Source organism: Embleya sp. NPDC008237, from assembly GCF_042956465.1.
Classification (GTDB): domain Bacteria; phylum Actinomycetota; class Actinomycetes; order Streptomycetales; family Streptomycetaceae; genus Embleya.
In genome coordinates this window covers 56,684-113,589 of the sequence record NZ_JBIBGL010000008.1, presented here as the reverse complement: position 1 = coordinate 113,589, position 56,906 = coordinate 56,684, and the positions used below count along the sequence as shown (strand labels likewise).

General features: G+C 71.8%; 50 protein-coding genes and 1 pseudogene (2 of these 51 running past the window's edge). 31 read left to right on the top strand and 20 right to left on the bottom strand.

Annotation, left to right across the window (positions count from 1 at the left end; translation table 11 throughout):
• Positions 1-623, bottom strand: the start of a protein-coding gene (locus tag ACFZBU_RS21575; RefSeq protein WP_391585245.1) for an acyl-CoA carboxylase subunit beta. It extends 964 nt beyond the left edge of the window; the window shows 623 of its 1,587 coding nt (coding positions 1-623); its start codon is at positions 621-623; its stop codon lies off the left edge, out of view.
• Between the two features lie 103 nt (positions 624-726).
• Here ACFZBU_RS21575 and ACFZBU_RS21570 point away from each other — a divergent pair, with 103 nt between their 5' ends.
• The 3 genes from ACFZBU_RS21570 to ACFZBU_RS21560 all read left to right on the top strand — a co-directional run bounded on the left by ACFZBU_RS21570 (position 727) and on the right by ACFZBU_RS21560 (position 3,457).
• A complete protein-coding gene (locus ACFZBU_RS21570) occupies positions 727-1,545 on the top strand; it encodes a biotin--[acetyl-CoA-carboxylase] ligase (protein WP_391585244.1) in 819 nt (272 codons plus the stop codon).
• A 231-nt stretch (positions 1,546-1,776) separates the two neighbouring features.
• Positions 1,777-2,307 (top strand): PH domain-containing protein, encoded by a 531-nt coding sequence (locus tag ACFZBU_RS21565; RefSeq protein ID WP_391585243.1) that lies wholly within the window; start codon positions 1,777-1,779, stop codon positions 2,305-2,307.
• Positions 2,308-2,365: 58 nt separating this feature from the next.
• Positions 2,366-3,457: an adenylate/guanylate cyclase domain-containing protein gene (locus ACFZBU_RS21560; RefSeq protein ID WP_391585242.1), complete on the top strand. Its 1,092-nt coding sequence runs from the start codon at positions 2,366-2,368 to the stop codon at positions 3,455-3,457.
• A 28-nt stretch (positions 3,458-3,485) separates the two neighbouring features.
• On the opposite strand, the gene ACFZBU_RS21555 is transcribed toward ACFZBU_RS21560, so the two are convergent.
• Complete coding sequence (locus ACFZBU_RS21555; protein WP_391585241.1) at positions 3,486-3,881, bottom strand: SRPBCC family protein; 396 nt, start codon at positions 3,879-3,881, stop codon at positions 3,486-3,488.
• A gap of 460 nt (positions 3,882-4,341) precedes the next feature.
• Here ACFZBU_RS21555 and ACFZBU_RS21550 point away from each other — a divergent pair, with 460 nt between their 5' ends.
• Complete coding sequence (locus ACFZBU_RS21550) at positions 4,342-6,057, top strand: GGDEF domain-containing protein (protein ID WP_391585240.1); 1,716 nt, start codon at positions 4,342-4,344, stop codon at positions 6,055-6,057.
• A gap of 63 nt (positions 6,058-6,120) precedes the next feature.
• On the opposite strand, the gene fdhD is transcribed toward ACFZBU_RS21550, so the two are convergent.
• On the bottom strand, positions 6,121-6,969 hold the full coding sequence (fdhD, locus tag ACFZBU_RS21545; protein ID WP_391585239.1) for a formate dehydrogenase accessory sulfurtransferase FdhD: 849 nt from the start codon (positions 6,967-6,969) through the stop codon (positions 6,121-6,123).
• A gap of 90 nt (positions 6,970-7,059) precedes the next feature.
• On the opposite strand from fdhD, the gene hutH reads away from it, so the two are divergent.
• Entirely contained in the window at positions 7,060-8,703 is a 1,644-nt protein-coding gene (gene hutH, locus ACFZBU_RS21540) for a histidine ammonia-lyase (protein WP_391585238.1), read from the top strand.
• 152 nt (positions 8,704-8,855) lie between these two features.
• The gene (locus ACFZBU_RS21535) at positions 8,856-9,716 is read left to right on the top strand and encodes a MurR/RpiR family transcriptional regulator (protein ID WP_391585237.1); all 861 of its coding nucleotides are present in this window, start codon (positions 8,856-8,858) and stop codon (positions 9,714-9,716) included.
• A gap of 73 nt (positions 9,717-9,789) precedes the next feature.
• Here ACFZBU_RS21535 and ACFZBU_RS21530 read toward each other — a convergent pair whose 3' ends face one another.
• Positions 9,790-10,116, bottom strand: a complete 327-nt coding sequence (locus ACFZBU_RS21530) for a hypothetical protein (protein ID WP_391585236.1) — start codon at positions 10,114-10,116, stop codon at positions 9,790-9,792.
• A gap of 207 nt (positions 10,117-10,323) precedes the next feature.
• Between ACFZBU_RS21530 and hutU the strand changes: the two genes are divergently transcribed.
• The 7 genes from hutU to ACFZBU_RS21495 all read left to right on the top strand — a co-directional run bounded on the left by hutU (position 10,324) and on the right by ACFZBU_RS21495 (position 18,915).
• Complete coding sequence (hutU, locus tag ACFZBU_RS21525) at positions 10,324-11,997, top strand: urocanate hydratase (RefSeq protein WP_391585235.1); 1,674 nt, start codon at positions 10,324-10,326, stop codon at positions 11,995-11,997.
• A gap of 17 nt (positions 11,998-12,014) precedes the next feature.
• Positions 12,015-13,202 (top strand): allantoate amidohydrolase, encoded by a 1,188-nt coding sequence (locus ACFZBU_RS21520; RefSeq protein WP_391585527.1) that lies wholly within the window; start codon positions 12,015-12,017, stop codon positions 13,200-13,202.
• Entirely contained in the window at positions 13,199-14,536 is a 1,338-nt protein-coding gene (locus tag ACFZBU_RS21515) for a formimidoylglutamate deiminase (RefSeq protein ID WP_391585234.1), read from the top strand. Before ACFZBU_RS21520 ends, ACFZBU_RS21515 begins: the two co-directional genes overlap by 4 nt.
• Positions 14,537-14,598: 62 nt before the next feature.
• Positions 14,599-15,765: an imidazolonepropionase gene (gene hutI / locus ACFZBU_RS21510; protein WP_391585233.1), complete on the top strand. Its 1,167-nt coding sequence runs from the start codon at positions 14,599-14,601 to the stop codon at positions 15,763-15,765.
• 215 nt (positions 15,766-15,980) lie between these two features.
• Positions 15,981-17,177 carry an acyl-CoA dehydrogenase family protein gene (locus ACFZBU_RS21505; RefSeq protein WP_391585232.1) on the top strand — a complete coding sequence of 399 codons (1,197 nt, stop codon included), beginning with the start codon at positions 15,981-15,983 and terminating at the stop codon, positions 17,175-17,177.
• A 209-nt stretch (positions 17,178-17,386) separates the two neighbouring features.
• On the top strand, positions 17,387-18,286 hold the full coding sequence (locus tag ACFZBU_RS21500; RefSeq protein WP_391585231.1) for an alpha/beta fold hydrolase: 900 nt from the start codon (positions 17,387-17,389) through the stop codon (positions 18,284-18,286).
• Positions 18,287-18,414: 128 nt separating this feature from the next.
• Positions 18,415-18,915 carry a general stress protein gene (locus tag ACFZBU_RS21495; protein ID WP_391585230.1) on the top strand — a complete coding sequence of 167 codons (501 nt, stop codon included), beginning with the start codon at positions 18,415-18,417 and terminating at the stop codon, positions 18,913-18,915.
• A 98-nt stretch (positions 18,916-19,013) separates the two neighbouring features.
• Here the strand turns inward: ACFZBU_RS21495 and corA are convergent, their stop codons facing one another.
• Positions 19,014-20,090 (bottom strand): magnesium/cobalt transporter CorA, encoded by a 1,077-nt coding sequence (corA, locus tag ACFZBU_RS21490; RefSeq protein ID WP_391585229.1) that lies wholly within the window; start codon positions 20,088-20,090, stop codon positions 19,014-19,016.
• A 479-nt stretch (positions 20,091-20,569) separates the two neighbouring features.
• Here corA and ACFZBU_RS21485 point away from each other — a divergent pair, with 479 nt between their 5' ends.
• Positions 20,570-21,178: a suppressor of fused domain protein gene (locus tag ACFZBU_RS21485; protein ID WP_391585228.1), complete on the top strand. Its 609-nt coding sequence runs from the start codon at positions 20,570-20,572 to the stop codon at positions 21,176-21,178.
• An 88-nt stretch (positions 21,179-21,266) separates the two neighbouring features.
• On the opposite strand, the gene ACFZBU_RS21480 is transcribed toward ACFZBU_RS21485, so the two are convergent.
• The 5 genes and pseudogenes from ACFZBU_RS21480 to ACFZBU_RS21460 all read right to left on the bottom strand — a co-directional run bounded on the left by ACFZBU_RS21480 (position 21,267) and on the right by ACFZBU_RS21460 (position 25,037).
• Positions 21,267-21,728 (bottom strand): universal stress protein, encoded by a 462-nt coding sequence (locus ACFZBU_RS21480; protein ID WP_391585227.1) that lies wholly within the window; start codon positions 21,726-21,728, stop codon positions 21,267-21,269.
• A gap of 88 nt (positions 21,729-21,816) precedes the next feature.
• Entirely contained in the window at positions 21,817-22,992 is a 1,176-nt protein-coding gene (locus tag ACFZBU_RS21475) for an MFS transporter (RefSeq protein ID WP_391585526.1), read from the bottom strand.
• A 560-nt stretch (positions 22,993-23,552) separates the two neighbouring features.
• On the bottom strand, positions 23,553-24,038 hold the full coding sequence (locus tag ACFZBU_RS21470; protein ID WP_391585226.1) for an NUDIX domain-containing protein: 486 nt from the start codon (positions 24,036-24,038) through the stop codon (positions 23,553-23,555).
• Between the two features lie 26 nt (positions 24,039-24,064).
• Positions 24,065-24,256 (bottom strand): DUF397 domain-containing protein, encoded by a 192-nt coding sequence (locus ACFZBU_RS21465; RefSeq protein WP_391585225.1) that lies wholly within the window; start codon positions 24,254-24,256, stop codon positions 24,065-24,067.
• Positions 24,253-25,037, bottom strand: a pseudogene (locus ACFZBU_RS21460) (helix-turn-helix domain-containing protein). The gene ACFZBU_RS21465 and the pseudogene ACFZBU_RS21460 overlap by 4 nt, the downstream one beginning before the upstream one ends.
• Positions 25,038-25,311: 274 nt before the next feature.
• Between ACFZBU_RS21460 and ACFZBU_RS21455 the strand changes: the two are divergent.
• The 4 genes from ACFZBU_RS21455 to ACFZBU_RS21440 all read left to right on the top strand — a co-directional run bounded on the left by ACFZBU_RS21455 (position 25,312) and on the right by ACFZBU_RS21440 (position 27,866).
• Positions 25,312-25,722 carry a hypothetical protein gene (locus tag ACFZBU_RS21455; RefSeq protein ID WP_391585224.1) on the top strand — a complete coding sequence of 137 codons (411 nt, stop codon included), beginning with the start codon at positions 25,312-25,314 and terminating at the stop codon, positions 25,720-25,722.
• A 66-nt stretch (positions 25,723-25,788) separates the two neighbouring features.
• Positions 25,789-25,998 carry a putative ATP-grasp-modified RiPP gene (gene tgmA, locus ACFZBU_RS21450; RefSeq protein ID WP_391585223.1) on the top strand — a complete coding sequence of 70 codons (210 nt, stop codon included), beginning with the start codon at positions 25,789-25,791 and terminating at the stop codon, positions 25,996-25,998.
• A 175-nt stretch (positions 25,999-26,173) separates the two neighbouring features.
• Entirely contained in the window at positions 26,174-26,899 is a 726-nt protein-coding gene (locus ACFZBU_RS21445; protein WP_391585222.1) for a hypothetical protein, read from the top strand.
• A gap of 460 nt (positions 26,900-27,359) precedes the next feature.
• Positions 27,360-27,866, top strand: coding sequence for a MaoC family dehydratase (locus ACFZBU_RS21440; RefSeq protein ID WP_020552598.1), 507 nt, complete (start codon positions 27,360-27,362; stop codon positions 27,864-27,866).
• Positions 27,867-28,122: 256 nt separating this feature from the next.
• Here the strand turns inward: ACFZBU_RS21440 and ACFZBU_RS21435 are convergent, their stop codons facing one another.
• Both ACFZBU_RS21435 and ACFZBU_RS21430 read right to left on the bottom strand, forming a co-directional pair.
• Complete coding sequence (locus ACFZBU_RS21435; protein WP_391585221.1) at positions 28,123-29,097, bottom strand: ribokinase; 975 nt, start codon at positions 29,095-29,097, stop codon at positions 28,123-28,125.
• A gap of 14 nt (positions 29,098-29,111) precedes the next feature.
• Complete coding sequence (locus ACFZBU_RS21430; RefSeq protein ID WP_391585220.1) at positions 29,112-29,513, bottom strand: NUDIX hydrolase; 402 nt, start codon at positions 29,511-29,513, stop codon at positions 29,112-29,114.
• Positions 29,514-29,702: 189 nt separating this feature from the next.
• Here ACFZBU_RS21430 and ACFZBU_RS21425 point away from each other — a divergent pair, with 189 nt between their 5' ends.
• The 4 genes from ACFZBU_RS21425 (at position 29,703) to ACFZBU_RS21410 (ending at position 33,344) form a co-directional block, all read left to right on the top strand.
• Positions 29,703-30,338, top strand: coding sequence for a DUF6758 family protein (locus ACFZBU_RS21425; protein WP_391585219.1), 636 nt, complete (start codon positions 29,703-29,705; stop codon positions 30,336-30,338).
• A gap of 268 nt (positions 30,339-30,606) precedes the next feature.
• The gene (locus tag ACFZBU_RS21420) at positions 30,607-31,455 is read left to right on the top strand and encodes a PHP domain-containing protein (RefSeq protein ID WP_391585218.1); all 849 of its coding nucleotides are present in this window, start codon (positions 30,607-30,609) and stop codon (positions 31,453-31,455) included.
• Positions 31,456-31,635: 180 nt separating this feature from the next.
• A complete protein-coding gene (locus tag ACFZBU_RS21415) occupies positions 31,636-32,721 on the top strand; it encodes an S-(hydroxymethyl)mycothiol dehydrogenase (protein WP_391585217.1) in 1,086 nt (361 codons plus the stop codon).
• A complete protein-coding gene (locus ACFZBU_RS21410) occupies positions 32,721-33,344 on the top strand; it encodes an MBL fold metallo-hydrolase (RefSeq protein WP_391585216.1) in 624 nt (207 codons plus the stop codon). Before ACFZBU_RS21415 ends, ACFZBU_RS21410 begins: the two co-directional genes overlap by 1 nt.
• A gap of 126 nt (positions 33,345-33,470) precedes the next feature.
• On the opposite strand, the gene ACFZBU_RS21405 is transcribed toward ACFZBU_RS21410, so the two are convergent.
• Positions 33,471-33,635: a hypothetical protein gene (locus ACFZBU_RS21405; RefSeq protein ID WP_391585215.1), complete on the bottom strand. Its 165-nt coding sequence runs from the start codon at positions 33,633-33,635 to the stop codon at positions 33,471-33,473.
• Positions 33,636-33,947: 312 nt separating this feature from the next.
• On the opposite strand from ACFZBU_RS21405, the gene ACFZBU_RS21400 reads away from it, so the two are divergent.
• Positions 33,948-35,036 carry an NYN domain-containing protein gene (locus ACFZBU_RS21400; RefSeq protein ID WP_391585214.1) on the top strand — a complete coding sequence of 363 codons (1,089 nt, stop codon included), beginning with the start codon at positions 33,948-33,950 and terminating at the stop codon, positions 35,034-35,036.
• A 9-nt stretch (positions 35,037-35,045) separates the two neighbouring features.
• Here ACFZBU_RS21400 and ACFZBU_RS21395 read toward each other — a convergent pair whose 3' ends face one another.
• The 3 genes from ACFZBU_RS21395 to ACFZBU_RS21385 form a co-directional block, all read right to left on the bottom strand.
• Positions 35,046-36,113 carry a class I SAM-dependent methyltransferase gene (locus ACFZBU_RS21395; RefSeq protein ID WP_391585213.1) on the bottom strand — a complete coding sequence of 356 codons (1,068 nt, stop codon included), beginning with the start codon at positions 36,111-36,113 and terminating at the stop codon, positions 35,046-35,048.
• Between the two features lie 270 nt (positions 36,114-36,383).
• Positions 36,384-37,277, bottom strand: coding sequence for an alpha/beta fold hydrolase (locus ACFZBU_RS21390; RefSeq protein ID WP_391585212.1), 894 nt, complete (start codon positions 37,275-37,277; stop codon positions 36,384-36,386).
• A gap of 107 nt (positions 37,278-37,384) precedes the next feature.
• Entirely contained in the window at positions 37,385-38,959 is a 1,575-nt protein-coding gene (locus ACFZBU_RS21385) for a DEAD/DEAH box helicase (protein ID WP_391585211.1), read from the bottom strand.
• Positions 38,960-39,395: 436 nt separating this feature from the next.
• Between ACFZBU_RS21385 and ACFZBU_RS21380 the strand changes: the two genes are divergently transcribed.
• Positions 39,396-40,076, top strand: coding sequence for a ferritin-like fold-containing protein (locus ACFZBU_RS21380; RefSeq protein ID WP_391585210.1), 681 nt, complete (start codon positions 39,396-39,398; stop codon positions 40,074-40,076).
• A 154-nt stretch (positions 40,077-40,230) separates the two neighbouring features.
• Here ACFZBU_RS21380 and ACFZBU_RS21375 read toward each other — a convergent pair whose 3' ends face one another.
• From ACFZBU_RS21375 to ACFZBU_RS21365, 3 genes are all read right to left on the bottom strand, one after another.
• Positions 40,231-40,461: a DUF3107 domain-containing protein gene (locus tag ACFZBU_RS21375; RefSeq protein WP_391585209.1), complete on the bottom strand. Its 231-nt coding sequence runs from the start codon at positions 40,459-40,461 to the stop codon at positions 40,231-40,233.
• A 188-nt stretch (positions 40,462-40,649) separates the two neighbouring features.
• Positions 40,650-41,288 carry a TetR/AcrR family transcriptional regulator gene (locus tag ACFZBU_RS21370; RefSeq protein ID WP_391585208.1) on the bottom strand — a complete coding sequence of 213 codons (639 nt, stop codon included), beginning with the start codon at positions 41,286-41,288 and terminating at the stop codon, positions 40,650-40,652.
• A 219-nt stretch (positions 41,289-41,507) separates the two neighbouring features.
• Complete coding sequence (locus tag ACFZBU_RS21365; RefSeq protein ID WP_391585207.1) at positions 41,508-41,753, bottom strand: hypothetical protein; 246 nt, start codon at positions 41,751-41,753, stop codon at positions 41,508-41,510.
• A gap of 311 nt (positions 41,754-42,064) precedes the next feature.
• Here ACFZBU_RS21365 and ACFZBU_RS21360 point away from each other — a divergent pair, with 311 nt between their 5' ends.
• The 3 genes from ACFZBU_RS21360 to moeZ all read left to right on the top strand — a co-directional run bounded on the left by ACFZBU_RS21360 (position 42,065) and on the right by moeZ (position 46,200).
• Positions 42,065-42,922: an alpha/beta fold hydrolase gene (locus ACFZBU_RS21360; protein ID WP_391585525.1), complete on the top strand. Its 858-nt coding sequence runs from the start codon at positions 42,065-42,067 to the stop codon at positions 42,920-42,922.
• Positions 42,923-42,932: 10 nt separating this feature from the next.
• On the top strand, positions 42,933-44,861 hold the full coding sequence (locus ACFZBU_RS21355) for a DUF3152 domain-containing protein (RefSeq protein WP_391585206.1): 1,929 nt from the start codon (positions 42,933-42,935) through the stop codon (positions 44,859-44,861).
• 157 nt (positions 44,862-45,018) lie between these two features.
• Positions 45,019-46,200, top strand: a complete 1,182-nt coding sequence (gene moeZ / locus ACFZBU_RS21350) for an adenylyltransferase/sulfurtransferase MoeZ (protein ID WP_391585205.1) — start codon at positions 45,019-45,021, stop codon at positions 46,198-46,200.
• Between the two features lie 165 nt (positions 46,201-46,365).
• Here moeZ and ACFZBU_RS21345 read toward each other — a convergent pair whose 3' ends face one another.
• Positions 46,366-48,690, bottom strand: a complete 2,325-nt coding sequence (locus tag ACFZBU_RS21345) for a YbhN family protein (protein ID WP_391585204.1) — start codon at positions 48,688-48,690, stop codon at positions 46,366-46,368.
• Between the two features lie 232 nt (positions 48,691-48,922).
• Between ACFZBU_RS21345 and ACFZBU_RS21340 the strand changes: the two genes are divergently transcribed.
• The 4 genes from ACFZBU_RS21340 to ACFZBU_RS21325 all read left to right on the top strand — a co-directional run.
• Entirely contained in the window at positions 48,923-49,267 is a 345-nt protein-coding gene (locus ACFZBU_RS21340) for an MGMT family protein (RefSeq protein WP_391585203.1), read from the top strand.
• A 236-nt stretch (positions 49,268-49,503) separates the two neighbouring features.
• The gene (locus ACFZBU_RS21335; RefSeq protein WP_391585202.1) at positions 49,504-52,749 is read left to right on the top strand and encodes an ATP-dependent helicase; all 3,246 of its coding nucleotides are present in this window, start codon (positions 49,504-49,506) and stop codon (positions 52,747-52,749) included.
• 143 nt (positions 52,750-52,892) lie between these two features.
• Positions 52,893-53,606 carry a hypothetical protein gene (locus ACFZBU_RS21330; RefSeq protein ID WP_391585201.1) on the top strand — a complete coding sequence of 238 codons (714 nt, stop codon included), beginning with the start codon at positions 52,893-52,895 and terminating at the stop codon, positions 53,604-53,606.
• A gap of 109 nt (positions 53,607-53,715) precedes the next feature.
• Positions 53,716-56,906, top strand: partial view of a UvrD-helicase domain-containing protein gene (locus tag ACFZBU_RS21325; RefSeq protein WP_391585200.1) — the 5' portion only. Its footprint extends 412 nt past the window's final position; 3,191 of the gene's 3,603 nt are visible here — the first part of the coding sequence; the start codon lies at positions 53,716-53,718; its stop codon lies off the right edge, out of view.

The following is a 56,906-nucleotide window of genomic DNA, read 5'->3' as shown; positions in this document are numbered from 1 at the left end:
TCGGGACCGGTGATGAACATCTGCGAGGTCTGGTCGACCATCACGACGAAGTCGGTGAGCGCGGGCGAGTAGACGTGGCCGCCGGCCGCGGCGCCCATGATCAGCGAGATCTGCGGGATCACGCCGGAGGCGATCACGTTGCGGCGGAAGATCTCGCCGTACAGGCCGAGCGAGACGACACCCTCCTGGATGCGCGCGCCGCCGCCCTCGTTGATGCCCACCAGCGGGACGCCGGTCTTGATCGCGAGGTCCTGGATCTTGACGATCTTCTCGCCGTACACCTCGCCCAGGCTGCCCCCGAACACGGTGACGTCCTGCGAGAACACGCACACGTGGCGACCGTCGACCGTGCCGGAACCGGTCACCACACCGTCCCCGTAGGGGCGGTTGCTCTCCAGGCCGAAGTTGGTGGAGCGGTGCCGGGCGAACTCGTCGAGTTCGACGAACGAGCCCTCGTCGAGCAGATACTCGATGCGCTCGCGCGCGGTCATCTTGCCCTTGGCGTGCTGCTTCTCGACCGCTCGGGCGCTTCCCGCGTGTACCGCCTCGTCGATACGACGCTCGAGGTCGGCCAGCTTCCCGGCGGTGGTGTGGATGTCGGGCTCGCCCTGTACTGGGTCCATCGTGCTGGCTCCTGTCACGTCGAACGGCGGCGATCGGTAGCGTATCCGCGCCACGCCGGCGACCATCACCGCCCTGCCTCGCAGTGCCTTCTAGGGTGATCGGATGGACTCTCCTTTCACGGATCTGGACCGCCCCCCGCTGCGTGAGGCGGCGCTGCGCCGGGCCCTGCTGGTACCCGGCGGGCTGTGGCGCGAGGTCGACGTCGTGCCCGAGACCGGATCGACCAACGCCGACCTCGCCCGGCGGGCCGACGAGGCGGAGGGGCTGGTACTGGTCGCCGAGTCGCAGCTGGCCGGGAAGGGCCGGCTGGACCGGCGCTGGAGTGCGCCGCCGCGTTCGGGCATCGCGATGTCGGTGACGCTGGCGCCGGACGAGGTGCCGGTCGCGCGCTGGGGCTGGTTGCCGCTGCTCGCCGGGGTCGCCGCGGCCTCGGCGGTGTCCCGGGTGACGGGCGTGGACGCGCGGCTGAAGTGGCCCAACGACCTGCTGGTGGGCGAACGCAAGCTGGCCGGGATCCTGGCCGAGCGGGCCGGCGCCGGGGTGGTCCTGGGGATCGGTCTGAACGTCTCGCTGCGCGAGGAGGAACTGCCGGTCCCGACCGCGACCTCGCTCGCGCTGGCCGGCGCCGAGAGCACCGATCGCGATCCGATCCTGCGGGCGATCCTGCGCGAGTTGGAGGAGTGGTACACCCGCTGGCGGCTGGCCGGGGGCGACGCGCGCACGAGCGGCCTGCTCACCGCCTACACCGACGCGTGCGCCACGATCGGCCGCCGGGTGCGGGTCGAACTGCCCGCCGACCGCACCCTGGAGGGCCCGGCCACCGGCATCGACGAGGACGGCCGCCTCCTGGTCACCACCTCGGAAGGCCCCACCGCGGTGGGCGCCGGCGACGTCGTCCACGTCCGCCCGACCGCCGACTAGTGCCGCCGGGCGCGGCACCAGGCCGGGTCCGGCGCCCCGGTGGCCGCGCCCGGCCGGCCATCGCGTGTCCGCCCATCACCACGACCCCGGGCCGCCCCTCGCCCGAATTCCGCAGCCTTTCCACCCTGGGCGACGGGGGGCGGGTGGGCGCAAAAACCCGTGCCTTCGGCACGCCTCCCGGCCCCCCGCCCAAGAGACCCGCACAATCGTGGTGACTCACCAGGAGGCCCGGTGTTCACAACCACAGCCGAGGTCGACGACGACACACTCTTCGTCGTGCGCCCGCACTGGAAGCACCTCGTCCGCCCCGCCCTGGCCCTGTTCGCCACCGTCGCCGCCACCGGCTTCCTCGCCGCGCTGACCCCGCCGGACGCCGCCCGCGGCTGGATCCAACCCGCCGTGCTCCTGGCCGGACTCGCGGTCCTGGTCCGCTGGAGCGTCGCGCCGTGGCTGGCCTGGCTGGGCACGCTGTACTCGGTCGCGGCCGATCGCCTGACCGTGCGTACCGGCACGCTCACCCGGGAGATCCGGGTGGTGCCGTTCGCCCGCGTGGAGGACGTACTGATCGAGCACGAGTCGTTCGTGGACCGGATGCTCGGCGCGGGCACCGTCGTACTGGTCCCCGTCGGCGACCGGGAGCAGCTCGAACTGCCGGGTCTGCCCCACGTGGTGCGGCTGCAGAGCGAGCTTCTGGTGCTCGTGGAGCGGGCCGCCGAGGGGCGGAGGAAGCACGTGGCACCGCCCGACCCCGAACCTTTGTGACCCCCGACACGTAGTGTGGCTCCGACGAGACCATCCTTCGCACACCCGGTGGAGCCACATGCCCGAGGAACGGACCCGCGTGGAGCCCGGCGCGGGCGCCGGGGCCGACGCGGCCGATCAGCACCCCCTGCCCGACCTTTCCGACCTGGAGGCGGTCAACAACACGATCGCCGACGTCGAGCAGGTCGTGCTGGGCGCCCCCCGGCGATACACCTCCGGCCAGGTCGCCGACCTGGTCGGGGTGCCCCTCGACGAGGCCCGCCGGTTGTGGCGCGGCCTGGGCTTCGCCGATTTCGGCCCGGCCCGCGCGTTCACCGACGCCGACGTCGCGGCGCTCAAGCACCTGCGCGAGCTGACCGAGTCCGGGCTGTTGCCGGCCACCGTCGCGGCCCAGTTCGTGCGCTCGGTGGGTCAGACCATGGCCCGCTTCGCCGAATGGCAGACCGAGGCGTGGGTGGAGTACATCGGCAACGAGCTCACCGGCAGCCGCTCCGAGCAGGTGGTCACCACCGCCGGCGACGTGATGCTCGAACTCGAACCGCTGGTCATCTACGCCTGGCGGCGTCACCTGGCCGCGGCCAGCTCGCGGGCGATGCAGGGGCTGACCGATCCGCAGACGGTGGGCCAGTCGCTGGCCGTCGGCTTCGCCGACCTGGTCGGCTTCACCCGGCTGTCGCGCAATCTGGAGGAGGCCGAGCTCGGCCGGCTCGTGCAGACCTTCGAGGACACCGCCGTCGACGTGATCGCCGAACAGGGCGGCCGGTTGGTCAAGACGCTGGGCGACGAGGTGTTGTTCGTGACCTTCTCGCCGGACTCGGCGGTCGAACTGGGTCTGCGCCTGGTCGAGGCGATGGCCCAGGAGGAGATCCTGCCCGCGCTGCGGGTGGGCATCGCGTACGGCCACGTGCTCTCCCGGATGGGCGACGTGTTCGGCACCACGGTCAATCTGGCCAGCCGGTTGACCGCGCTCAGTCCCAAGGACGCGGTGGTGGTCGATCGCGAGCTGGCCGCGGCCCTGGAGGGCGACAACCGCTACGAGCTGCACCCGATGTGGCGCCGACCGGTCCGCGGCCTGGGCCTGGTCGAACCCTGGACGGTGTGCCGCCCGGGCACCCCGCTGCCCGACCCGCTCGGCGCGACCGGCGGTTGAGGCCGGCGTCCGACCCCCCGCGGTGCGCTCAGTCGAACGTTTCGCGCAGCGTTCGCAGCGCGGGCCGCATCACCTGGTGTTCGAGTTCGCGCAGCACCGCGAGTTGCTCGGTCGGTGTGCTCTCGAACCGCACCGACCACACCACCAGGCACATCGTGCCGCCCGCGATCGACTCCAGCGCGAGCCTGCCCAGCAGCGGCAGACCGTCGAGTGCCCGGTAGGTATAGGTGTGTGCGCCCGGGTCGTGCGAGATCAGCCGCTCGCGCACGGTCGAGCCGTCGGGTCTGCGTACGCATCGCTCGCCCCGGGAGTGTTCGTCGACCGGCCACGGGTACCAGCCGGACGGATCCTCGAAGTCTCCTACTGCCTCCCAGATCCGGACGGCCGGTATGTCGATCGCGGCGATGACGGAAAGCGTGGGCACGCGTCGCTCCTTCGGACTGTGCCCGCGACCGTACTCTTTCGGCCGCGATCCCGGGAGCCCTCCACGCTCTCTTCACAACCATGTGTCCTTGCTCCCACGGCTGCGCTACGGAGCGGACACGGGGCGTTGCGGGCGCGAGGCACAGGAGTAATGTGCGCAGGACGCGAAGCCGGGGTATACAAGCGCTTCGCTCGCATCGGAGCGAGCCCCCGGGCTCGCGCGCGGGTGTCTCGGCACGAATACCGGCGCCGACCGGCACCGGCAACAGGAACGCACGCGAACAGCGACCCGTCGAGGTGGCGGCATGACGCGGGTGCACGTTGCCGTAAATCGGGCAATACATGACATATCCTCTGGTCTCGGTGCTGGTGGATTGGGGGTGAGGACAGTAGCTTCGCGACCCGATTCGAGCGCTCCCGAAACGGAGGGCTCGGGTGGCACACCCGACGATCTGCCCGGCATGCCGGGCGACACGTGTCCGGAACCCGTCGCCCTGGTCGAAGGTCCGGACGCGGCCCGCAGGCTGCACGCGATCATCCATCTGGCCAAGACGCTCGCCACGACCCACCACTTCTCCGAGGTGGTCCGGGTGTCCGCGACCCAGGCGCGATTGGCGATGGGGGCCGCCCACGCCTCGATCTCGGTCTGGGAGCGGGACACCGGGCGCCTGCGGGTACTGGTCAACGACGGCGAACTCGCCGAGGGCGAGGAGCCGCTGCCCGCCGCGGAGACGTATCCGGTCACCGACTTCCCGGACATCATCGAGTCCAAGGCCTGGCCGACCACGTGGTCGCGCTGTGTGGACGATCCCGAGCACGCGCGCGATCGGGAGCGGGTCGCGGCGATGCTCCGCCGGGGCCGGCACGACTGCATGGTCGCGCCGATCATGGTCGAGGGTCGGGTGTGGGGCGAGCTGTATCTGGCCCGGCGTTCCGACCAGCCGCGGTTCGAGCCGGTGGACGCCGAGTTCGCCGGAGTGCTGGCCGCGCAGATCTCGGCCGGCCTCGCCCAGGCCGAACATTTCGAGCGGATCGAGAAGCTGGCCTTCACCGACCCGCTGACCGGACTGGCCAACCGGCGTGCGATCGACGCCCGGCTGGACGAGGCGATGGCCCGGCACTACCGCGACGGCGTGGTGGTCAGCCTGATCGTCTGCGACGTCAACGGCCTCAAGCGGCTCAACGACGAACGTGGTCACGACGTCGGCGACCGGCTCCTGGAGCGGTTCGCCGACCAGCTCTCCGCATGCGGCGCGATGTTGCCCGGGGCGATGGCCGCCCGGCTCGGCGGCGACGAGTTCTGCGTGCTCGCCGAGGGTTACCCGCCGGACGACGTGGTCGCGGTCGCCGAGGAACTGTGTCGACGCGCGCTGCGGATGCACGACGGCGAGGGCGTGGCCTGCGGCGTGGCCTCCACCGGCGACCCGGTGGGCCCGGTGACCAGCGCGGATCGCCTGTTCCGGCTCGCCGACGCGGCCCAGTACCGGGCCAAGGGCTCGCGCTCGACCCGGCCGGTGGTCGCCGGACGCGGCCAGCAACCCGACCTGACCCTGTCGCTGGCGAGCGAGGCGCAGGAGGAGGCGGAGACCGAGGGCCCCGGCCCGCATCGCGACCGGCGCCGTTTCCGCGGCGCGCTGCACAACGCCGAACCCGGCCGACTGCTCGCGGCGGTACTCGCCGTCCTGGACGAGCGCGAGCCCAAGAGCGTGCACCGCGCGGACACGTTGGGCCGGCTGGAAATCGTCGCCGACACCTTCGCGCGGATGCTGGACGGCGTCGCGTGGTGGGTGTCCTACCTGCCGCCGGGCGGCCGGGTGCTGCGCACCGTGCGCTACTCGATCCACCGACTGACCGGAGTGCAGAGCGAATCGGGGTCGCGCTACGACGCGGTCGCCGCCGAATACGACCTGGCGCACTACCCGGCCACGGCGCACGCGGTGCAGGGCGGCAGCTTCGTCGCCGAACTGGGCGACCCGGGCACCGACCCGGCCGAGGAGGACCTGCTCCTGGTCGGTGGCTACAAGGCGATGGTCGCCGCCGGCGGCAGCAACGCGGCGGGCGGCTGGCTGGTCGAGATCTACGCCGACGACCTGAGCCTGAGCGTCACCGGGCTGGCCCCGGTGCTGCGCGCGCTGGTCGCGGTCGCACTGACCGGGGGCGCCTCGCTCCCGGAGTGACCGAAGCGACCGAAGCGACCGGAGTGACCGAGCTTCGGTCGGTCCCGGCTCGGCTCCGGGCGATCAGGCCGACGGGTCCTCGCGCCGCACCGTCACCCGATCCGGACGGCTGTACACGTTGGCCGAGCGCCCGCGCAGGAAGCCGACCAGGGTCACCCCCGCGTCCGCGGCCAGGTCCACCGCCAGTCCGGACGGGGCGGACACCGCCGCCATCATCGGCACCCCCGCCATCGCGGCCTTCTGGGTCAGCTCGAAGGAGGCCCGGCCGCTCACCATCAGCACCTGCCCGGCCAGCGGCAACCGCCCCTCGCGCAGCGCCCAGCCGACCACCTTGTCCACCGCGTTGTGCCGGCCCACGTCCTCGCGCACGCACACCATCTCGCCGGCCGCGGTGAACAGGCCGGCCGCGTGCAGGCCGCCGGTGCTGGCGAACACCTTCTGCGCCGCGCGCAGCCGATCCGGCAGCGCGTACAGCACCTCCGCGTCCACCCGCACCTCGTCCGCGTGCACGTCGAAGCGGGACATCTTGCGCAGGCCGTCGATGCCGGTACTGCCGCAGATTCCGCACGAGCTGGACGTCCACACGCCGCGCATCAGACCCGGGTCCGGGGCGGGCACGTGCGGCGCGAGCACCGCGTCGACCACGTTGTAGGTGTTGTGGCCCTCCTCGTCGGTGCCCGCGCAGTAGCGCATCGCGGTCAGATCCTCGGCCGCGCCGATCACGCCCTCGGCCGCCAGGAATCCGGCGACCAGATCGAAGTCGTCGCCCGGGGTGCGCATGGTCACCGTGATGGTGCGCCCGCCGATCCGGATGTCGAGCGGCTCCTCGGCGACGAGCGTGTCGGTGCGCGTGACGGCCGGTGCGTCGCCGCCCAGCCGCAGGACCTTGTGGCGAGAGGTGACCCGACCCACGGCACTGCCTTTCCTCGATCCCTTCCGGGCGGGCGGATCCGCTCCGGAGGGCACACGAACCGAACGCCAACCACGAGCGAAACGTGCCGTATGCCTCCCGGAACGGTAGTCGGCCCTGGCGTTGTCGCGATCCATGCACATAATGATCGAGTGAATAACGATCTGCACAGCGCCCCCGAAACCGCCCCCGCCACCGTCTCGATCGGCGAGGCCGGGATGTCCCCGCAGGACGTCCTCGCGGTCGCCCGCGCCGGCGCACGCGTCGAACTCACCGAGCGTGCGATCAAGGCGATGGCCACCTCCCGCGCGGTGGTGGAGGGACTCGCCGCGCGCACCGAACCCGTGTACGGGGTGTCCACCGGCTTCGGCGCGCTCGCCGTCCGGCACATCAGCCCCGAGCTGCGCACCCGGCTCCAGCACTCGCTGGTGCGCTCGCACGCCGCCGGGATGGGTCCGCGGGTCGAGGACGAGGTGGTCCGCGCACTGATGCTGCTGCGGCTCAAGACCTTGTGCTCGGGCCGCACCGGGGTGCGGCCGGTCGTCGCGCAGACCATGGCCGGGCTGCTCAACGCGGGCATCACACCGGTGGTCCGCGAGTTCGGCTCGCTCGGCTGCAGCGGCGACCTGGCCCCGCTGGCGCACTGCGCACTCGTGCTCACCGGCGAGGGCGAGGCGTCCGGCCCCGACGGCGTGGTGCGGCCCGCCGCCGAACTGCTCGCCGCCGCCGGCCTGGAGCCCATCGAGCTCAAGGAGAAGGAGGGCCTGGCCCTGATCAACGGCACCGACGGCATGCTCGGCATGTTGTTGATGGCCGGGGCCGACCTCGCCCGCCTGTTCACCACCGCCGACATCACCGCCGCGATGACCATGGAGGCGCTGCTGGGCACCTCCCGCGTGCTCGACCCGGCGCTGCACGCCATCCGCCCGCACCCGGGCCAGGCGGCCAGCGCGGCCAACATGCTGCGCGTGCTCGACGGTTCGGCGCTGACCGGGCACCACCAGGACGCGGCGCCGCGCGTGCAGGACGCCTACTCGGTGCGCTGCGCGCCGCAGGTCGCGGGCGCGGGCCGGGACACCCTCGCACACGCGCTGCTGGTCGCCGACCGCGAACTCGCCTCCGCCGTGGACAACCCGGTGATCCTGGAGGACGGCCGGATCGAGTCGAACGGCAACTTCCACGGCGCTCCGGTCGGCTACGTGCTCGACTTCCTCGCCGTCGCGGTCGCCGACCTCGGCTCGATCGCCGAACGCCGCACCGACCGCCTGCTCGACCCCTCCCGCTCGCACGGGCTGCCCGCGTTCCTGGCCGACGACCCCGGCGTCGACTCCGGCCTGATGATCGCCCAGTACACCCAGGCCGCGCTGGTCTCCGAGTGCAAGCGGCTGGCGATGCCCGCCTCGGCCGACTCGATCCCCAGCTCGGCGATGCAGGAGGACCACGTCTCGATGGGCTGGAGCGCGGCCCGCAAGCTGCGCCGTGCGATCGACAACCTCAACCGCATCCTCGCCATCGAGCTCACCACCGCCGCCCGCGCCCTGGACATGCGGGTGGCCGCCGGCCTGGGCGCCCCCGCCCCCGCCACGGCCGCGGTGATCGCCGCGCTGCGGGCGAGCGGCGGCGAAGGGGTGGGCCCGGACCGCTTCCTGGCCCCCGACCTGGAGGCCGCCGACGCCTTCGTCCGGGCCGGCAAGGTGATCGAGGCCGCCGCCGCTGCGGTCGGCGAGCTGAACTGACCCGAGCGGACCGAACTGACCTCACGTCAGATCAGGCAGGATTACCTGACGCGGACCGCCGCCCCGGGCGGCGGTACGCGCCTTCAGCAGTGCCCGAGCCACCTCCGCCACGCGGCGGGCGCGGCCGAGCGACGCCCCAGCAGCGAGGAGACATGTCGGTGGCCGACGACGACGCGAGCCCTTCCGCCCGCCTGCTCGCCCTCTTCGAGCGCCACCGGCTCACCCCCACCCAGCGCCGGATCGCCCACTGCCTGGTCCGGCACGCGGGCGAGGCGGTGTTCCTCTCCAGCGTCGAGGTGGCTCAGCTCGCCGGGGTCAGCCAGCCGTCGGTGACCCGGTTCGCGGTCGCGCTCGGCTTCGACGGCTACCCGGCGCTGCGTCGGCACCTGCGCGAACTCGGGCTGCCCACCACGCCCGAGTCCTCCGCCGAGGTGGACCGCAACGAGTACGTCGGCGCCGTGCACGCCGAGATCGCCAACCTGACCCGACTGGCCGACCAACTCGCCGACCCGGGCCCGATCGCGCACGCCGCCGCCCTGCTCGCGCCCTCGCGCCCGCTGGTGGTGCTCGGCCTGCGCACCGGGATGGCGCCCGCGCGCGGCTTCGGCTACTTCGCCGCCAAGGTGTTGCCCGAGGTGCGCGTGCTGGACGAGGGTGGTTCGCTCCTGGTGGACCGGCTCGACCAGGCCCGGGCGGCGGGTGCGACCGGCCTGCTGTGCTTCGCGCTGCCGCGGTATCCGCGCGAGCTGGCCGAGGGCCTGCGGGTCGCGCGCGATCTGGGCATGCGGATCGTCACCGTCACCGACAGCCCGTTCGCGCCGGCGGCGGCACTGTCCGACGCGGTGCTGATCGCGGGGGTCGGCTCGCAACTGGTCTTCGACTCGTACGGCGCGCCGATCCTGATGGGGCAGATCCTGCTCCAGGCGATGTGCGACATCGAGCCCGCGCGGGCGCAGGCTCGACTGGAGGAGTTCGAGCGGCAGGCGGGCGAGCGCGGGTTGTTCGACGTGTGAGTGGCCTGAGCCGTCGGTCGGGGCCGCAAGTCTCGGCTGCGGCCGGCCCGTCCTCGAACGCCGGTCGGGCCGTTCAGCGTCGCCCGGTCCGCTTGCGGAGTGAGACGTGTTGCTCCGGCGTCGGCCGCCGGGTCGGTCCGCGCTGCGCCGGCATGAGCGAGATCGCGCCCAGCATGGCCAGGACGCCGACGATCGCCGCGCCGCCCGCGATCAGCGCGGTGTCCCGATAGCGCGGGATGCTGAGCAGGAAACCGCCGGTGCACAACAGCGCGCCGGTCATCACCACCAGCGCCACCACGCCCGGCTCGCGCCCGCGGCCCCGCACCAGCATCACCAGGCCCGCGAACGCCACGAACGCGCCCAGTGCGGTGATCGCCCAGAGCACCTCCTGCAGATCCATGCCGTCCGGCTACCCGGCGCCGGTCCGCGCCGACCACCGATCGCATGAAGTGGCACCGAATGGGTCAAGTCCCCCGATGTCGCGGTGCTCACGCCGCCGGCTCGGCCGGCTCTCTTGGCGACGCCTTGCAGAACAGATAGATTCACTCTTGAAGCGACTGAATGTTTTCATACAGAAATCGTGCACAGGGACAGAAGGGGCGCCGCCATGTCGGACCACACCGCAGGACCGCGCGAGGTGCGCGCACCACGCGGGAGCACGCTCACCACCCGCGGCTGGCAGCAGGAAGGCGCCCTGCGGATGTTGCTCAACAACCTCGACCCCGAGGTTGCCGAACACCCCGACAAGCTGGTCGTCTACGGCGGCACCGGCAAGGCGGCGCGCGACTGGCGCTCCTTCGAGGCGATCACCCGCACACTGACCACGCTCAAGCAGGACGAGACGCTGCTCGTGCAGTCGGGCCGCCCGGTCGGCGTGATGCAGACCCACGAGTGGGCCCCGCGCGTCCTGATCGCCAACTCCAACCTGGTGCCCGACTGGGCCAACTGGGAGGAGTTCCGCCGGCTGGAGTCGGCCGGGCTGACCATGTACGGCCAGATGACCGCCGGCTCGTGGATCTACATCGGCACCCAGGGCATCCTCCAGGGCACCTACGAGACGTTCGCCGCGGTCGCGGCCAAGCGGTTCAACGGAACCCTCGAAGGCACCATCACGCTGACCGCCGGCCTCGGCGGCATGGGCGGAGCGCAGCCGCTGGCCGTGACCATGAACGGCGGCGTGGTCATCTGTATCGACTGCGACCCCTCGCGGATCGACCGCCGGATCGAGCACGGCTACTGCGACACCCGGGTCGAGACGCTGGACGCCGCTCTGCGGCTGGCGGTCGAGGCGCGCGACGCCCGCCGTCCGCTGTCCATCGGCCTGCTGGGCAACGCCGCCGAGCTGGTTCCGCAGCTGCTCGCGATGGACGCGCCGATCGACATCGTCACCGACCAGACCTCGGCCCACGACCCGCTCGCCTACCTGCCGGTCGGCGTCGCGTTCGAGGACATGGCCGAGTACGCGCGCACCAAGCCCGCCGAGTTCACCGACCGCGCCCGCGAGTCGATGGCCCGCCACGTCGAGGCGATGGTCGGCTTCCAGGACAAGGGCGCCGAGGTCTTCGACTACGGCAACTCGATCCGCGGCGAGGCGCAACTGGCGGGCTACACCCGCGCGTTCGACTTCCCCGGCTTCGTCCCGGCGTACATCCGGCCGCTGTTCTGCGAGGGCAAGGGCCCGTTCCGCTGGGCCGCGCTCTCCGGCGACGCGCGCGACATCGCCAAGACCGACAAGGCAGTACTGGAGCTGTTCCCGGAGAACGAGTCGCTGGCCCGCTGGATCAAGCTCGCCCAGGAGAAGGTGCACTTCCAGGGCCTGCCCGCGCGGATCTGCTGGCTGGGCTACGGCGAGCGGGACAAGGCCGGCGAGCGGTTCAACGACATGGTCGCCTCGGGCGAACTGGCCGCGCCGATCGTGATCGGCCGCGACCACCTCGACTGCGGCTCGGTGGCCAGCCCGTACCGGGAGACCGAGGGCATGCTCGACGGCTCCGACGCGATCGCCGACTGGCCGCTGCTGAACGCGATGGTCAACGTGGCCTCGGGCGCCTCGTGGGTGTCCATCCACCACGGCGGCGGGGTCGGCATCGGCCGCTCGATCCACGCCGGCCAGGTCACCGTCGCGGACGGCACGCCGCTGGCGGGCGAGAAGATCCGTCGGGTGCTCACCAACGACCCCGGCATGGGCGTGATCCGGCACGTGGACGCCGGCTACGACCACGCCGTCGACGTCGCGGACGAGCGCGGCGTGCGGGTGCCGATGCGCGAAGGCGACGCGTGAGCACCGGCTTCGAGGCCATGTGGCGCGACCTGCTTCCGGTGGGTCGCGCCACGACCGGCGGCTACCGCCGGTACGCGTGGACCGGCGCGGACGCGGAGTGCCGCGCCTGGTTTCGCGAACAGGCCGAGAACCGGAACCTGATCTACGAACAGGACCGCAACGGCAACCAGTGGGCGTGGACCGCGCCCGGCGCCGACGCGATCGTGATCGGCAGCCACCTGGACTCGGTGCCCGACGGCGGTGCCTACGACGGACCGCTCGGCGTGGTCTCCTCGTTCGCCGCACTGGACCTGCTGCGCGAGCGCGGCGCGGACTCGGCGCGCCCGCTGGGCATCGTCAACTTCGCCGACGAGGAGGGCGCCAGGTTCAACGTCGCGTGCGTCGGATCCCGGCTGTCCGCCGGGGTGCTGACGCCGGATCAGGCACGCGCGCTGAAGGACGCCGACGGGGTCTTCCTGGGCGATGCGATGGAGCGCGCCGGATTCGATCCGGCCGGGATCGGGGCCGACCCGGAACGATTGGGGCGGATCGCCGCATTCGTCGAACTGCACGTCGAACAGGGCCGCGACCTGGTGCACCGCGACCGCGCGGTGGGCGTGGCCTCGGCGATCTGGCCGCACGGACGCTGGCGGTTCGACTTCCGCGGCGAGGCCAACCACGCGGGCACCACCCGCCTGGAGGACCGGCGGGACCCGATGCTGACCTACGCCAACACCGTGCTCGCGGCCCGCAAGAAGGCCCACCTCTCCGGAGCACTGGCCACCTTCGGCAAGGTCGACGCGCTGCCCGGTGCGGCCAACGCGATCGCCTCCGAGGTGCGCGGCTGGCTCGACTCGCGGGCCGCCGACGAGGACACCCTGGACGAACTGGTCGCGGAGATCATCCGGGCCGCCACCGAGCGCGGCGATCGGGACGGGGTCGACGTGCAGGTCACCCGCGAGTCGTTCACGCCGGTCGTCGAGTTCGAGGGCACGCTGCGCGACCGGATCGCCAAGCAGCTCGGCGGCGCGCCGATCCTGCCCACCGGTGCCGGTCACGACGCGGGCATCCTGTCCGCGCGCCTGCCCACCGCGATGTTGTTCGTGCGCAACCCGACCGGCGTGTCGCACTCGCCCGCGGAGAGCGCCGAGATGGTGGACTGCCTCGCGGGCGTCACGGCGCTCGCCGACGTGGTGACCGACCTGATGAGCGAGGACCTCGGGTGAGCGAGTACTGGTGTGAGCTGGTGCAGACCCGCACCGGCATCGAACGCGACGTCGTGCTGTCCATCGTGGACGGCCGGATCACCTCGGTCACCCCCGACCGTCCGGTGCCCCCGGGCGCCTCGGTGTTGCCCGGCTTGACCCTCCCGGGCCTGGCCAACGCCCACTCGCACGCCTTCCACCGGGCGCTGCGCGGGCGTACCCAGACCGGCACCGGAACGTTCTGGACCTGGCGCGACCAGATGTACCAGGCCGCGGGCCGGCTGGACCCGGACGGCTACCTCGCGCTCGCGCGGGCGGTGTACGCCGAGATGGCACTCGCCGGGATCACCTCGGTCGGCGAGTTCCACTACCTGCACCACGGCCCGGACGGCACGCCCTACGCCGACCCCAACGCGATGGGCCACGCGCTGATCGAGGCGGCCCGCCAGGCCGGCATCCGGATCACCCTGCTGGACACCTGCTACCTGCACGGCGGCCTCACCGCCGACGGCTACCGGCCGTTGGAGGGCGTGCAGCGCCGATTCGGCGACGGCAGCTCGGACGCCTGGTACGAGCGCTGGGGCGCGCTGCGCGGCGACGACAACACCCGGATCGGCGCGGCCATCCACTCGGTTCGCGCCTTCGCCGCCGAGGACGACTACGCGACCTGGGCCGCCCGTACCGAAGGCGTCCCGGTGCACGTGCACCTGTCCGAGCAGCCCGCCGAGAACGCGGCGTGCGTCGCGCATCACGGGCTGACCCCCACCGGGCTCCTGGACGCGCACGGCTTCTGGAGCGCGAACGCGACGGCGGTGCACGCGACCCACCTCACCGACGCGGACATCGCCGCGCTGGCCCGGGCCGAGGCCGGCGTGTGCTTCTGCCCGACCACCGAGCGCGACCTCGCCGACGGCATCGGTCCGGCCGGCGAGCTGGCCCGGGCCGGGGTGCCGCTGTCCCTGGGCAGCGACAGCCAGGCGGTGATCGACCTGTTCGAGGAGGCCCGCGGGGTCGAACTCGACGAGCGACTGCGCACCGGGCGGCGCGGCCACTTCACCTCCGCCGCCCTGCTCGCCTACGCCACCGTCACCGGCCACCGGGCGCTCGGCTGGGCCGACGCCGGCCGGATCGAGCCCGGCGCCCTCGCCGACCTGACCACGATCGGTCTGGACTCGGTACGCCTGGCCGGCACCGTTCCGCGCCTGGCCACCGAGGCGGCGGTGTTCGCGGCGACCGCGAGCGACGTCACGCACGTCATGGTCGGCGGACGCACCATCGTCCGCGACGGCGTGCACCAACTCGTGGACGCGGTTCCGCAGGCGCTGACCACGGCCGTGCACGGGCTGTTCGGCTGATCCACGGCCGCTCCGCCCCGGAGCGGCCGCTCCACCCCCGGACCGGAAGGGACCACTCGCGCGTGGCCACCACCCTCATCACCAACATCGGCTCGCTGGTCACCAACGACCCGGACCTCGGCGCGGGCCCGCTCGGCCTCATCCGGGACGCGGCCCTCGTGCTCGACGGCGACCGGGTCGCATGGGTGGGGGCCGCCGCGAGTGCTCCCGACGCCGACACCCGACACGACGCCGACGGACGCGCGGTGCACCCGGGCTTCGTCGACTCGCACGCGCACCTGGTGTTCGCGGGCGACCGCACCGCCGAGTTCGACGCGCGGATGTCCGGACAGGCCTACCGGGCCGGCGGTATCCGCACCACGGTCGCCGCGACCCGCGCCGCGAGCGACGAGGACCTGGCCGCGAACGCCGCGCGACTGGTCGAGGAGGCGGCCCGCCAGGGCACCACCACGATCGAGATCAAGTCCGGCTACGGCCTCACCGTCGCGGACGAGGAACGTGCGCTGCGGATCGCGTCCGCGTTCACCCCCGAGACCACCTACCTGGGCGCGCACATCGTCGCGCCGGAGTTCGCGGACGACGTGGCCGGCTACGTCGACCTGGTCACCGGTGCGATGCTCGACGCGTGCGCGCCGCACGCCCGCTGGGTGGACGTGTTCTGCGAACGCGGCGCCTTCGACGGCGACCAGGCCCGGGCCGTCCTGAAGGCCGGCGCCGCCCGGGGCCTGACCCCGCGCGTGCACGCCAACCAGCTCGGACACGGACCCGGCGTACAACTCGCCGTCGAACTCGGCGCGGCCTCGGCCGACCACTGCACCCACCTCACCGACGCCGACGTGGACGCGCTGGCCGCCGGCGACACGGTGGCCACGCTGCTCCCCGGCGCCGAGTTCTCCACCCGCGCGGTCTACCCCGACGCCCGCCGGCTGTTCGCCGCAGGCGTCGACATCGCGCTGTCCACCGACTGCAATCCCGGTTCGAGCTACACCACGTCGATGCCGTTCTGCATCGCGCTCGCGGTCCGCGACATGGGCATGACACCGGACCAGGCGCTGTACGCGGCGACCGCCGGCGGCGCCCGCGCGCTGCGCCGCGCGGACGTGGGCGTGCTGCGCCCGGGTGCGCGGGCCGACGTGGTCGAACTCGACGCGCCCTCGCACGTGCACCTGGCCTACCGGCCCGGGGTGCCGCTGGTGCGCGGGGTGTGGCGCGCCGGGGTACGGGTCTGACCGCCCACTTCCCGGCCGCCCGCCCCTCTGACCGGGGGTAATCGTCCGGGCACGGGTCCGACAGAGCGTTCGAAATCGACGTGCCCGCGTTACGGACCCCCTCTGTCGCGACCCGCCGCGCTCGTGGATACTCCCCGGTAACTCTCTCAACCAGAAGCGTGGCCGGGACCCCGGTGGTGGGGCCCGGACATGCGCAGACGGAAGGAGCGCCGCCCATGGGCCGCCTCGCACAGACCGACGGACTCACCGATGTCCAGCGGGAGATCCTCGCCACCGTGCGCACCTTCGTGGACAAGGAGATCATTCCGGTCGCCACGGAGCTGGAGCACCGGGACGAGTATCCGGCGGAGATCGTCGAGGGCATGAAGGCCATGGGCCTGTTCGGCCTGATGATTCCGGAGGAGTACGGCGGCCTCGGCGAGTCGCTGCTGACCTACGCGCTCGTGGTCGAGGAGATCGCGCGCGGCTGGATGAGCGTGTCCGGCATCATCAACACGCATTTCATCGTCGCGTACATGATCAAGCAGCACGGCACCGACGAGCAGAAGGCCCACTACCTGCCGAAGATGGCCGAGGGCGAGATCCGCGGCGCGTTCTCGATGTCCGAGCCGCACTGCGGGTCGGACGTCTCGGCGATCCGCACCAAGGCGGTGCCGGACGGCGAGTTCTACGTGCTCAACGGCCAGAAGATGTGGCTCACCAACGGCGGCACCGCCAACCTGGTCGCGGTGCTCACCAAGACCGAGCTGGGCGAGACGTCGGTCTACCGGAACATGACCACGTTCCTCGTGGACAAGGAGTCCGGCTTCGGCGAGACCCGGCCGGGCCTGACCATCCCCGGCAAGATCGACAAGATGGGCTACAAGGGCGTCGACACCACCGAGATGGTGCTCGACAACTGTCGGGTGCCGGCCGACCGGATCCTGGGCGGGGTGCCCGGCAAGGGCTTCTACCAGATGATGGACGGCGTCGAGGTCGGCCGGGTGAACGTGGCCGCACGCGGCTGCGGGGTCGCCCAGCGCGCGTTCGAGCTGGGCATTCGGTACGCGCAGCAGCGGGAGACCTTCGGCAAGCCGCTGACCGGCCACCAGGCGATTCAGTTCAAGCTGGCCGAGATGGCCACCAAGGTCGAGGCCGCGCACGCCATGATGGTCAACGCGGCGCGCAAGAAGGACGCCGGCGAGCGCAACGACCTCGAAGCGGGCATGGCCAAGTACCTGGCCTCCGAGTACTGCAAGGAGGTCGTCGAGGACGCGTTCCGGATCCACGGCGGGTACGGGTTCTCGAAGGAGTTCGAAATCGAGCGCCTCTACCGCGAGGCCCCGATGTTGCTGATCGGCGAGGGCACGGCCGAGATCCAGAAGATGATCATCGGCCGGCGTCTGCTGGAGGACTACAAGCTCAAGGGCTGACACCCGGTGCCGTCGTGCTTCGCCCGAGGACCCTCGGGCGAGGCACGACGCGTGCCCGGTCGGAGGTGGGGATCGGTGCGATTCGGTGCGACCAACCGGGTCCCGGTATCGGCTCGGTCGGCGTAGTGGTCGCGTCGTTGCGGGGCGAGGGTCGGGTGGCGGCCGATGATGGCGAAACGTGTAACCGCCAGTGATCGGGGAGCACAACAATGGTCGCGAGACGCCCGGTTCCGGTACCGCCCGGCGCATTCGTCCGGATCGACGGGATCGCCCTGCACGTGCTCCGCGAGGGTTCCGGGCCCGTGGTGATCGCCACCAGCGGGCTCGGCGGCGCGTGGTTCGACTGGGATCCGGTGGCGCCGCTGCTGACCGCCGACTGCACGGTGGTCCGGTTCGACCGCCCGGGCCTGGGCTACTCCGAGCCGGACCCGCGACCACCCACCCTGACGCACGAGGCGGACCGGATCGCCGCCCTGGCCGACGCGCTCGAACTGCCCGGCCCGTATGTCCTGCTGGCCCACTCGCTCGGCGCGTTCCATGTCGAGGGCTTCGCCCGGATGTATCCCGAGCGCACCGCGGGCCTGGTGCTGGTGGACCCGAGCAACGAGGAGCGACCCAGAGTGCGACCCGCCCGCCGGGCCCGGGTGCGAGCCGCGCGGGTGGTCGGGGGAGCGATGCGGGTCAGCGGGTTGGCCCGGGCGGTGGGGCCGGCGGCGCGCCGCTCGGTCCTGTTCACCCAGTCGCGCCGACACCGTGACGTGGCGGACGCGCGCTGGGTGCGCGGCGCGTACGGGTCGGGCCGGTTCTTCGCGACCGCACTGACCGAGAACGCCACCTATTTCGACGTCGCCGCCGAACTCGTCGACCTGCGCCGGGTCGCACCGCTGCCGGACGTGCCGTTGCGGGTGCTGGCCGCCGCCGGCGGGTACGAGAGCCTGGCCGCCCGGGCCCGCTGGGTGCGCGCGCTGCGCACCCTGGCGAACCTGTCCCCGCGCGGGCGCTGCGACGTGCTGGACGACTCCGCGCACTTCGTGATGTCGGACCGACCGGACGCGGTGGCGGACGCGGTGCACGAGGTGCTGTCGGGCCGGACCGCGTCAGGGCATTGACGTCGGCTTTATGGGCGAATGTCACGTGTTGTCATGAATGCCGTCGGGTACACGTTCCGGGTCGAAGCAGCACACGGCCACCCGGCCACACGGCCCACCACCCGGCATCCAGGCGAGGCGGCACACCCATGTTCGGTCAGCAGAACCTCCCCCCGGGCGCCGGCGCGCCCGGCCCCGACCTCGCCAACACCGGCCAGGTGATCGCGTCGTACACGAACTACGCGGGTGCCCAACGGGCGGTCGACTACCTGTCCGACCACGAGTTCCCGGTGGAGAACACCGCGATCGTCGGCGCCGACCTGCGGATGGTGGAGAACGTGCTCGGCCGGCTCACCGCGGGCAAGGCGGCGGCGTCCGGCGCGGCCAGTGGTGCGTGGTTCGGCCTGATGATCGGCCTGTTCCTGGGCATTTTCGCGGTCCGCGCGCACGGTTGGCTCTGGCTGGTGCTGATGGGCCTGGTCTGGGGCATCGCGGCGGGCGCGCTATTCGGCTGGCTGGGTTACAAGGCGCTGGGCGGGCGTCGGGACTTCGTCTCCACGAGTCAGATCGTCGCCTCGCGCTACGACGTGGTGGTGCGCCCGGACCTGGCCGAGCGGGCCCGCAACATGGTGGGCCGGCTCGACCTTTAGGGCGCGTCCGTACGGGTGGCGGCCGCGGCCGCGCGTCGCCTCCTCGGCCGCGCGCGTCGGGACCGCGGCTGCGCGCGTCGGGACCGCGGACACGCGCGTCACAACCAGCCGTTGCGGCGAAAGCCCCGGTGCATGAGCGTGCACGCGACGGCGATCACGCACAGCGTCATCGGGTAGCCGTACCGCCACTTCAGCTCCGGCATGTGTTCGAAGTTCATTCCGTACACGCCGGCCAGCATCGTGGGCACCGCGAAGATCGCCACCCAGGCGGAGATCTTGCGCATGTCCTCGTTCTGCGCGACGGTCACCTGGGCGAGGTTGGCCTGCAGGATCGAGGTCAGCAACTCGTCGAACGAGGCCACCTGTTCGCCGACGCGCGACAGGTGGTCCTCGACGTCGCGGAAGTACTCGCGGATGTCCGGGTGCACCTGGCGCATCGGGCGTTCGGCCAGCGAGTGCAGCGGACGGGCCAGCGGCGCGACGGCGCGCTTGAGTTCGAGCAGTTCGCGCTTGAGCTGGTAGATCCGGCCCGCGTCGCCCGCGCCGCCGCCACCGAACACGTCGTTCTCGACCTCGTCGATGTCGTCCTGGATGAGCTGCGCGACGTCGAGGTAGGTGTCCACCACCCGGTCGGCCACCGCGTGCAGGACCGCCGAGGGCCCGGCGGCGAGCAGTTCGCCGCCGTCCTCCAGGCGACAGCGCAGGTCGGCGAGCGCGCCGTGCCGGCCGTGCCGCACGGTGACCACGAAGTCGTTGCCGAGGAAGACCATGATCTCGCCGGTCTCGACGATCTCGCTGGTCGCCGAGAGCTGCTCGTGCTCGACGTAGGTGACCGTCTTGAACACCGCGAACAGGGTGTCGTCGTAGCGCTCCAGCTTGGGCCGCTGGTGGGCGTGCACCGCGTCCTCGACGGCGAGTGGGTGCAGCCCGAACCGCTCGGCGATACCCGACAGTTCGAGCGCGCTCGGCTCGTGCAGGCCGATCCAGACGAAGCCGCCGCCGCTGCGCACCTCGTGGATCGCCGAGTCGGGATTCGCGTAGCCGTCCAGGCGTCGACCGTCGCGGTACACGGCGCAATCCACCACACAGTTCCCGTTCGTCACGGGCGTGATCGACGGCAGTGGGGTGCGGCGGAGCGGACGGACTACGGCACGGAGGTCGCGAATCATCGACATGACGGGGCTCCTGCACTGACGGCACGCGCAAACGCCACAGCGCCGCGGCGGCAGGCCGCGGAGAGCGTCGACACGTGCAAGCGGAACGAATCACCGAAAGAACGGCAAAAGATCCTGACGCCCCGTCACGGAGGAAATTCGGAGATCGGGTACCGGGCCGGGAAGCGGTGGCCGGAACTCGGCGAAAGTCTCGGAAACCCTCAGAAAGGGCGGGGCGTGCGACTGGATCGGGGAAGATCGGGTGAGCCGCCGGTACTGCACGGTGTGCTGGTATGCACCACGATCACCTCCCACGGCCGGTCCCCGCTGGGGGAAAGCCTTCGCTCGTCGACCGGGCGGGTCGGGGCGAGGGCGAGTCCGTCATCCGATGGCGCGCGAGGATGTTCACATCCGGCGGGCCGACTATGCAGAGTACACCAGAGTGCGTGCCGCAAAGGCCGGTATGCGAACGGCTCCTGACGGCGAATTAGCATGCGGGCATGTTCGACTTCACGCCGGGACCCGAGCCGATCGACCCCACTCCGCAGGTCGAGGCACATCTGACGGCCGCGTTCGGCGATCCGACCGGCCGGGCCGGCGTCACCTTCGTGGGCGCCGATCGCATCGAGGTACTGCGCTTCGGGCCGGACGCCGACGGCGTGGTCCGGTACGCGACGCTGGGCATGTCCCGGGCTCCGATGGCCGATCCGGCGGCACTGCTGGCCGATCCGGTGGCGGGGCCGCGGGCGGAGCTGGTGCTCTCGGTGCGCGGCGGGCACGACTCGGTGCTGCGTCCGTTGGCCGTGCTGGGTGCGACTCCGCAGGTGGAGGGGCTGGTGATCGCGCCGGGCGCGTCGCTCGACCTGGGCGGCCCGCTGTGGGACGACGCCGCCTTCCATGCGGTGCTGGTCGCCGAGCCCGGCGGCCTGCTCGCCGATCTGCCGCTGCCCGATCCGGCCGATCCGGTCCGGTTCTTTCCGCTGCTTCCGATGACGCCCGCCGAGGCCGCCTGGAAGCGGGCCCAGGGCGCGGAGGCGCTCCAGGAGAAGTGGCTGCGGCACGGGACCGACCTCCGCGACCCCAACCGCCGTGCGGTGCCGCTGGGTTGAGGGGGCGGATCGCGCTCGGGCCGCCGGCCCCGGAGATCCCGTGTGGGGTGTCCGGGGCCGGCGGCCTCTCGTGTGCGGGTGCGGCGGATTACGGGATCGGGGTGTGTGCGGGTGCGGCGGATTGCGGGATCAGGAGAACCGGGCACACCGAGCGGTGGGCGACCGAGTCGCTGACGCTGCCCAGGAACAGGCTTGCCACGCCGCCGTGTCGGCGGGCACCCAGGACGACCAGGTCGGCGTCGAAGCTGCGGGCCTGGTCCAGGACCGCGTTGGGCACGTCGCCGCGGACGGTTTCCTCGGTCCAGCCCTCGACGTTGGTCACGCCGCCGGCCTTGAGCGTGTCGACGGCGGAGACGACCACCTTGACCGCGGCGTCGGCGGTCTCGTCCTCGACGACGCCGCCCACTCCGCCGCCGTCCACCACGTCCAGGGTCTGCACGTGCAGGACGCGGACCGCGGCCCCGCCGGCGACGGCCAGTCGAGCGGTGTGCGCCAGGACCTCGTCGGCCTCGGGCGTTGAGTCCACTGCGACCAGAATCCGCTCGTACATGTCGTGCACTTCCTTTTCCGCAGTTCTTGCAGTTCTTGTCGGTATCAAACTATTTGTACTCGCTTGGCCGAGTCGGGCGGCGACCGGGTCAGGCCGCGGCCGGGACGGGCTGCGGCGTACGTGCCGTCGGGGTGTCGTGGTGGTCGACCACGGCCAGCGTGCGGCGCGCGCCGAACAGCACGGCGGCGGCGATCAGGCAGGTCACGGTCGCGACCAGGAACGGCACGTGCACATCGAAGTGCTCCTCCAGCTTGGGCGCCAGGAACGGCGCTGCCGCGGCGGCGAACCAGCGGACGAAGTTGTACCCCGCGCTCGCCACGGGTCGCGGCGAGTCCGAGACTTCGAGCGCCATCTCGGTGAACACCGTGTTATTGATACCGATGAAGGCTCCCGAAACGATGACACCGGTCACAATGACGGCCTTCGACCCGTACGCGATCACGCCGAGGTCGGCGGCGAACAGGAGCAGACTCACGGCGGCCACGTTCGCTGAGCCGAAGCGGGCCTGGAGCCGCGGAGCGACCAGGACCGAGCAGACGGCGAGCAGGACGCCCCAGCCGAAGAACACCGCGCCGCTGCGGTAGGGGCTCATGTTCAGCACGAACGGGGTGAACGCGAGCACGGTGAAGAAGCCGTAGTTGTAGAAGAACGCGCCGGCGGCGGTGGTCGCCAGGCCCCTGTGGCCGAGCGCCTTGAGCGGGTCGAGCAGGCCGACCTTGCGGGCGGGCCTGGGCTGTTCCTTGAGCAGCGCCACGATCAGCGCGAAGCCGATCGCCATCAGCGCGGCGGTGCCGTAGAACGGGTAGCGCCAACTGGCGTCGCCGAGCACCGCGCCCAGCAGCGGCCCGCAGGCCATGCCGAGGCCCAGTGCCGATTCGTAGAGCAGGATCGCGGCGGACGAACCTCCGCTCGCGGCGCCGACGATCACGGCCAGGGACGTGGACACGAACAGCGCGTTGCCCAGCCCCCAGCCGGCCCGGAAGCCGACCAGTTCGCCGACCGATCCGGAGGTGCCGGCGAGTCCGGCGAAGATCACCACGAGCGCGAGGCCGAGCAGGAGCGTACGTCGACCGCCGATCCGGCTGGAGACGAAGCCGGTGACGAGCATGGCCACGGCGGTGATCAGGAAGTAGCTGGTGAACAGCAACGACACCTGGCTGGGGGACGCGTCCAGCCCCTTGGCGATCGAGGGCAGGATCGGGTCGACCAGGCCGATCCCCATGAACGCGACCACGGCCGCGAACGCGGTGGCCCACACGGCCATCGGCTGCTTGAGGATGCTGCCCTGCTGGGGCGCGTGCACGGCTTGGGCGTCGCCCCGGGTCTGCCCGCCGCCGGAATGGGACCGCATGCGAGACCTCCGCACTTCACTCGACATAGTTGTTAGCTTCGCTAATAAATGTAGCTTACATCTATATGTAGATGTGCGGCAAGCGACGGCAAGCGACGGCAAGCGACGGCAAGCGACGGCAAGCGACGCACCCGAATCACGAGGGTTGGAGGTCGGTGCGGGTTGGTGTGGCGAGGAGAGGCGGGCGGGGTTTGGCGGGTGGGGTGTGGTGCGGGGTCCGCGGGCGTGGCGGGGGAGTCGTCGGCGCGAGACGGGCTGGGCTGGGTGGTGACGGGGGTTGCGTGAGCCGGCGCGGGTCTTCCGTGACCGGCCGCACGTCTGCTCCGCAGCCGGGGTCGGGCCGTTCGCTCCGCGCCGGGACGCCCGTCCGCTACGCGGCCGACACCGCAACTGGTCCGGCATGGGTGCGGTGTGGGCGGCGCAGGGGGCGCGGGTCGGCCGGTCGGGTTGGGGGAGCGGGTAAGCGAACGGCTTTATGCGCCGTCCCATCCGTCGATGGCCACCTCGGGGCGCTCACCCGCGAGGTACCGCTCCAACGCGTGCAGGGTCGACGGAACGAAGTCGGTCGGCAGGTCGGGCGTGTCGACCCAGGCCACGGCCGAGTGGTTGCCGGGCTCGGCGTTGACCGGTTCGCCGTGCCACGCCTCCGCGGCGAAGACCAGCACGACGAACCCCTCCGGCGCCTCCGGGCTGTGCGCGCTGTGTGTTACATGAGCGAGACGCAACGCCTGCGGCTCGACCACCAGGCCCGTCTCTTCGCGGAGTTCGCGAACGGCGGTGTGCGTAACGGGTTCACCCCGCAAGCCCTTGCCGCCGGGCAGACTCCACATCCCGGGCGCGAACGCCTTGCCCTCGCCTCGCCGGAGGAGCACGACCCGCCCGTTGGTGAGGTCGTGGACGATGACGGAGGCGACGAGCATGACCATCTGCTGTGGCTCAAAGCTGACTTCCTCGTGCACCGGCGCCTCTTACCGGTGGCGTCGGATCACTGTTTGACGGACTGCATCAGAGCTGCCCAGGCAACGGGCGAGATGGCCAGATGGCCGCGGGCTATGTCCTTGGAGACGCGGGCGCCAACGACGCCGTCGAGGGGCGCAACCTCGACGCATTCCTGGCCGCTCTGACCGCTGTAGCTCGACTTTCGCCAACTGGGGAACTCGGCCTTTGCCTGCGTCATTTGCCCTCCAAGAGGTCTCGCAGAAGCTGTTGCGAACGCGAGGGTGACAGAGCCTCGGCTCGCAACAGATCGTATCGACGCTGCATCTCCGCGACCACGTGTCCTTCGGTCATCATCTGTCCCTCGACCATGTCATCCGCGTAGGCGCACTCGCCGCGACCGGGGATCGAGAGCAGGACGAATGCTCCGTCCATGCAGGAGTGCAGGCCGCAGCCATCGGGACCACTTCGAGGACCACGTTCGAAAGCTCGCTGACCTCCAGCAGGTGCCGAAGCTGAGGCTCGGCTACATGCGGGTCGTGCTTCAGCCGGATGAGTACTGCCTCGTCAATGGCGGCCCAGTATTGCGGCGCCTCCTTCTTGGTGAGCAAGCGCTTTCGCTTGAGTCGGCGCGCAACCGAGGACTCGATGGTCGCCGGAGAAAATCTGGCCTTGTGCAAGAGGGCCCGGGTGTAGTCCACGCACTGGAGCAGCCCGGGAACTGCCTGTGGCTGGAAGGTACGGATGCGAAATGCGTCCTGCTCGGACTCCGCGAAGGTCTCGAACCAACTCGGCCGCCCCTCCGCCAAGCGGTAAGCGTGGAAGGCGGTGGCCGTCAGCAGGCCCGTTCCGCCGAGGACCCGATCGAGGTCGGCCGCGAACTCGGGGCTGGGCCGCCGCTCGGCCGTCTCTATCTGTCCAACAAAAGATCCTGTCGAATGCAGGTCGGCCCCGAGTTTCTGCTGCGTCATGCCTGCGAGTTTGCGGAGAAATCGCAGGTGAGCGCCGAATAGGGCCCACATCGAGGCTTCCGGGTCAAGGTCTTTCGCTGCCGGCATCGTGCGCCGTGTGCGCGATGGGGGGTGCGCCATTACGGGAAGTTGTTCCGCGATCCCTATCGGGGAACCGTCGGCCGCCTCCGCGAAGTCGATGGCGTTCTGGCCGTGTTGCGGACCAGGCAGGGGCTCGAAGTCGCTTGTTCCGTCCGGCACTTGGTGGACGTCGTTACCGGTCGACCCGCAGCCGTGGTCGCGGGCCGCCGGGTGTCGACCTCATGCAGCGAAAGCGGGTGACGCCGTGCATACGGAGGGGACCACCGAAGCGGACAGGATGGCCGGTCGAATCCTGGCGTATCGCTACCTCGGGGCACTGGTTCATGAGGACGTGCGCGGCCCCACCGGGCGCGAGGGTGAACTGACCGCGGTCGACGGCCGACACGCACGGGTGCGAACCCGAAGCGGACTCGAATTCGTCGTACCGGTGCGCCGATTGGTGATCGACACGTTGCCCGCGCCACGTACCGAACAACCGGTGCGCCACCGCGACACCAAGGAAACGATCGGCATCTACCTGTGCGTCCTTCCCGGACCGGACGGCCCGAGTGCTGTCGTACAGCGCTGTGACGGAACGCCGATATGGGCCGGCAACCCGGACGAACTGGTACCCGACTACCCCACAGGCCACGTCACTTGGCCGCCTCTCCCCTGACTGCCGCACCGCCGCGAGCACCGACGGGGCGGAGGACAACCGATACCCATTCAACAGGAGGAAAAGATGACCCGCAGGGCCCTGCCGGCGCCGTTCGGCATGCGACACCTGACCGAAGTCCCCACGCGGCCGGTACCGACGATGCACTACGACCCGGAGCTTCAGATCGGTGTGACGGCCGAGGGCAACCCGTGGCATGTGCTGATGCCCGGGGACACCAAGACGGAGACCCAGCCGGATGGCAAGTCGGACGGCGACGGCACCGACCTGTGGTGAACCCTCGCGCCACCGTCGTAGTCGTCACATCGCCGGATGATGCCACCGCTGATCCGGTCGTCATGAAGCTGTTCGAACGAGGTGTCGACGTAGTGCGGTTCGACACAGCCGATTTCCCTGCCGATGCCACCCTGGCCGCCTCCCTGACGGGGGGCGGCTGGGCGACGATCGGGTGTTGTCCGTCGACGTGGACGAGTACCTGGTGAGTGCCGCCCGCCGACGGCTTTCCACCTTCGGTCGGGTGCCCCGGATGACGACCATCGACGCGACCCAGGCACTTCCCGAGGACGGGTTCGACCGTGCTGTGGCGATGTTCTCGACGCGGACCATTCCTTCGACGTGGCCGGCCGCCGTACGAAGCGGCGGCCTCATCTCGACCACGCTCGCCGGAACCTCGCTCCACCTCCGGGTAACCGTCACGGATGCGACACACGCTCAGGGGCGCGTCGTGTCCCACGAGGCGCGGTTCATGCGGGTACGGACCGGCCCCGATGACGGGTCCGCCCTGCACCGCGTGTACCTCTCTGCCCGAACCGCCGAAGGTGACGAAGTTCGGGCCTTCGACGGCGACGTGCCGAACCTTCGGGACGACTGGCGGTTGGCTCTGCTCCTCGAACTGCTGCATCCGGACGTCGACCATCGGTGGATCGATCTCGGCGACCGGTCGATGGTGTGGCTGTTGCACCCGTCCGGCTCATGGGCTCGTGCCGAGGTGCCGAAATTCGGCGGCCGACCGGTCGTTCACTCGTCGGGCCCACTGGATCTGTGGGGACAGCTGGACCGGGTTCGGCACCTGACCTCGAAACACGGCCCGATCGAACCGTCGTCGCTCCGCATGGAGATCAACCCCCACAGCCGGCGGATCACCTGGCCCGCCGCCGAGATGTCCTTCCCGCTTTGACAGCCGTCCCCGGCCGCACGCCCCGGCTCCGGACGTCCGGCCAGGAGTTCGCGGGCGGGGCAAGCTCGCGGAGGGGAGTGGGCGCTTTCCCGCCCTATGCCGCGGAACGGCTCTCCGCCTACCTCGCCCGGCAGCGACCCCGTTGGAGATCCCTGCCTCCGAAGGGAGTGGGACAGGGGCTCAGGGTCGTACGCGGCTCATGATCTACGTCACGGGGAACCCTCTACTGCGCCCACCCGGAACGTCCCTATCCTCGAACCCTCACGTCGGCCCGGGCATCGATCGATCGATCGAGGTCATGGGCCGCGTGTACGGGCACATCGTGGGTTCGCACTCGACCGTCGTCGGCGGGTGCCGGATTGCGCGCTGGGCCCTGGTGTCGGGTAGGTCGAAGCCGGGCCGAAGCGGTGCCGGCCTCCGGCCGTGGATATGACGTTTTCACAGGTGAGAGGGGACCGAAATGCAGTTCGGCCGCTACTACGAGGAGTTCGAGGTCGGTGCGATCTACAAGCACTGGCCGGGGAAGACCGTGACGGAGTACGACGACCACCTGTTCTGTCTGCTCACGATGAACCACCACCCGCTGCACATGGATGCCAACTACGCCGAGAACACCACCGATTTCGGCAAGAACGTGGTGGTGGGCAACTACATCTACTCGCTGCTGCTCGGCATGTCGGTGCCGGACGTCTCCGGCAAGGCGATCGCCAACCTGGAGATCGAGTCGTTGCGACACGTGGCACCCACGTTCCACGGGGACACCATCTACGGGCAGACCCTGGTGCTGGACAAGTGGGAGTCGAAGTCCAAGGACGACCGCGGGGTGGTGTACGTGGAGACCAAGGGGTACAAGCAGGACGGCACGCTCGTGTGCGTGTTCAAGCGCAAGGTCATGGTGCCCAAGGAGAGCTACGGCGAGAAGCGTGGCGGCGAGCAGCCCGGACGCCCCGAGCTGATCGAGGGCTGATCGGGCGCTGATCGAGCGCCGACCGGGGCTTCGACCCCCGGGAGGCCGACCGGGGGTCCCGCCCCGGAATAGAGCGCGGGCGGGTCGCCCAGGGACGGCGCGGCCCGCCCGTTTTTTCGCGTCCGGGGGCAGTTTGCATGCCCTGCGGGAGTACGCCTGTCCTCCGTCGGACCGCCCGCCCCACGTCGCTCCGCCCGCCCCGCGGCAGCCCGCCGGCCCGACGCCGGCCCGCCTGCCCCGAGCCGGCCCGCCCGGCCTACGGCAGTTCGTCCGCCGTCGGATACGACGACTGGGCACCCGCGCGCCGGACCGCCGCGGCGCCCACCCGGACCGCGTACCGGGTCGCCGTGACCGGGTCGTCGCCGGCCGCCAGGCGCCACGCGAGCGCGCCGGTGAAGGCGTCGCCCGCGCCCGTGGTGTCGACCGCGGCCACCTTCGGCGCGGTGACGTGCACCACCTCCGCGTCGCCCTCGGCGACCAACGCGCCGCCGCTGCCCAGCGTGAGCACGATCGAGCGCGGACGCGCGTCGAGCGAGCGCCATCCCTTCAGCGCCTCGTGTGCGTCGCCGCCGCCCGCCGTCGCGCTCGCCTCGTGCTCGTTGAGCACCAACGGGTCGCACGCTCGCAGCACCGACGTGGACATCGACACGGCCTTCGGCACGACCGGCGACAGGTTCAACACCACCCGGGTATCAGCCGCGTGGCAGCGCCGGACCACCTCCCACACCGTGTCGAGCGGGATCTCCAACTGGAGCGAGACCACCGCGGCGGCCTCGATCGCCGGTGCCAGGTCGGCCACGTCGGCCGGCCCGAATCGCCCGTTCGCCCCGGGTGCCACCGTGATGGTGTTCTCGCCCACGTCGTCCACGGTGATCAGCGCCACGCCCGAGGCGCCCGGCACGGTCCGCATCGCGTCGGTGCGTACGCCCTCCCGACGCAGCGTCGCGAGCAACATCCGGCCGTGGTCGTCGTCGCCGACCCGCCCGGCCAGCGCGACGTCGGCGCCGAGTCGGGCCGCCGCGACCGCCTGATTGGCGCCCTTGCCCCCCGGGTGCACGGCCAGATCGCCGCCCAGGACCGTCTCGCCCGGCCGCGGATGCACCGGCACCCGGACCACCAGATCGGCATTGATCGACCCGACCACGAGCAACCGTGCGCGGCTTCCGCCGGAGCCGGCCTCGCCCCCGCCGGCCTCCCGCACACCGATCCCGTGCCCGCCGGTCCCGCTCATGACACCCCCGGCACTCACGACACCCCCGGCACGTTCCACTCGCGCAGTGCGTCGAGCAGACCGTCGACCAGGTCGAGTCGACTCAGGTCGCCGGTGGCCACCCACCGCACCGCGTCCGCGTCGTCGCCCGCGCGCAACGCCCCGCCGTGCGGCGTGCATGCGTAGTCCCTGATCTCGTACGTCCCACCCTCGGGCGCGGGTCGCAACACCGAACCGACGAGTGGTCCGACGGTCACCTGCAGCCCGGTCTCCTCGACCATTTCGCGAGCGAGTGCGACCGCGTCGGTCTCGCCCTCCTCGACCCGCCCGCCGGGCAGCGACCACCGTCCCTCGCCCGGCATTTTCGCGCGTTGCACCAGGAGCACCCGACCCTCGGAGTCGAGGACGATCGCGCCGACGCAGGGAATGAGCCGCATGCCTCCGGAGCCTAGTACTCGGCGCCGACGCGCAGCGGGAGATCGCCCGTGGACCACGCGGCGCCCGGCAGCGCAAGGGCGCGCAGTCCCGGCGCGGTGCGCGCTCCCGTACGCCGGTCGGCGGTGTGAACGCGCCGAAGGAGTGATCGTCCTTGACGCGGAGCCCTGGGCAGTGGACCGTCTTGTCCTATGAAGGGCGAGCCGAGCTGCCCCCGCTGCGGCGGCCGGGTCCGCGCTCCGGGTCTGTTCTCACAGACGTGGGAGTGCGAGATCCATGCAGCCGTTCCTCCGCTGCAACCCGTCGTGCCGCCCAGTGTCGAGGCGCTGGACGCGGTGGTGCGCCGCTCGCGGGTTCCGGTCTGGTTGCCCTGGCCGCTGCCGGTCGGCTGGTTGTACACCGGCGTCGCGCACGCGGGCGACGATCGGGACGGCTCGCGGGCCGTCGCGGTGGCGTGTACGGGCCCCGCACCGCTGGGCGGACGCGGCGAACTGCTTTTGGTCGCCGAGGAGGTGGGCGTCGGACTCGGCGCCAGGTACGCCGGTTTGCCCGGGCACGACCCGGGCGGCGACTTCGTCAAGTCCGCACCGGCCAAGGTGATGGCGGCCGGTCGGCCCACCCCGCTGTGGTGCGTGATCGACGCGCCGCCCGACCGCGCGGTATACGCGGGCGAGGCAATGGGCCTGTGGTTGTGGGCGATCCTGTGGCCGGGCAAGGCCGGCCATCTCGTCTACGACGACGTGGTGCTCACCGATCTGCGGGACGCCGGGGCCGAGTTGCAGTTGTTGCCGTGCGGCGCGCTGTCCCCGCAACTGCTGGCGTTCTGACCGACCCGGAGCCGGAGTTCGGACCGACCGATCGGAACCGGGCCGACCCGAACCAGGCCGATCGCAACCGGTCTCGGGCGAGCAACCAACCCGGCCGCCCGCAACCGGACCCGCCGGCTCGAACCCGTACCCCGCACCCCACAGCCCACCCGGCAGGCACCCCGGCCGGCCGACCCGCGCACGACTCGACGGCCGCCCCGCGAACCCGCTCGATCAGGGTCGTTAGGGTCGAGAGCGTCCATCGACCCTTCCGGCAGACGAGGTCAGCGTGCGCATCGACCTGCACACCCACAGCACCGCATCCGACGGCACCGACACGCCCGCCGAACTGGTCGTCAAGGCGCGTGCGGCCGGTCTCGACGTGGTCGCGCTCACCGACCACGACACCACCGCCGGCTGGACGGCCGCGGCCCGGGCGCTGCCGTCCGGGCTGACCCTGGTCCCGGGCGCGGAGATCTCGTGCGTGGCCGAGGGCGGGATCAGCCTGCACATGCTGGGCTACCTGTTCGACCCGACGGAGCCGGAGTTCGCCCGGGCCCGCGAGCTGGTGCGCACCGACCGGATCCGCCGGGCCGAGGCGATGGTCGAGCGCTGCCGCGAACTCGGCGCCCCGATCACCTGGGCCCGAGTCCTGGAGATCGCGGGCGGCGGCGCGGTGGGTCGGCCGCACGTGGCCACCGCGCTGGTCGAGGCGGGCGTGGTCGCCGACGTGTCGGGGGCGTTCACCGCCGAGTGGCTCAAGGACGGCGGGCGGGCGTTCGTCGAGAAGTACGAGATCCACGCGGTCGACGCCGTTCGGCTGATCGGCGGCGCGGGCGGGGTCGCGGTGTTCGCCCACCCGGGTGCGGTCAAGCGCGGCCGGACCGTCTCGGACGCCACGATCGCCGAACTGGCCGAAGCCGGCCTGGCCGGGGTCGAGGTGGACCACATGGACCACGACGACGCGATGCGGGCACACCTGCGCGGTCTCGCCGGTGAGCTGCGACTGATCACCACCGGTTCGAGCGACTACCACGGCACCCGCAAAACCATCGATCTCGGAGAGAACACCACGGATCCGGAGTCCTACGAGGCGATAACGGAACTGGCAACAGGGGCAGCACCCGTCACCGCGTGAACCGGTTCGACGTCACCGTTTTCGGCTCGTCCTTCGTCACGCTCCTCGTGATCGGGCCCGCCCGGCGTCATCGGGCCGTACCCGAGCCACAACTGTGCGCGGGCGGCGTCCGGGGGTTCATCGAGATGAAGCCATAAGGTGCGAAGCGGAGCATCCAGCGGTTGGGGAGAGGCGGAGGACATGAGCAAGTCGGTACGCGGCGTCGTCGCGCGCAGCAAGGGCGCACCGGTCTCGATCGAGACCATCGTGGTGCCGGACCCGGGTCCGGGCGAGGCGCGTGTGCGGGTCCGGGCGTGCGGCGTCTGCCACACGGACCTGCACTACCGCGAGGGCGGCATCGGTGACGAGTACCCGTACCTGCTCGGCCACGAGGCCGCCGGTGTCGTCGAGTCGGTCGGCGAGGGCGTCACCGAGGTGGCCGTCGGCGACTTCGTGATCCTGAACTGGCGTGCGGTGTGCGGTGATTGCCGTGCGTGTCGACGCGGACGTCCGCAGTACTGCTTCGCGACGCACAACGCGAAGCAGAAGATGACCCTGGAGGACGGCACCGAACTGAGTCCCGCGCTCGGCATCGGCGCGTTCGCCGAGCTGACCCTGGTCGCCGCCGGACAGTGCACCAAGGTCGACCCCGAGGCGGACCCCGCCGCGGCCGGCCTGCTCGGCTGCGGCGTGATGGCGGGCCTCGGCGCGGCGGTGAACACCGGCAACGTCGGGCGCGGCGACACGGTCGCGGTGATCGGGTGCGGCGGCGTCGGCGACGCGGCCATCGCCGGTGCCCGGCTCGCCGGTGCGGCGAAGATCATCGCCGTCGACCTGGACGACCGGAAGCTGGAGTGGGCACGCCGGGCCGGCGCCACCCACACGGTGAACTCGAAGGCGGGCGACCCGGTCGAGGCGATCCGCGAACTGACCGGCGGTTTCGGCGCCGACGTGGTGATCGACGCGGTCGGCCGCCCGGAGACCTACAAGCAGGCGTTCTACGCCCGCGACTTGGCCGGGACGGTGGTCCTGGTGGGTGTGCCGACCCCGGAGATGACCATCGAGCTGCCGCTGCTGGACGTGTTCGGCCGCGGCGGTGCGCTCAAGTCGTCCTGGTACGGCGACTGCCTGCCCTCGCGCGACTTCCCGATGCTGATCGACCTGTACCGCCAGGGGCGCTTCGACCTGGACGCGTTCGTCAGCGAGCGGATCACGCTGGAGGACGTCGAGGCCGCGTTCGAGAAGATGCACCACGGCGACGTGCTGCGTTCGGTGGTGATCCTGTGATGCGGATCGACCATGTGGTCACCTCGGGCGTCTTCTCGCTCGACGGCCAGGACTTCGACGTGGACAACAACGTGTGGATCGTCGGCGACGGCCGCGAGGTGGTGGTCGTGGACGCCGCGCACGACGCGGCGGCCATCGCGGCCGGGGTCGGCGACCGTACGGTGACCGGCATCGTGCTCACCCACGGCCACAACGACCACATCAACGCCGCCGCGGAGTTGGCCGAACTCACCGGCGCGCCGATCCACCTGCACCCGCAGGACCGGATGTTGTGGGACGCGGTGTACCCGGACCGCGCGCCGGACGTCGCGTTGGCCGACGGCGAGGTGCTCACCGTCGCGGGCACCGAGCTGCGGGTGCTGCACACGCCGGGCCACGCGCCCGGCGCGGTGTGCCTGTACGCGCCGGAGGCCGCCGTGCTCTTCTCCGGCGACACGCTGTTCAAGGGCGGCCCCGGTGCCACCGGGCGCTCGTTCTCGTCGTTCCCGCTGATCCTCGACTCGATCCGGGGGCGCCTGTTGGCGCTGCCCGAGCACACGCGGGTGCTCACCGGGCACGGCGACGAGACGACGATCGGCGCCGAGGCGAAGGACTACGACGCCTGGGTGGCGCGAGGGCACTGAGCCGTCGGGTCCCGGGGCGCCGAGTCGGGGCCGCGGGGCTCGAGCCGTTCGGCCCCGGCCCGGGCGTCCGCGGACATGACGAGGGCGCTTCCCCCAAGCGGGGAAGCGCCCTCGGTTCATGGGTAATCAGCCGGCGTCCGCCACCTTGACGGGGCGGATGTACAGGCGCTCGCCGAATGCTTCGGCGCGTTTCAGGGCAGCCTGCACGGTGTCGATGTCGACGGCGCAGTTGACCGGGTTGGACCCGGTCTTTTCCTGGGCTCGGCTGAGGTTGGTGATTCGGTAACGCATACGCGTCTCCCTTCCCTCCGGTCCGAAGTCGTACGGAGCCGCATGGTGCCGCGACCCCGTCTACAAGGATTGGGTGCCGGGATCCGCAAGGATCAGCCTGACCCGGCAGGGGTCACAACCGGCACCGCCCTGAACAACAGCAGTCACACCGATATCATTCCCGTGACTGAAATGTTCCTTTCCTGACTTTCCTCGACTTACACGTGACGCATGACGCGACATTGCCCGCGAGGCAAGCGAGGACGCGACGGCGACCGGCATAGGACAATGCCGGTCTGAGCACATCGACCGGGCGCCGTACGCGCAGCCGCCATGGGAGGACGAGAGACTTTGCACGATCCGGGAGAGGACGACGTCCGGACGGGCGCGACGGCCGCCTTCGGCGCTGTGGTGCACGAATCCGGCGGGGACCTCGGCGCCGAGCAGGCAGGCCCGCTCGAGGACCACCCCGTCGCGGGCTTCGAAGACACACCCGGAGCACTGCCCGACCTGACGGAGCCGTTCACCCGACCGGCCGTACTGGTCCAGTCCGTCTCTCCGCCCCTGCACTTCGGCACCCACGCGCTGTTCGTCGACGTCGGCTACGTGTACGCGGCGATGGGCCTGCTGGTGGCCGGTTCGGCCGAGCGCAGGGCCTTCCGGGTGGATGCCGAGCAACTGATCACCGGCCTGATCGACGAGGCCCGCCGGGTCTTCCCGGAGGGTCGACTGCTGCGGGTGTACTGGTACGACGGCGCGCGCGAGCGGGTGCACACCGTCGAGCAGCGGCAGATCGCCGAACTGCCCGACGTCAAGGTCCGGCTCGGCAACCTCAACGCGCACAACCAGCAGAAGGGCGTCGACTCGCTGATCCGCAGCGACCTCGAATCGCTCGCGCGCAACCACGCGATCGACGACGCGGTCGTGATCAGCGGCGACGAGGACCTGGTCTCGGCGGTCGAGGCGGCCCAGTCCTACGGCGTACGGGTGCACCTGTGGGGCGTGGAGCCCGCCTACGGCACCAACCAGGCCGACCCGCTGGTATGGGAGGCCGACGTCACCCGGATGTTGCACCGCGAGTTCTGCGAGACCTGCGTGACGCCGGTGATGTTGCCGCCCTCGCACGCCGGCGCGCTCGCGGTCCAGCCGGGCGGCCCGCCGACCGCCGACCAGGCGTGGCGGATCGGCCAGGAGATCGCCAAGCGCTGGCTGGTGGTGCGCGGCCGGGAGAACCTGGCCGACCTGATGCCGGGACCGATGTTGCCGCAGGCGATCGACCGGGGCCTGCTCGTGGACGCGGAGAGCGTGCTGCAATATTCGCTCCGCCCGCACGAGGACCTGCGGCGCGCACTGCGCAACGGCTTCTGGGACCGCCTCAACCAGGAATTCGGCCTCCCGGGCACGGAACTGACGGAGGGCTGAGCGGGTCGGTCAGTCCTTGCGGGCCACGTAGTACAGGTTCAGGAAGTCGCCCTCCAGCGAATGCGTCCGGACGTCGGTGAAGCCGGCCTCCGCGAGCGCGGCGCGGGCGGCCTGTTCGCCCCAGACGGTGCCCAGGCCCTCGCCGCCCTCGCCCAGTGAGACGGTCATGCAGTAGAACACCGAGAACGTGTAGAGCGCGGGCCCCAGCGGGTGGTCCAGGTTTTCCTCCAGCTTGCTGGAGGCGGCGATCTCGCCCATCAGGAACACCCCGCCCGGGCGCAGCGCGGCGGAGACGGCGGCCAGCGTGCGACCTGGCCGGGCCAGGTCGTGGATCACGTCGAACGCGGTGATCAGGTCGTACGAGCCGAGCGGTTCGGCCGCGTCGACCACGGCGAACTCCGCGTTCTCCAGGCCCAGTTCCTCGGCCTCGCGGCGTGCGGCGGCGATTCCCTGGGTGGAGATGTCCACGCCGCGGACCCGGCTGCGCGGGAATGCCTTCGCCAGCACGTTCATCGCGTGCCCCTGGCCCGTGCCGACGTCCAGCACGTCGATCCCGGCGGTCAGCCGCTCGGTCAGCCCGGGTGCCAACGGCAATACGCCGTCCACCAACGCCGCGTCCCAGACCCGGCCGGACTCCTCGGCCTGGAGCGCCTGGAAGCGCGGATAGGCCGAGTAGGGCACGCCGCCGCCCTGCCGGAACGCGTTCACGACGGGCTGCTCGACCTCGCCCATCAGCGCCAGGTACTGGGTGATCCCGGCCAGGTTCTCCGGTCCGGCCGCGCGGGTCAGCGAGGCCGCGTGTTCGCGCGGCAGCAGGTAGGTGGCGGAGTCGGGGGAGTATTCGACGATTCCGCCGGTGACCATGCCGCCCAGCCACTCGCGCACGTAGCGCTCGGTCAACCCCGAGGCGCGGGCGATCTCCTCGCTCGTCGACGGAGGCAGCCCGGCCATCGTGTCGAACAGCCCGGTCTGGTGGCCGACGCTGATCATGAAGGCCAGACAGCCGTCGTCGATGATGTTGATCATGCGTCCCGCGAAGGCTTCCTGCCGCGCGGAATCGACTTCGATGAGCGTCATGGCAACTCCCGGTCGGTCGGCTCGACGGGAGCCGCCGTGGGTGCGCGGGCCTCGCGCCGGGGGTGCCGCCCCGGACGTTCCGACACACCGGAAACACGGGCGACGCCCGCGGTGAAGACGTGTCTCCCAGCCACGCTACGCCCGATCCGCCCGCTCCGGGAGCCGGCACCGGCCGGGGCCGCGAGCCCGGTGTGAGCGCCCGCGCCGCCCGATCCACGCGGAGCCGGGCCCCGGCCGGCGGCCCGGCGGGGGCGGATGTCCCGGCGCCGCTCAGGCCCGCTCCGCGTACGCCGCCACGCTCGCCCAGAAGTCGGCCAACGCCGCGGCCGTGGCATCCGGAGACTCCACGTTCGGGGAGTGGTGGGTGTCCGGGATCACCACGTGCGGTACGCCCAGCCGGTCGGCCATCGCGGCCTGCCAGGGCAGCGGCCACGCGTAGTCCTCGACACCGGAGACCACGAGCGCGGGCAGGCCGGCCGCCACCAGTGCGGCGAGTTCGCCCACCCGGTCGGGTTCGGTGCGCAGTTGTTCGGCCATGCCGAGCAGCCCCTCGGGCGTGGTGCCCAGCCAGCGGGCGTGCACGAACGCGGCGATCGCCGGGTCGGCGGGCGGCAGCTGACCGGCCTCCAGTTCCACGGCCTGCATCGCCTCCCAGACCTCCTGGGGGGTGAGCACCGGGAGCACCTCTTCGAGCATCAGCAGCCGGGCGACCTCCTCCGGACAGATCCCCGCCGGGCCGGTGCTCATCAGGGTCAGCGAGGCCAGCCGGTCCGGCGCATGCAGCGCCACCGAGCGGCACACCAGGCCGCCGAAGGAGTGCCCCAGCAGGTGGATCCGCTCACCCGGGGCGACCGCGTCGGCGATCGCGAGCACGTCCGCCACGAGCGCTTCGCGGGTGTACGCCGCCGGATCCGCCGGGCCCGCGGTCTCGTACTGGCCGCGCTGGTCCACCGACACGGTATGGAAACCGCGTCGCGCCAGCGGGTCGCCGAGCGCGATGAAGTCCTCCTTGCTGCCGGTGAAGCCCGGTACCAGCACGACGGTGCCCAGGCGCGGTGCGGCGCTCGGCGGAGTGCCCTCCAGGACGGCGAATCGTCCGCGCCCGGTCGCCAGGCGACGGGAGCGGACGGTCCCGGGCAAGGTCAGAAAGCGTGGCGTACTCACGCCTTCGAGCCTACTTACCCGCAGGTACGGCAACGGCCCCCGGCGCGAAGCCCGGACGTGATCGTCCACACTCCACACCGGGGGCCGTCGGGCCGATGGTGCGACCGTCAGCCCTCGTCGGTCGCGACGGCGCCGGCCTCGGCACCCTCGGGACGGCGACGGGTACGCCGGCGGCGACGGCGCGGTGCGCGCTCGCCGTCCGCGTCCGCATCCCCGGCCACGGCCGGGCCGTCCGCGGGAGCGGCCTGGGCGGGCACGGTCGGCGGTTCGACGAACGCCGCGGCGGTCGGGGCGGCCGGGGCGATCACGACGGCCTCGCCGGTCTCACCGTTCACCCGACGACGGCGCCGGGAACCCGGTGCCCGACGGCGGCTGGGGTCGCTGGCCTCGGCGTCGGCCGACTCCGGGGCCGGCCCGGACGCGGCGGGACCGCTGCGGCTGCGGCCGGTCGCGCCCTTGCGACCCGAGTTGCCCCGGCTGTTCTTGCCGGTCTCGCCCAGGTCCTCGACGTCCTCCGCGCCCAGGCCCGCACGGGTGCGGTCGGCGCGCGGCAGCACGCTGCCCACGGTGGTGGGGATGTCCAGGTCGGTGAACAGGTGCGGCGAGGTCGAGTAGGTCTCGACCGGGTCCGCGAAGCCCAGGTCCAGGGCCTTGTTGATCAGGCTCCAGCGCGGGATGTCCTCCCAGTCCACCAGCGTCACCGCGGTGCCCGAGGCGCCGGCGCGGCCGGTCCGGCCGATCCGGTGCAGGTAGGTCTTCTCGTCGTCGGGGCACTGGTAGTTCACCACGTGGGTGACACCCTCGACGTCGATTCCGCGGGCCGCGACGTCGGTGGCCACGAGCACGTCCACCTTGCCGTTGCGGAACGCCCGCAGCGCCTGCTCGCGCGCGCCCTGGCCGAGGTCGCCGTGCACGGCGGCGGAGGCGAAGCCGCGCTCGGCCAAGCCCTGGGCCAGGTCGGCCGCGGTGCGCTTGGTCCGGCAGAACACCATCACCAGGCCGCGCCCGTTGGCCTGGAGCACCCGGGCCATCAGCTCGGGCTTGTCCAGGCCGTGCGCGCGGTAGACGCGCTGCTGGACCGACTTGACGGTGGCGCCCAGGTCGTCCGGCTCGGAGGCGCGGATGTGCGTGGGGCGGCTCATGTAGCGGCGCGCCAGGGTGATGATCTGACCCGGCATGGTGGCCGAGAAGAGCATCGTCTGGCGACGCGCCGGGAGGCGCTCGACGATCTTCTCGACGTCGGGCAGGAAGCCCAGGTCGAGCATCTCGTCGGCCTCGTCCAGGACGAGCATCTTGACTTCGGACAGGTTCACGTGACCCTGGCCGACCAGGTCGAGGAGCCGGCCCGGGGTGCCGACGACGACATCGACGCCCTTCTTGAGGGTGTCGATCTGCGGTTCGTAGGCCCGGCCGCCGTACACGGCCAGCACCCGCACGTTGCGCAGCTTGCCCGCGGCCTGGAGGTCGTTGGTGACCTGCACGCACAGCTCACGGGTGGGGACGACGACCAGTGCCTGCGGCATGCGGCCGGCGACCGTGCCCGCGGGAGCGCGGCCGGCCTCGATGTCGGCTGCGACGGTGATCCGCTGCAGCAGGGGGATGCCGAAGCCGAGGGTCTTGCCCGTTCCGGTCTTGGCCTGGCCGATCACGTCGTTGCCGGACAGGGCGACCGGAAGGGTCATCTCCTGGACGGGAAAGGCCTCGATGATGCCGAGTGCCTCGAGTGCCTCGGCTGTCTCCGAAAGTACTCCGAGTTCGCGAAAAGTTGTCAGGGGTCCAGCCTCTTCTGTGTGGTTGGGGGCCGTCCGTACCGAAAGCGGGTCGAGACCGTGGCGCCCACCGAAATTGCGGGGCGCTGCACGGGACCTCTCGCCTTCGGGCGGCCACCCGAGCGGGTCGGTCGGAGCCAGTCGTCCTCCGACCGGGCATCCGCGTTCACTACCACTGTACCCGGCGACGTGCGGCCGGTGGGGTGATGCTCATTACTGCTTGTCCGGAGATGGGCGACTCCGCCCGGACGTGGCGCCCCCGTGGCGCGGTGCGCTCACTACGCTGCGTACTTGTGAACACTGTGGCATTCGTGCACGGTGCGGCGGCGGGACGAACGAAGGGGTGGACATGGGCGAGGGTGCGCAGCCGACCGGGGAGATGCGGGCCGCCGTGATCGAACTGCTCGGTGTACTCGCGTACGGCGAGATCACCGCCTTCGAGCGGCTCGCCGAGGATGCCAAGATGGCGCCGACGGTGGACGACAAGGCCGCGCTGGCCGCGATGGCGGTGGCCGAGTTTCATCACTACACGCTCCTGCGCGACCGGATCGCCGCGCTGGGCGCGGATCCGGCCGCGGCGATGGATCCGTTCATCGCGCCGCTGGACGAGTTCCACGTGCACACCGCGCCCGCCGACTGGCTGGAGGGCCTGGTGAAGGCGTACGTGGGCGACGGGATCGCGGCCGACTTCTACCGCGAGGTGGCCGCGCATCTGGACGAGGTCAGCCGGGATCTGATCGTCGAGGTGCAGCGCGACACCGGGCACGCGGCCTTCGTGGTCGACGCGGTGCGCTCGGCGATCGAGCGCGACCCCAAGGTGGCGGGCCGGCTCGCGCTGTGGGGCAGGCGGCTGATGGGCGAGGCGCTCAGCCAGGCCCAGCGGGTCGCCGCCGAGCGGGACGTGTTGTCCACGATGCTCATCGGCGGCGGCGCCGGCCCCGGTTTCGACCTGGCCGAGATCGGGCGCATGTTCAACCGGATCACCGAGGCACACCAGCAGCGGATGGCCGCCCTCGGACTCGCCTCCTGACCGCAGGGACCGCGGCGGAGGGCATCCCCGGCGGAAGGACCGCCGGAAGCAGGACAGGGAGCGAAAACCCGAGGGCGGGTGGATCCGGATCCGGATCCACCCGCCCTCGGGTGTGTGGCACCGATGCCGGCACCGTCGTTCGGGTGTCGGCTGCTCAGGCGCTGGCGCCGAAGCCGACCTTGCGCGCCGACGACTCGCCGATCTCGACGTAGGCGAGCCGGTCGGCGGGCACGAGCACCCGGCGGCCCTTCTCGTCCGTCAGGGACAGCAGCTTGGACGTGCCCGACAGCGCGTCGGCGATGGCCCGCTCGACGTCCTCCGGGTTGTCCGTGCTCTCCAGCACCAGCTCCCGAGCGGCGTGCTGTACGCCGATCTTGATCTCCACGGCTGTCCCTCCGGCCTTGAAACTCTGGAGATCGGCGCCGCGACGACCGCGGGCCGTACCTACCCCAGCAGGCTAGTCGAGAGCCGGGGTCACCGAACGCCATGACGGGTACGCCCAACGCGAACGCCGGACGGGAACAAGATCGCCCCCGCGCCCGTACGCGCAGGTCGTCCGCGGCTTCGAGCGGGTCAGTGCGGCGGGTCGTCCTTGCGCGGGAAACGGGAGATGCCGCGCCAGGACAGCGACGAGACCAGCAGCGAGGCGGCGTCGCGCGGGATGGTCGCGCCGCGTGCGATCCAGTAGCGCGCGGTGACCTGCGCCATGCCGGTCAGGCCGATCGCCAGCAGCATCGATTCCTCCTGGCCCAGCCCGGTGTCCTCGGCGATGATCTTGCTGACCGCCTCGGCGCACATCTCGCTGACCCGCTCCACGCGTTCGCGTACGGCGCTCTCGTTGGTCAGGTCGGACTCGAAGACCAGTCGGAAGGCACCGCCGTCGTCGTCCACGAAGGCGAAGTAGGCGTCGACCGTGGCGGCCACCCGGAACTTGTTGTCGTGCGTCGACTCCAGCGCCCGCTGCACCGCCGCGAACAGGGACTCGCAGTGCTGGTCGAGCAGCGCCAGATACAGCTCCAGCTTGCCGGGGAAGTGCTGGTACAGCACGGGCTTGCTGACGCCGGCGCATTCGGCGATGTCGTCCATCGCGGCCGCGTGGTAGCCCTGCTTGACGAAGACTTCCTGGGCGGCGCCGAGGAGTTGCGTCCTGCGCGCGAGCCGGGGCAGCCGGGTACCGCGAGGACGGGGATCCGCATCCTGGATGGCTGTCACGGGGCTCCTCAAGGTGTCGCTCAACGTGTCGCGGACGCCGGATGATCGGGTGATCCGGCGGGTTTCTCCACCACGTCATCCTACTTTCGGGTAACCCAGGGCGTAAGTTTCGTGGCGCAACGAAACAGGATCCCGCGCTTCCGGTAATCCTCGCAAGGGGGCGCGAGAGGTGCGCGGAAGGCCGTCGCAAGCCCCGCGGCGCCGCTTCCGAAGCGGGGCTCAGCGATAGTCGTCGTCCTGCGAGTGTCCGACCCCGCGGCGCTGCTCGGTCGCGTCCGCGGGATCCACGCCGTCGGGCACCGACTCCCACACCGGGTCGCCCGCACCGTCGTCCGCCTCCACCGGGGTGTGTTGTTCCACCACGTCGGGCACCGGAATCTCGGGGTCTCGGGTCGTGTCGTCGGAAACTGCGGCGTCACCGACGGTGACGTCTTCGAACTCGGGGGTCTCGTCGATTCCGTCCATACGGCCTCCCTGCCCGTGCGGTGCGCCGCCATGCGGCGTTCCCGCAAGTCCATGATCCGCCTCGGTCCCGTTGCCGCACTTTCGGTATCGATGTCGAAACGTGATGTGGGAAGCGTTTACAGTGACGTCATGAACCAGGGCATAAGAGTCGAGACCACCCCGCGTGACGAAGTCGGTCGAGGCATCCGCCCTTCCGTCCCAGTGATCATCTCGTAATATTGCCCACCGTGACGACCATCAGCCCCGCAAGCGACGCCGACGCAACGCCTTGGCCTGCGCGTACGGTCGAAGTCGCCACCGGCAGTGAGGTCGTGGTGCGCCGCGACGCGCTCCACGATTCCGATCTGCCGCCCGCGATGATGATCCACGGCCTCGGCGGATCCTCGCTGAACTGGACGGAACTGGCCGCCGAACTGCGGTCGGACCTTTCCGTGGAGATGATCGACCTGCCCGGCTTCGGGCATTCGCCGCCGCCGCGGAACGGGGACTACTCGATCTCCGCGCACTGTCGAGCGGTCGAGGGCGCGATCCTGTCGCTGCGCAAGGGCCCGGTGCACCTGTTCGGCAATTCGATGGGCGGCGCGGTGGCCACTCGGCTCGCCTCCCGCCGGCCGGACCTGGTCCGCACGCTGACGCTGATCTCGCCCGCGCTGCCGGACCTGCGGGTGCGCCCGTCGGTGTTGCCGACGGCGGCTCTGGGGGTGCCCGGTGTGGGCCGCGCGCTGCTGCGGCTCAGCCGCAACATGACGCCCGAGGATCGCACTCGGATGTCGATCGCGATGATGTACGGAAACCCGGACGCGGTCGGCGAGAAGGCCTTCGCGGATGCCGCGGCCGAGTACCGGCGCCGGCTCGAACTCCCGTACATGATGGACGCGTTCTCGCAGTCGACCCGGTCGGTCATCGGGGCCTACCTGGAGCGCGGCGAGCGGGCGCTGTGGCGGCAGGCGGCCGACGTGCGGGCGTCGACGCTGCTCGTCTACGGACGCCGGGACAGGCTGGTCGACGCGCGCATGGCCAAGCGTGCGACCGAGACCTTCCCGGACGCCCGACTGCTGGTGGTGCCCGACTCCGGGCACGTGGCCATGCTCGAACACCCCCGCGTGGTGGCCCGGGGTTTCCGCGAACTTCTCGACGGGGCCCTCTCGCCGTCGAACGTGGTGGGGTGAACGCAGACTCATGGGACGTCACTCGGGAACGCAGACGAGCGTGCAGTACGACGGTGAGGGCCTGCCGGACGACGCGCTCTCCGGCGGTTACGCGGCGGTGCCGCAACAGGTCGCGTACGGGCAGGTCCACCAGGACGGCCGGGGCGGCGATTGGACCGGCACCTCGTACGGCGGCGGCTGTTCCGAGCAGGACACCGGCTACCACGGCTACCCCGTGGAGCCCGGCTACGGCGGTTACCCGGCCGCGCAGCAGCACACCGCCGGCTACGGGTACGACGGCGGGCAACAGCACGGCTGGGAGCACCCCGCGCCCGAGACCGGCTCCGGCACCTGGGCGGCGACCGGCACGATGCCCGGCGAGCCCGCGCACTGGGACGACCCGCTGGAGCCGTACGGCGCGCAGACCGGCTCGGTCGGCTACGCCCCGGACGTGTTCCGCACCGACGGCCCGGGCACCGACACGTTCGGCGTCGACGCCTTCGGCAACGGCGCCCTGCACACCGGCTCGTTCGTCACCGGCACGTTCGGCACGGACGGCTTCGGCACGGACACCTTCGGCACGGACGCCTTCGGGGCCGATGCCTTCGGCGCGGATGCCTACTCCGGCGGCTACCCGGCGGTGAACCCCGGGCACGACCCGTACGCCGCGAACGGCCGTCCCGACGGGATGCACGCGATCGCCGAGGCGCCCGCCGCGCCGTCGTACGACACCACCACGTTCGAGCCGCAGAGCTTCGTCGGCTACGGATACGACGCCTCGGGCGGCTACCCGGCGGTGGTTCCGGTCGAGGATCCGCTCGCGGACGCGCTGTACGAGCTGCCCGCCGAGCCGGAGCCGGCGATCGGTCCCGGGGCGGGGCAGTATCCGATGGAGTCCGAGCCGTGGGCCGCGTCGGCCCCCGAACTCGACCTGGAACAGCTCTCGTTCGCCACCGAGCCGACCGACGACATCCCGGGGCCCAGGCACTCGGCCGAGGAGTCGGAGCACGGCTTCGAGCCGGACACCGGGGGCGTCCCGCCCAGGGGCCGCGCGCAGACCCGCAAGGCCAACCGGCCCGCGCCGCGCAAGGGGCGGCGCACCCTGGTCGCGGCGAGCGGCGCGGTCGTCACCGGTGCGGTACTCGCCGGCGCGGTCGTGCTCCAGATGCCCGACGAGGGCTCCTCCAGCCAGGCGTCCGGCGACGACCAGGCCGCACCGGGCGGGGCCACCAGGCCCACCGACCAGGCCGCGTCGCGGGGCTCGGAACGGGACCCGGTCACCCAGGGCGGCGCCTCCTCGCTGCCGCTGCCCACACCCGCGTCGCCGGTCACCACCGACCAGCTGACCGTGCGCTTCCCGCTCGACCCCAAGCTCGGCCTGAGCGGCAGTTTCGAGACCGTGCCCGGCAAGGAGGCCGCGCCCGGTCCCGGCCGCAAGTACACCTACGCGGTCCAGATCGAGCAGGGTCTGCAACTGGACGGCGAGTTGTTCGCGACGACCGTGCAGAAGACGCTGAACGACAAGCGCAGTTGGTCGAGTGGGGGGCTGACCTTCGAGCGCACCGACGCGTCGAAGGCGGACTTCGTGGTGCGGCTGGCGAGCCCGCAGTCGGTCCACAAGGCGTGCACCCCCATCGTGGGCGACACCAGCGCGGACAACGTCTCGTGCGACGCGTACGGCACCCCGTACGTGATGATCAACGCGTGGCGCTGGGCCCAGGGTTCGACCGCCTACGGCGACGACATCGTCGGCTACCGACAGATGTTGATCAACCACGAGGTCGGTCACCGGCTCGGCCACAACCACGAGAAGTCCTGCGGCGCGGGCGGCATCGGGGACGGCCTCGCCCCGGTGATGATGCAGCAGACCAAGACCCGGGTCGCGAGCGAGGGCGCGATGAAGGGCGAGACCTGCGAGGCCAACCCGTGGCCGTACCCGTCGGGCAAGTTCACCAAGTAGCCCGATCCGCACCCGCCGGGCCGCCCGGAAGGCGCCCGGCGCGCCCCGTCGTGGGTGAATCTCACGGACCGGACCCGATGCCCGGGAATCGGGACGAGCGTGGCACTGTTGCGATAGGAAAAGAGCCGAGATAGACAGTCCGACCATCGGAGTTTCCGTGTCGCAGCTACCACCCCTGGTCGAGCCGGCCCCCGAGCTGACCGTCGACGAGGTCCGTCGTTATTCGCGCCACCTGATCATCCCCGACGTCGGGATGGACGGGCAGAAGCGGCTGAAGAACGCCAAGGTGCTCTGTGTGGGCGCCGGTGGCCTGGGGTCCCCGGCGCTGATGTACCTCGCTGCGGCAGGCGTCGGCACGCTCGGCATCGTCGAGTTCGACACCGTGGACGAGTCGAACCTGCAGCGCCAGATCATCCACGGACAGAGCGACATCGGGCGCTCCAAGGCGGAGTCCGCGCGTGACTCGGTCAAGGAGATCAACCCGTACACCGAGGTCGTCCTGCACGAAGAGCGGCTCGAGGCCGACAACGTGATGGAGATCTTCGGGCAGTACGACCTGATCGTCGACGGCACGGACAACTTCGCCACCCGGTATCTGGTCAACGACGCCTGCGTGCTGCTGAACAAGCCGTACGTGTGGGGTTCGATCTACCGCTTCGACGGCCAGGCCAGCGTGTTCTGGTCCGAGCACGGCCCGTGCTACCGCTGCCTGTACCCGGAGCCCCCGCCGCCCGGGATGGTGCCCTCGTGCGCCGAGGGCGGCGTGCTCGGCGTGCTGTGCGCGTCGATCGGGTCGATCCAGGTCAACGAGGCGATCAAGCTGCTGATGGGCATCGGCGAGCCGCTGGTCGGTCGGCTGATGATCTACGACGCGCTGGAGATGACCTACCGCACGGTCAAGGTCCGCAAGGACCCCGAGTGCGCGGTCTGCGGGAAGAACCCGACGGTCACCGAGCTGATCGACTACGAGGCGTTCTGCGGTGTGGTCTCCGAGGAGGCCCAGGAGGCCGCGCTCGGTTCGACCATCACCCCGCGGCAGCTCAAGGAGTGGCTGGACGCCGACGAGAACATCGACCTGATCGACGTTCGCGAGCCGGGCGAGTACGAGATCGTCAAGATCCCGGGTTCGCGGCTGATCCCCAAGAACGAGTTCCTGATGGGCCGTGCCCTGGAGGACCTGCCGCAGGACCGGCGCATCGTGCTCAACTGCAAGACGGGCGTGCGCTCGGCCGAGGTGCTGGCGGTGCTCAAGAGCGCGGGGTTCGCCGACGCGGTCCACGTCGGCGGCGGCGTGATCGGATGGGTCAACCAGATCGAGCCGGAGAAGCCGGTCTACTAGTCCTCGGGGCCGGACGGCCGGGCATCGACCCGGCCTTCGGCCGAGGTGTCCTCGAACGCCGGGCGGGCCGATTTTCGGCCCGCCCGGCGTGTTTTCGCCTGCTTCGGCCGTATCGCCCGGCTTCGGCTGCGGAAACGGCGCCGGCCTGTGCGGGCGGGACGGTGCTCAGATCGCCTGTTTGCGTTGCAGGTGGGCGAAGGCGAGCCAGCCCGGCAGGACCGGCAGCCAGAAGGTCAGGAAGCGGTAGAGCAGGACGGCCGCCGTCGCGGTCTCGAACGGCAGGCGTGCGGTGCTGGTCAGGCCCGCGATCAGGGCCGCCTCGACCGCGCCGATGCCGCCCGGGGTGGGTGCGGCCGAGCCGATCGCGTTGCCGGCCAGGAAGACCACCGCGATCGCGGCGAAGTTGGCCGAGCCGCCGAAGGCCCGCACGCTGGCGTCCAGGCACAGGATGAAGGACAGCGTGAGCAACACCGTGCCGCCCAGCCCGGCCGCGAGCTTGGTCGGCGTCTGGAGCACGTCCAGCAGTCGCGGCACGATGCCCGAGAACAGCTGGCGCAGTTGCTTGACGATCCAGCGCCGCAGTGGCGGTACGGCCATCACCAACAGGATCAACAGGGCCAGGACCAACAGGCCCGCGATCACCGCGCCGGACGGCGCGAAGGACGGCGTCTCGGCGGTGCCGGCGATGTAGCCGAAGAAGGCCAGCAGGCCGACGTGGAAGACCAGGCCGCCCAACTGCGACACGCCCACGCTCGCGGCGGCCAGGGTGGGCGGGATGCCCGCCTTCTGCAGATAGCGCGTGTTCAGCGCGACACCGCTGACCGCCGGGGGCGCGACCAGCTTCACGAACGAACCGGCGAGCTGGACCATGGTCGTGCGAAACAGCGACAGCCGTTCCGGGACGAAGCCGAGCAACATCAGCGCCGCACACACGTAGCTCAGCGAGGAGGCCAGCAGGCCGATCGCCGCCCAGCCCCAGTTCGCGCTGTTGAAGATCTCGCCCAGGTCGACGTGGCTGAGCTGGGACAGCAGGAAGTAGCCCGCGAACGCACTGGCGACCACGGTGACCAGGGTGCGGGCCCGGACCCGCTCCAGCCGGACCGGCTCGACCTCGGCCTGCGGGCGCAGCTCCAGGATCTGCTCGCGGATCCGGGAGAGCAGGTTCTTGTCCTTGCGCAGCACCGAGCGGGTGCTGCGGCTGAGCGCGACCTTTTGCAACAGCGGCAGGCAGGCCGCGACGGTGTCCGCGCCGAGCACCTCCGCGGCGGTGTGCACGGCGCGTTCCTCGCCCACCCGCAGGGCGATGGTGGTGAGCAGTTGCGCGGTGTCGATCCGCAGCGCCAGATCGCTCGACGCGATCTCGCCGGCCCGCAGGTCCACCAGCCACGGCTGGCCGGTGCCGTCCACCAGGATGCTCTCGGCCACCAGCCGCCGATGGGTGAGCCGATGCGCCTGGAGCAGGCCGAGCAGCTCCCACAGCCGGGCCAGGAGCTCGTCGGTGAGTTCGTCGTCGTCGAGGGTGTCGAGGGTACGGCCGGGCACGTGCGCGTAGGCGAGCAGCGCGGCGTCCGGGCCGACCTCGGTGGTGGCCACCAGGCGCGGCGCACGCACTCCCGCATCCGCGCACGCGTAGGCCATCAGCGACTCCTGCTCCAGCGCGCGGCGCGTGGACAGCACGGTGCGGCGCTGGGTGACCCCGCGCAGCACGAGTCGACGATAGAAGCGATAGATCGCCCCGGAAGCCTGCTGGTCCCGGTCGAGCACGGTCACGTCCAGCAGCCGCTCGTCGGCCAGCCGGACCGCGTAGCGGCGGGTCTCCTCGGGGCCGTCGTCGGTGCGTACGCAGGACAGCGCGACCAGGCCGAACCGGCGCAGCGCGGCGACCACCGACTCGGCCGGCGGTCGGGTGTTGGGCAGTCCGACCGCGTACAGCGTCGCGTAGGCGATGGTGCGGCCGAACAGCACGCTGGTGAGCAGCGCGACGGGCGTGGTGTAGCCGCCGACCAGCACGGTCGCCGCGTTCAGCAGGAGCAGCGTCCACACCACGAGTTGCCAGCGGGGCCGGCGGACCAGGCCGACCGCGGTGACGTAGGCGACGATCGGCGCGAGGTAGCCGTGCACCGGGTCGGTCCAGCCGCTCTGCGGCAGCGGCAGCGGGCGGGTCAGCGCGTCGCGCAGCGCCTCGGGGCCGGGGCCGGTGATCCACCAGTCCAGGCCGAGCGAGGCCAGGTAGGTCACCGCGGCGGCGATCACTCCGTCGGCCACCCGCAACCCGTCCCGGCTGACCAGGCGTTCGATGCCGTAGGCCACCGGCACCACGAGCACCGCGACCGCGAACACCCCGCCGGAGAGGTTGAGCAGCAGGTGCGGTGTGCTGTTCTGGGCACCGCGGACGATGTCCGACTCCAGGCCGGAGGTGGTCTGTCGGGCGATGCTGGCGAGAAAGAAGACGACGCCGAGGGCGAGCACACCGAGCAGGACTCGGATCAAATCGGACGATCGGTGCACACGCAGCGGTTGTGAGGGCTCGACTACGAGGGCGCGCCCGTTCCCGGGGGCACCCGCTGCGATCGTTCCGTCATGCTCTCGTATCACCCGTCACCACCGCGTCGATCGTGCCACGACCCGCGCCCGGGATTGCGCCCGGCCGCGCCGAAGTGCGACCGAAAGGGGTTCGGCCCCGCGCCGGCCCCGTGTCCGAGCACTCTGTCACCATGTGCGGATGAGTGACCCTAACCCCTTCGCCGAGCGGGTTCTCGACCTGGTCGAGCGCATCCCGCCCGGGCGGGTGATGGCCTACGGGGACGTCGCCGAGGCCCTCCAGGAAGGCGGCCCCCGACAGGTCGGCCGCGTGATGGCCCTGTACGGCGGTGGGGTGCCGTGGTGGCGGGTGGTGCGCGCGGACGGCTCGTTGCCGTCGAGCCACGCGGTGCGCGCGCCCGGGCACTACCGGGCCGAGGGCACGCCGCTGCGTTCCGGCGGCGAGCGGGTGGACATGGGGCGGGCGCGCTGGGTGCCGGAGTCCCACGAGGTGCCCGCCGACGGGGAACTTCCGCCGATCTCCTGACAGTCGGGCGCGGCTCGGGCCACAGTGGTCGCGTCCTGATACGGCAGTGCGCTCCCGTGTGCTTCCGGGGCGATCGGGCCGGGTGTGATCTGATGGGCTTCGGCCGCGCCCTGCCGACCGGGGCGCGGCCGACCCACCCGGACCCACCGCGACCGGGTCTGCGATCCGCTCGTCGCCGGCCCGGCCCCCATGCACACACCAGGATTCGACGGCGACCCGAAGGCACTTTCGGCCAGATGACCACCCCGACCCCGGCATACCGGCTGCGGCGCACTCCCGTGGCCCCGCCCGCGCCCGTGATCCCCGACGACTACCAGCGCGCCGTCGTCGAGCACCGGGGCGGGCCGCTGCTCGTGCTGGCCGGTCCCGGCACGGGCAAGACCACCGTGCTCGTGGAGGCGGTCGCCGCCCGGGTGGCGCGTGGGATCCGGCCGGAGGAGATCCTGGTCCTGACCTTCGGTCGCAAGGCGGCGGGCGAACTGCGCGACCGGCTGACCGCGCGGCTGCGCGCCGCCGGGGCGCGGACCGCGGCGGTGCCGACCGCGACCACGTTCCACTCGTTCTGCTACGCGCTGGTGCGCGAGCATCAGCCGGCCGAGCTGTTCAGCTATCCGCTGCGTCTGCTCACCGGTCCCGAGCAGGACGTGTTCGTCCGCGAACTGCTCGCGGGCGGGGTCGAGGAGGGCAGCCAGAGCTGGCCCGCCGAGTTGCGCGCGGCGGTCGGCACCCGCGGGTTCGCGGACGAGGTGCGCGCGGTGATCGCCCGCAGCCGCGAACTCGGCCTCGACCCGGACGCGCTGGCCCGATTCGCCCGGGACACCGGGCGCCGGGACTGGCGGGCGGCGGCCGACTTCCTCGCCGAGTACCTGGACGTGATCGACGCGCAGGGCGTGGTCGACTACGCGGAACTGGTGCACCGCGCGGTGCTGCTCGCCGAACAACCGGAGACCGCGCAGGTGTTGCGCGGGCGCTACAAGGCGGTGTTCGTCGACGAGTACCAGGACACCGACCCGGCGCAGGTGCGGCTGCTCGCGGCGCTGGCCGGGGACGGCCGGGACCTGATCGCGGTGGGCGACCCGGACCAGTCCATCTACGCGTTCCGCGGCGCCGACGTGAACGGCATCCTCGACTTCCCGCACCGTTTCCCGCGGGCCGACGGCGAGCCCGCCGACATCGTCGTGCTGCGCACCTCGCGCCGCGCGCCGGCCGGGTTGCTGGCCGCGTCGCGGGTGGTCACCCAGCGCATGCCGCTGAGCCGGCTGCCCGGCGACCGGGTACGCGCGCACCGCGAGTTGATCCCGTCGGTGTCGGGCGCCGAGGACCCGAGCCGGGTCGAGGTGTACACGTACCCCACGCCCGGTGCCGAGCTGGACAACACCGCCGACATCCTGCGCCGCGCGCACCTGGAGGACGGGGTGCCGTGGGGGCAGATGGCCGTGCTGGTGCGCTCCGGTGCCCGCTCGATCCCGGGCCTGCGGCGGGCGCTGTCGGCCGCCGGCGTGCCGTTGGAGATCGCCGGCGACGAGTTGCCGATCGCGGCCGAGCAGGCGGTGTCGCCGCTGCTCACCGCGCTGCACGTGGCGGCGGAGCCGAGCGTGCTGGACGCGGAGACCGCGCGCGCGTTGTTGCAGTCCCCGCTGGGCGGCCTGGACGCGGGCGATCTGCGGCTGCTGGGGCGGGCGTTGCGGGCCGAGGAGCGGGCCGCCTCCGGCGCCGCGGTGACCGGCACCCGGCCCTCCGCCGAGTTGATCCGGGACGCGCTGGCCGAGCCCGGGCAACTGGTCGGGATAGAACAGCGGGTCGGCGGCGGGGCGTTGCGGCTGGGCATGCTGATCCGCAAGGCGCGCGAGGTGCTGGCGGGCGGTGGGAGCACCGAGGACGCGCTGTGGGAGTTGTGGCAGGGCACGCCGTGGCCGGGCCGGCTGGAGCGGGCGGTGCTGCGCGGCGGTACCGCCGGGCGCAATGCGGACCGCGACCTGGACGCGGTGGTGGCGCTGTTCGAGGTGGCCGCCAAGGCCGAGGAGCGGGCCGGCCACCGGGGCGCGCTGAACTTCCTGGCCGAGCTCAAGGCCCAGCAGATCCCCGGCGACCGGCTCGACGACAGCGCGCTGCGCGGCGAGTCGGTGCGGTTGCTGACCGCGCACCGGGCCAAGGGCCTGCAGTGGCGTCTGGTGGTGGTGCACGGGGTGCAGGAGGGGCTGTGGCCGGACCTGCGCCGCCGCGGCTCGCTGCTGGAGGCGGACCGGATCGGCTCGGACGGGCTGGCCGAGCCGCTGTCGCCGGGGGCGCTGCTGGCCGAGGAGCGGCGATTGTTCTACGTCGCGGTCACCCGGGCCAGGGAGCGGCTGGTGGTGACCGCGGTCGACTCCAGCTACGACGACGGCGATCAGCCCTCGCGGTTCCTGGAGGAGCTGGGCGTGCCGCCGGTGGAGGTCAAGGAGCGGCCCAGGCGTCCGCTGTCCACCTCCGCGCTGGTGGCCGAGCTGCGTTCGGCGGCGGTGGATCCGCTGGCCCCGGCCGTGCTGCGCCGGGCCGCCGCGCGCCGGTTGGCCGCGCTCGCGGATCTGCGTGACGACGAGGGGCATCCGCTGGTCCCGGCGGCGCATCCGGACCGGTGGTGGGGGTTGGTGGAGCCGACCGACCCCGGGGTGCCGATCCGGGATCCGGGCAGCGCGGTGCGGTTGTCCGGCAGTTCGGTGGCCAAGGTGCGCGACTGCGCGCTGAGCTGGTTCCTGGGCAGCGAGGTGCACGCCGACTCGCCGCGCTCGGCGGCGCTGGGCTTCGGCAACGTGGTGCACGCGCTCGCGGACGAGGTGGGCACGGGCGCCACCTCGGCGGAGCTGCCGGTGCTGATGGACCGGCTCGATCGGGTCTGGGATGCGTTGGCGTTCGATGCGCCGTGGCAGTCCGAGCAGCAGAAGGACGAGGCCAGGACCGCGCTGGAGCGGTTCCTGTCCTGGCACACCCACGAGCGGCACCGGGTGGTCGCGGCGACCGAGCACGGCTTCGAGGTCGAGCTCACCGCGGGCGAGTACCGGGTGGTCATCCGGGGGTCGATGGACCGGGTCGAGCGGGGCGAGGACGGGCTCGCGTACGTGGTGGACTTCAAGACCGGGCGCCGGCCGCCGACGCGGAGCGAGATCGAGGAGCATCCGCAGCTCGCGGTGTACCAGGTCGCGGTGGCCGCCGGTGCGCTCGACGAGGTGCCCGGTTTCGAGGGCGGCAGGCCGGCGTCCGGCGGTGCCGAGTTGATCCAGTTGCGTTCGCCCGACAAGGGGGACACCGAGCAGCCGCTGGTGCTGGCCCAGGACCCGCCGCTGCCCGGACCGGACGGCGGTACGTGGGTGGGTGGCCTGCTCGCCGACGTGGCCGGTCGGATCCTCGGCGAGCGGTTCACCCCGAGCACGGGCTCGCACTGCGACCGGTGCGACTTCCGCAGGTGTTGCAGCGCACGTCCGGAGGGACGGATGACGGTCGACTAGCCGGTATCCCGGCCGGTTTCGATGCACCCTTCCGTCGGAATTTCCCCGTGAAACCCCACATATCGGGGCGGTTGATCATGCTTTCTTTGCCATAGCCATACTCGTGCGGAAGCAACTCCAGTCCCCGAATCGCAAGGAGTTTCGTGCGCACTTCACGCATGGCCATGATCGTTCCCGTCGTTGCCCTCGCCTTCGCCGGCCTGACCGCCTGTGGCGGCTCGGACGAGAAGTCGAACGCCGGCACCGACGCCAAGGTGTTGGCCGACGAGGCGCAGAAGCTGCTCAAGTCGGTCGCCGACTACAAGATGGTCGGCGGCGGGCAGGACGAGGAGACCAAAATCGAGTGGGACCTGTGCATCCGCAACGGTGCGGACGTGCAGGGCAAGATGGTCATCGACGGCAACCCGGTCGAGATGATCGTCGTCGGCAAGGACCAGTACATGAAGGCCGACGCCGCGTTCTGGAAGAAGTCGATGGGCGAGAGCGTCCCGCCCGCCGTCCTGGACGGGGTCGTGGCGAAGCTGGCCGGCAAGTACATGAAGACCCCGGTCGAGGACGACGACTCGTTCGCGAACATGACCGACTTCTTCGACGGCTCCACCGACGGGGTGACCAAGGGCGAGCCGGTCAAGATCGACGGCGCCAAGGTGATCCCGCTCAGCAAGAAGGACGACGAGGGCGAGACGACCACCCTCTACGTCCAGGAGAAGGGCAAGCCCTACCCGTTCATGGTCAAGTCGGAGGGCAAGGGCAACGCCACGATGAAGTTCACCAAGGGCAAGAGCAAGTGCGAGCCCACCGCGCCCGCCGAGTCGGTGACCCAGGAAGACTTCAAGCGGTTGTCCCAGGACGCCTGATCGACCGCACGAACGCGGCCCCACCCGGCGACCGTCCCTGTCGCCGGGTGGGGCCGATGCCGTGGCCGGCCACCGTCGGGTGTCCGGCCACGGCACTACTGTTCCTCCGGTGCACGCCGTACTGACCGACCCGGACGACCTGTGTCGCCTCCTAGGGATCCCCTTCACGCCCGAGCAGCTGGACGCCGTGCTCGCACCGTTGGCCCCCGGGGTGATCGTGGCCGGCGCCGGATCCGGCAAGACCACGGTGATGACCGCCCGCGTGGTGTGGCTGGTGGGAACCGGCGCGGTGCGCCCCGACCAGGTGCTCGGCCTCACCTTCACCAACAAGGCGGCCGGCGAGCTGGCACAGCGGGTGCGCAAGGCGATCGGGCAACTGCGCGGCGGCGAGATCCCGGCCGACGAGGACGCGGGCGAACCGACCGTGTCCACCTACCACGCGTTCGCGGGCCGGCTGCTCCAGGAGCACGGCCTGCGGATCGGGCTGGAGCCCTCGGCCCGACTGCTCGCCGACGCGACCCGCTACCAGCTCGCGGCCCGGGCCGCGCGTACCGCCCGCGGACCCTTCCCCACCCTGACCGGCCGGCTGCCGGACGTGGTGGCCTCGGTCCTGCACCTGGGCGGCGAACTCGCCGAACACCTGGTGTCCCCCGAGCGACTCCAGGAATGGGACCGGGCCTTCATCGCCGACGTCGAGGCCGCCGCCAAGCCCTCCGCCGCCGCGCGCAAGGCCGCCGACGCGGCCCGGAACCGGCTCGACCTGACCCGGCTGGTGGACGCGTACGGGCACGCCAAGAGCAGCCGCGACCTGCTCGACTTCGGCGACCAGATCGCCTACGCGGCCCGGATCGCGGGGGAGCGGCCCGAGGTCGGCGAGATCCTGCGGGACACCTACCGGGTCGTGCTCCTGGACGAGTACCAGGACACCTCGGTGGCCCAACGCGTGCTGCTGCAGGGGCTGTTCGGGCACGGCCACCCGGTCACGGCGGTCGGTGACCCGTGCCAGGCCATCTACGGCTGGCGCGGTGCCTCGGTCGCCAACATCCACGACTTCCCGGTGCACTTCCCGGACCGCGACGGCGCCCCCGCGGCCCGCTACGCGTTGTCCGAGAACCGGCGCAGCGGTGGCCGGATCCTGACCTTCGCCAACGACCTCTCCGCGCCGCTGCGCACCCCGGAGAGCGGGGTGGAGGCGCTGCGCCCGGGCCCCGGCGCGGAACACGAGGGGTGGGCGGTCGCCGCGCTGCTGCCCACCCACGGTGCGGAGATCGACTGGCTCGCGGACCGGATCAAGACCGCGATCGGCACCGTCCTGGACAAGGACGGCGATCCGATCACCCCCGGCGACGTCGCCGTGCTCGCCCGCACCGCGGCCGACTTCGCGGACATCCACGCGGCCCTGGTGCGGCGGGACATCCCGGTCGAGGTGGTCGGCCTGTCCGGGCTGCTGCACCTGCCCGAGGTGGCCGACCTGGTGGCCGTGTGCGAGGTGCTCGACGAGCCCACCGCCAACTCCGCGCTGGTGCGCCTGTTGACCGGCCCGCGCTGGCGGATCGGCCCGCGCGACCTGGCCCTGCTGGGTCGCCGGGCGGCCGAACTGGTCCGGGTCGAGCGGGCCGGCGCCGACGACGCGGACGCGCGCCTGGAGGAGGCGGTGGCCGGAATCGACCCCACCGAGGTGGTCTCGCTCTCCGACGCGCTCGCCGACCCGGGCGAGGAGTACGCGTTCTCGGCCGAGGCGCGCCGCCGGTTCGCCAGGTTGGCCACCGAGATCCGCGACCTGCGCCGGCACCTGGGCGAACCGCTGATGGACCTGCTGCACCGGGTGCTCGCCGGGACCGGCCTGGAGGTCGAGCTGTCCGCGTCGCCCGGCGCACTGGCCGCCCGCCGCCGGGAGACGCTGCACGCCTTCCTGGACGTCGCGGCCGGTTTCGCCGACCTGGACGGCGATCCCTCGCTCACCGCGTTCCTCGCCTTCCTGCGCACCGCCGCCGAACACGACAAGGGCCTGGACGGGAGCCTGCCCACGGCCGGCGACTCGGTGAAGGTGCTCACCGCGCACAAGTCCAAGGGCCTGGAGTGGGAGGTGGTCGCGGTTCCCGGGCTGATCGAGGGCGTCTTCCCGAGCGTGCGTACGCAGAGCAAGTGGATCACCAACGGCAAGGCGCTGCCGCACCCGCTGCGCGGTGACGCGGACGCGCTCGCGGTGTTGCCCGACCTGACGCCCAAGGGCTTCAAGGCGTTCGACGCCTCGATGCGCGAGCATCAGGCGACCGAGGAACTGCGGCTGGGCTACGTGACCTTCACCCGGCCCAAGCAGTTGCTGATCGCGTCCGGACACTGGTGGGGGCCCACCCAGAAGAAGCCGCGCGGGCCGTCCGAGTTCCTCACCCGCCTGCACGAGCACTGCCTGGCCGGCAACGGCACCGTCGAGGTCTGGACACCCGAGCCCGCCGAACCGGTCAATCCGTATCTCGCGGACACCGTCGAGCACGCCTGGCCGCTGCCGCTGGACGCGACCGCGCTGGTGGAGCGCCGCCGGGCGGCCGACGCGGTGCTCGCCGAGCTCGCCCGGCGCGAGGCGGCCCGACGGGTCGACCACGCGGTGCAACATCCCTCGGTCGAGCCCGAAGCGGGGTCCGGGGCCGGGCCCGAGCACCGGTCCGGGTCCGCGGACGAGCCCGGCTTCGGATCGGTCGACGACGAGCAGGTGCCGGTCGAGGTCTACGACACCTACGTCCCGGCGGACCCGGAGCAGGACGCGCCGCCGCCCGAGGACGACCCCGGGCCGCCCGACCACGAGCAGCCCACGCGCGAGCCCGAGGACGTCCGCGGGCACGACGAGGTACGCGAGCCCGAGGACGTACGCGAGCCCGAGGACGTCCGCGGGCACGACGACGCGCGTGCGCCCGCGGATCCGCGCGGGCACTCGGCCGAGGGCCGCGGCCGCTCCGACGAGGTGCGCGCCGGGCACCCCCCGGTCGAAGGCCCCGCGGCCGGCGCCGCCTTCGAGCCCACGCCGGACGAGCTGGCCCTGATCGAGTCGTGGGATCGCGACCTGGTCCGGTTGGCCGAGGAACTGCGCCGCGGTCGATCCGGGGTGCGCGAGGTGCCGCTGCCCGCGACGTTGTCCGCGTCCCAGATGTTGCGCCTGTCCAACGACCCGGACGGACTCGCGCGCGAGCTGGCCCGGCCGATGCCGCGTCCGCCCGCCCCCGCGGCCCGGCGCGGCACCCGCTTCCACGCGTGGGTCGAGTCGCTGTTCGGCGAGCGCCCGCTGCTCGAACCCGACGACCTGCC

What these genes read in the sequence shown, in the direction of transcription:
- ACFZBU_RS21570 (WP_391585244.1), top strand. Translation starts at nt 727, where the DNA reads ATGGACTCTCCTTTCACGGATCTGGACCGCCCCCCGCTGCGTGAGGCG.
- ACFZBU_RS21560 (WP_391585242.1), top strand. Translation starts at nt 2,366, where the DNA reads ATGCCCGAGGAACGGACCCGCGTGGAGCCCGGCGCGGGCGCCGGGGCC.
- ACFZBU_RS21550 (WP_391585240.1), top strand. Translation starts at nt 4,342, where the DNA reads ATGCCGGGCGACACGTGTCCGGAACCCGTCGCCCTGGTCGAAGGTCCG.
- hutH (WP_391585238.1), top strand. Translation starts at nt 7,060, where the DNA reads ATGCCTCCCGGAACGGTAGTCGGCCCTGGCGTTGTCGCGATCCATGCA.
- ACFZBU_RS21535 (WP_391585237.1), top strand. Translation starts at nt 8,856, where the DNA reads ATGTCGGTGGCCGACGACGACGCGAGCCCTTCCGCCCGCCTGCTCGCC.
- ACFZBU_RS21530 (WP_391585236.1), bottom strand. Translation starts at nt 10,116, where the DNA reads ATGGATCTGCAGGAGGTGCTCTGGGCGATCACCGCACTGGGCGCGTTC.
- hutU (WP_391585235.1), top strand. Translation starts at nt 10,324, where the DNA reads ATGTCGGACCACACCGCAGGACCGCGCGAGGTGCGCGCACCACGCGGG.
- ACFZBU_RS21520 (WP_391585527.1), top strand. Translation starts at nt 12,015, where the DNA reads ATGTGGCGCGACCTGCTTCCGGTGGGTCGCGCCACGACCGGCGGCTAC.
- ACFZBU_RS21505 (WP_391585232.1), top strand. Translation starts at nt 15,981, where the DNA reads ATGGGCCGCCTCGCACAGACCGACGGACTCACCGATGTCCAGCGGGAG.
- ACFZBU_RS21500 (WP_391585231.1), top strand. Translation starts at nt 17,387, where the DNA reads ATGGTCGCGAGACGCCCGGTTCCGGTACCGCCCGGCGCATTCGTCCGG.
- ACFZBU_RS21495 (WP_391585230.1), top strand. Translation starts at nt 18,415, where the DNA reads ATGTTCGGTCAGCAGAACCTCCCCCCGGGCGCCGGCGCGCCCGGCCCC.
- corA (WP_391585229.1), bottom strand. Translation starts at nt 20,090, where the DNA reads ATGTCGATGATTCGCGACCTCCGTGCCGTAGTCCGTCCGCTCCGCCGC.
- ACFZBU_RS21485 (WP_391585228.1), top strand. Translation starts at nt 20,570, where the DNA reads ATGTTCGACTTCACGCCGGGACCCGAGCCGATCGACCCCACTCCGCAG.
- ACFZBU_RS21480 (WP_391585227.1), bottom strand. Translation starts at nt 21,728, where the DNA reads ATGTACGAGCGGATTCTGGTCGCAGTGGACTCAACGCCCGAGGCCGAC.
- ACFZBU_RS21475 (WP_391585526.1), bottom strand. Translation starts at nt 22,992, where the DNA reads ATGGCCGTGTGGGCCACCGCGTTCGCGGCCGTGGTCGCGTTCATGGGG.
- ACFZBU_RS21465 (WP_391585225.1), bottom strand. Translation starts at nt 24,256, where the DNA reads ATGACGCAGGCAAAGGCCGAGTTCCCCAGTTGGCGAAAGTCGAGCTAC.
- tgmA (WP_391585223.1), top strand. Translation starts at nt 25,789, where the DNA reads ATGACCCGCAGGGCCCTGCCGGCGCCGTTCGGCATGCGACACCTGACC.
- ACFZBU_RS21440 (WP_020552598.1), top strand. Translation starts at nt 27,360, where the DNA reads ATGCAGTTCGGCCGCTACTACGAGGAGTTCGAGGTCGGTGCGATCTAC.
- ACFZBU_RS21435 (WP_391585221.1), bottom strand. Translation starts at nt 29,097, where the DNA reads ATGAGCGGGACCGGCGGGCACGGGATCGGTGTGCGGGAGGCCGGCGGG.
- ACFZBU_RS21430 (WP_391585220.1), bottom strand. Translation starts at nt 29,513, where the DNA reads ATGCGGCTCATTCCCTGCGTCGGCGCGATCGTCCTCGACTCCGAGGGT.
- ACFZBU_RS21425 (WP_391585219.1), top strand. Translation starts at nt 29,703, where the DNA reads ATGAAGGGCGAGCCGAGCTGCCCCCGCTGCGGCGGCCGGGTCCGCGCT.
- ACFZBU_RS21415 (WP_391585217.1), top strand. Translation starts at nt 31,636, where the DNA reads ATGAGCAAGTCGGTACGCGGCGTCGTCGCGCGCAGCAAGGGCGCACCG.
- ACFZBU_RS21410 (WP_391585216.1), top strand. Translation starts at nt 32,721, where the DNA reads ATGCGGATCGACCATGTGGTCACCTCGGGCGTCTTCTCGCTCGACGGC.
- ACFZBU_RS21405 (WP_391585215.1), bottom strand. Translation starts at nt 33,635, where the DNA reads ATGCGTTACCGAATCACCAACCTCAGCCGAGCCCAGGAAAAGACCGGG.
- ACFZBU_RS21400 (WP_391585214.1), top strand. Translation starts at nt 33,948, where the DNA reads ATGGGAGGACGAGAGACTTTGCACGATCCGGGAGAGGACGACGTCCGG.
- ACFZBU_RS21395 (WP_391585213.1), bottom strand. Translation starts at nt 36,113, where the DNA reads ATGACGCTCATCGAAGTCGATTCCGCGCGGCAGGAAGCCTTCGCGGGA.
- ACFZBU_RS21385 (WP_391585211.1), bottom strand. Translation starts at nt 38,959, where the DNA reads ATGACCCTTCCGGTCGCCCTGTCCGGCAACGACGTGATCGGCCAGGCC.
- ACFZBU_RS21380 (WP_391585210.1), top strand. Translation starts at nt 39,396, where the DNA reads ATGGGCGAGGGTGCGCAGCCGACCGGGGAGATGCGGGCCGCCGTGATC.
- ACFZBU_RS21365 (WP_391585207.1), bottom strand. Translation starts at nt 41,753, where the DNA reads ATGGACGGAATCGACGAGACCCCCGAGTTCGAAGACGTCACCGTCGGT.
- ACFZBU_RS21355 (WP_391585206.1), top strand. Translation starts at nt 42,933, where the DNA reads ATGGGACGTCACTCGGGAACGCAGACGAGCGTGCAGTACGACGGTGAG.
- ACFZBU_RS21340 (WP_391585203.1), top strand. Translation starts at nt 48,923, where the DNA reads ATGAGTGACCCTAACCCCTTCGCCGAGCGGGTTCTCGACCTGGTCGAG.
- ACFZBU_RS21335 (WP_391585202.1), top strand. Translation starts at nt 49,504, where the DNA reads ATGACCACCCCGACCCCGGCATACCGGCTGCGGCGCACTCCCGTGGCC.